This window comes from Pantoea sp. EKM20T, from assembly GCF_011800485.1.
Taxonomy (GTDB): Bacteria; Pseudomonadota; Gammaproteobacteria; order Enterobacterales; family Enterobacteriaceae; genus Pantoea; species Pantoea agglomerans.
In genome coordinates, this window is the sequence record NZ_JAALFW010000001.1 from 230,687 (window position 1) to 288,357 (window position 57,671).

Genomic DNA, 57,671 nt, shown 5'->3' on the forward strand with positions numbered 1-57,671 from the left:
TGCACCTGACTCAGCAGATCGCCTTTGAGATCCAGCCCTTCGGCAAACGACTGCAGGCCAATCAGGATGCTGGTTTCCCCTTTGGCGACGCGCTGACGATGCAGATCGACCAGGCGGCTGCGCGGCTGATCGCCCTGAACCAGCATTGAGAGGCGCAGGTCGGGCAGACAGGCGACAAACTGCTGCATCGCCCGGTTGCTGGCAAACAGCACCAGCACGCCTTTGTGCTTTTTCTCCGCCATCTGCTGCCGGAAGAAACCGGCCATCTCCGCGATATGCTCCGCTTCGTGCGTCATCAGCGGCTCATAGCGCATCTGCGGGATCACCAGCTTGCCCTGCCCCACGTGGTTAAACGGGGAGTCCAGCGCCACAAAGCGGTCGCCCGCTTTCTCGCTGAGTCCCGACATCTCCTGCAGGCGGTTGAAACTGTTAAGCGATCGCAGCGTGGCGGAGGTCACGACCACGTGCGGAATTTTACGCCACAGCATCTTCTCCAGCTGGTCGCTGACGCGGATGCCAGCGCAGTGAAACAGCAGGTGCGCCTGACCTTCGCGCAGCTCGCGGGTGATCCACTTCGACACCGGCGCGCCAGAGGCTTTTTCCATCGCCGCCAGCCGCCACAGTTTGCTGACCGATTCAAACCAGCCAAACTGGCGATTGAGCTGCAGCAGATTGCGATGCAGTCGCACCACATCCACCTTGCCGGTCTGCTCGCTCAGCGCATTAATCAAACCTTCACTCAGGCCGCGCAGCGCATCGCTGAGCTTAAAGAGCCGGGCGCAGAGATCCAGCAACTCCTGGGGCAACGCCCCCAGCACAAAGCGGAATTCGCCCGGCTGATTATGCGGTGGCAGCAGCGGATTCAGCGCCTGAGCGGTAATCGTCAGCAGTTCACGCAGCTCATCGCAGTGCGCTTTCAGCCGCTCCGGGTTAGCCAGCGGCGGCGGCGATTTTGGCCGCATCTGCGTCATAATGCTCTCTACCAGCTTGATAAAGAGGTCGAGCTGCAGGCTGCTCCAGCCCGGCGTGATGTCGGCGCTCATCTCCAGCGCATCGCGGGCCACTTCCGGCAGGTGATGCCCTTCATCCAGCACCAGCATCAGGTTTTTTGCCGGTGGCAGCACCGACTCATTCTCCATTGCTGCCATGACCAGCGCATGGTTCGCCACCACTACATCGACCTGCTCGATTTCACGCCGCGCCACAAAGAACGGGCATTCACGATACCAGCGACAGTGTGCGCCAAGGCAGCTCGCTTTGTCGGTGGAAAGCCGCTGCCACAGGCTGTCGCTGACGTTCTCGTCGCTGTGATCGCGCAGGCCGTCCCACTGATAGCGATCCAGCGATTTCTGCAACCGGCCACACTGCGTCTGCTCCTCTTTAGTGCTGCTGACGGCGTCATCGTCCAGATAAAGCAGCAGATCGCCCTGCTCATCGTCATCGGCCGCCATCGCCGCCAGATTACGCGGACAGACATAGCGCCCGCGGCCAAAGGCGGCAGTAAAGGTGAGATCGGGAATGATTTTTTTCAGCAGCGGCAGATCTTTGGTGAAGATTTGATCCTGCAGCGCCACGTTGGCGGTGCTGATCACCAGCCGCTTCTCCTGGGCGCGGCTGGCCGCGATGCCCGGGATCAGATAAGAGAGGGTTTTGCCCACGCCGGTTGGCGCTTCAACCGCCAGATGGCGCGAATCGTCGCCCGCCAGGCACTTCGCCACTTCGGCGATCATCTGGCGCTGCGGCGCACGTGGGATGAAGTCAGGCACCTGCTCCTGAAGCGCTTTATACCACTGCGCTATCTGGCTTTTTACTGCGGCTGTCAGGGCCATGATTTGCGTTACCACACCGAAAATATGGCCTGTATTTTTACACAGTATCCTGTTGGCGTCAGCTTTCGCGCCGAATTTTTCGTGCGACGTCGTAAATTTCAGCAGTTGCCCGGTTCAGGGTCGTGCAGGCAGCCCGTCAACCCGGGCCGGCACGAAGAAAGGCCAGCCGCATGAGCTAGCGGCTGGCTACGCCAGCACTTTGTACATATAGGTGGTGGCATCCAGCACGCCCGCGGTGGATTCGGCATAAAACGGGATCGACCCCGCCACCTGCCAGCCCAGCGAGCGATAGAGATCGCTGGCGACATCGCCGCTGCGCGTATCCAGCACCAGCAGCGTTTTGCCCTGCGCACGGGCCTGCTGCTCAGCGCGCTGCATCAGCTCACGCGCGATGCCCTGACGGCGCGCCTGCGGATGCACCAGCAATTTGCTGATCTCCGCCCGGTGGCGGCCATTAGGCATCGCGCTGCCACTGAGAATGACCGTGCCCACGATGCGACCGTGCTGCCGCGCAACGAATAATTCGCTGTCGCCGTCTGCCAGACCGGCGATCCGCTGCTGCCAGAATCGCGTCATCACCTCTTCGTCTGCGGCATCAATAAAGCCGACGCTGGCACCGTCTGCCACACAGGCCTGCAGCACCGCTGTGAGTTCATCCAATTGCGGTTGCGCTTCGTCGGCGCGAAGTATTGTGTAATCGATCATGGTTTCGCCACCACCAGTAAATAGCGCGCACCGTCAGTCAGGTGCGCCTCAAAAGCCGATTTCCCGACCAGATGAAAACGTAAGCAGTCACCGGGCTTCAGCGCCCACTGCTGCGCCCCCATCGTGACGGTGAGGCCGCCCTCGCGCAGCCAGATATGCTGCTCCAGCCCCTGAATGGGTGGCGCATCATAATCTATACGTGCACCGGGTCGTAATTTGCCCTCAACCAGTTCGCATCGGAAATGAAGCGCAGGGGGTGAGACATTCCGACGAATAAATCCGCTGGATTCATCCTGCCACACGGGCTGCTGGTCATCTCTGATCAGCAAACTGGACTCCTCCTCCACTTCACTGAGCAGGCGCGACATCGTTAATCCGTAGGCAACACACAGACGGTTAAGCAGTGCAGCAGTAGGGCTGGTCTCGCTTCGCTCAATGCGCGATAATGACGCACGACTGATGCCCGTTGCGACAGCAAGTTCATCCAGCGACCAGCCGCGTTGCAGGCGTAATTCTGCCAGCCTCACCGCCAGTCGTTGCTCCGTATTCAGCTCTGACATGGTAATTTCTCATATTTGGGAATAATTCTCTTATATGAGATATAACGGAGAAACGGCGTATCAGTCAAGTTGTACATCGAGAAATGTATTGTACAACTTAGTCGGCTTCGTTATGGTAATTGCACTCAGACCAATCGAAAGAGGAATTTATGACCTTATACAGTATCGGTGACGTCGCCGAGCGCTGTGGCATAAACCCAGTCACCCTGCGCGCCTGGCAGCGTCGTTATGGCTTACTGAAGCCGCAACGTACCGAAGGCGGACATCGTCAGTTTGACGAAGAAGATGTTCATCGCATCGAAGAGATCATGCGCTGGATTGAAAGCGGCGTGCCGGTCGGTAAAGTTAAGGCACTGCTGGAAGGTGGCGATGTTGATGCCCATGACGGCTGGACCACACTCCAGGATGAGCTGATCAGCGTCCTGCGTCACGTCAGACCCGCTAAACTTCGTAATAAAATTGCCGCGATTGGTCGCGAACATCCGATTGATGCGCTGATCGACCATGTTTTTATGCCAGTGCGCCAGAAGCTGAGTCTGGACCAGAACACCGCCCGCACCATGTGCAGTCTGCTGGATGGTTTGCTGATCGATTATGTCGCGTTCTGCCTGACCGGCAGCCGCAAAAAATCGGGTAAAGATGCGCTGATTATTGGCTGGGGTATCGACGATCGTACCCGCATCTGGCTGGAAGGCTGGCGTCTGTCGCAGCATGGCTGGCGGATTGATGTGCTGGCAGAACCGCTGGATTTACCGCGTCCTGAACTCTTTCCCGGCATGAATATGTTTGTCTTTACCGGTAAAAAACTGACCCGCCGCCAGCAGGAACAGCTGTCACACTGGCAGGAACAGGGCTATGCCGTGCGGTTGCACGATCCCGCCTGATAACAAAAACGCACGCCGGGCACTTTGCCTGCTGCCTTGCGCGCGCTATTATCCCCGCCTCACTGTTAACGAGCTCAGGTTTTACCCATGAACTGTAAAAAAGCTTTCTTCGCCACGCTGTTTTTTATTATGGCGGCAGGCGGCACCGGCGGTCTGATGCTGGTGGGATACTCTCTCATCGTTCACTCACGCTAAGCCAGCGCTGCAGGCGTTCAAACAGGCGATCGCTGACTATCGCCAGCAGCGCCACCAGTAATGCCCCCTGAATCACATAGGCTGTATTAAAGCCGCTTAAGCCGATAATCACCGGCGATCCCAGACTTTTCGCGCCGACCGTCGAGGCGATGGCAGCGGTGCCGATGTTGATGATCACCGAGGTGCGTATCCCGGCGATGATGACCGGCGCAGCCAGCGCCAGCTCAATCTGCCACAGCCGCTGCCAGCTACTCATGCCGACCCCGATGGCGATCTCCCGACTGCTGGCCGGTACGCTATCAATACCCGCCAGCGTCCCCTGTAAAATCGGCAGCAATCCATAGAGCAGCAGCGCCACGACTGCGGGCCAGGCGCCAAATCCCATCACCGGCACCGCAATTGCCAGCACCGCCACCGGCGGAATCGTCTGCCCTGCCGCCACAATGGTTTCCATCAACGGCCGGAAGGCCCGCCCCGCCCGCCGTGTCACCAGCACACCACTGCCAATGCCAATCACAATCGCCAGCAGGCTGGCGGTGATCACCAGAAACAGATGCGCCAGCGTCAGCTGCCAGAAGCTCTCCTGCTGATAGAGAGGCCGCGCCAGTTCGGGAAACCAGCGGTGAAACAGCGGCCCGCTGTAAGGCATCAGGGTCAGCAGCGCGCCGTAGAACAGCACCAGCCACAGCAGCGGATCCCTTAGCCTGCGCATGTTAAATCCTCGCGCAGTTGCAGCAGATCGCCAAAGTGGAGCACGCCCAGCGGCCGCTGCTGATCGTCAATGACCGGCAGTTTATCGGTACGCCGGGCGATAAACTGCGACAGGGCATCGCGCAGCGTCAGTGCCGCAGCGATCGGTTCGCCCGGCAGCCACTCGCCGCGCCGCACGGCATTACCGACCTGCTCCAGCGACAACAGCCGTACCCCCATTTCGCTGCGACCAAAGAAGTCGCGCACAAAATCATTTTTCGGCTGGGTCAGCAGCTCGACTGGCCTGCCCTGCTGAACAATCTCGCCGTTATCCATCAGCACAATACGGTCTGCCAGCGTCAGCGCTTCGTCGATGTCGTGCGTCACCAGCACGATGGTGCGGCCCGACAGTTGATGAATGCGCAACATCTCCTGTTGCAGCACCCCGCGCGTCACCGGGTCGAGTGCACCAAACGGCTCATCCATCAGTAACACTTCCGGATCCGCCGCCAGCGCCCGCGCCACGCCGATGCGCTGCTGCTGCCCACCCGAGAGCTGATGCGGATAGCGGTCCAGCAGCTGCGCATCGAGATTCAGCAGCGCCAGCAGCGCCGTGATACGTTCATTGATTTGTGCCCGGGGCCAGCCCAGTAGCACTGGCACCGTGGAGATATTCTTCCGCACCGTCCAGTGCGGGAACAGGCCAATCGACTGGATGGCGTAACCCATGCGCCGCCGCAGCGTGCGGGCATCGAGCTGGCGAATCGACTCTCCGGCAAAGCGGATTTCACCACTGTCAAACTCCACCAGCCGGTTGATCATCTTCAGGGTGGTCGATTTGCCCGAACCGGAGGTGCCAAGCAGCACGCAAAATTCCCCTTTCGCCACCTGTAACGACAGATCTTTCACCGCCGCTTTACCGTTAAACGCGCGGGAAACGCCGTCAAACTCAATCATCTTTTCTCTCCAGCAGTGAGATCAGCAGGCGGAACAGCGCATCGATGACCACCGCCAGCGCAATCACCGGGATCACACCCAGCAACACCAAATCAAGCGCACTGCTTAGCAGTCCCTGGAAAATAATCGCGCCAAAGCCGCCCGCGCCAATCAGCGCCGCAACCACCGCCATGCCCAGCGTCTGCACCACCACTACCCGCAGGCCCGCCAGCCAGACCGGCAGCGCCAGCGGCACATCCACCGCAATAAACTGCTGCCAGCCACTCATGCCGACGCCACGTGCACTCTCACGCACCTCGTGCGGCACCTGTTGCAGCCCCACCACCACGCTACGCACCAGCGGCAGCAGGGCGTAAAGCACCAGCGCGATCAGCGCCGGAGCCATCCCAATGCCGCTGATGCCCCAGTCGCCGAGCCACGGAAACTGCTGAGCCAGTCCGGCCAGCGGCGCAATCAGCAGACCAAACAGCGCCACCGAGGGCACAGTCTGAATCACATTCAGCACACCGAACACCCCGCCCTGCCAGCCAGGCCGCCGGAACAGCGTGACGCCCAGCGGCAGCGCAATCATCAGCGCAGGCACCACCGTGCCCGCCAGCAGGGTGAGATGACGGCTCAGCGCGGCATCAAACACCGCGTGGCGGTTGGCATACTCTTTCAGCAGGGAGAGATCGCTGAGCTGGCCACTGAACAGCAGCAGCAGCGGCAACAGCCAGACCTGCAGATTGAGCAGCAGCTGTGCCAGCCGATGGCGGGTCAGTTGCCGCACCTGATCGGTGATCAGCAGCAGGATCAGCGCGCCGCTGCACCACAATCCGCTGGCAAAGCTGGTGCGCGCCAGACGGCTGCCCTGCTGGCTGAGTAAAGTGGCCTGATGACCGCTGAGCCAGATAATCGCCGCCAGCATCAGTTCTGCCGCCAGCAGCGCCAGCATCAGCGTGATGCGGGTCGGATGCCGCCACAGCAGCAGCCACAGCGTCACCAGCGGCAGCAGCAACAGCCCGAAGCGGCTAATCTGCCAGCCCATCAGCGGTTCACCCGCCACCAGGCGGTTCGGGGCGAAGTTCAGAAACGGCAATGCCACCAGCGCCAGAGTCAGCAGCGTCAGCAGCAGCAGTGCCACCGGCTGCTCAACCGGACGGCGTATCGCTTCCCGCGATATCTGCATCGGTTACAGCAGCTTTTTCTGCTGCAGCCATTCGGTCGCTACGCTGCTGGCATCCTGACCGTCGACCGCGATTCTGGCGTTGAGCTGTTGCAGCGTCTTCTCGTCAAGCGCGCTGAACACCGGCTTCAGCCACTCTGCAATCTGTGGATAGGCTTTGAGTACCGATTCACGGATCACTGGCGTCGGCGCATAAATCGGCTGAACCCCTTTAGGATCGCTGAGCGTCTGCAGACCTAATGCCGCTACCGGACCGTCGGTGCCGTACGCCATCGCCGCGTTTACGCCGGAAGTCTGCTGTGCCGCTGCGCTGATGGTAACAGCGGTATCGCCGCCAGCCAGTGACAGCAGCTGGTCCTGCTTGAGATCAAAGCCATAGGCTTTTTCAAAGGCGGGTAAGGCATCGCTGCGTTCAATAAATTCTGCTGAGGCCGCCAGTTTGAAGGTGCCGCCTTTTTTCAGCCAGGCGCTGAGGTCCGCCAGAGAGTTGAGCTGATTTTTTTCAGCCAGATCTTTTCGCACAGCGATGGTCCAGGTGTTATTAGCCGGAGCGGGCGTCAGCCAGACCAGATGGTTTTTCTCCGCATCCAGCTTCTTCACTTTCTCGTAGCCTTCGGTGGCATTTTTCCAGGCGCTGTCTTTCTCATCATTGAAGAAAAATGCACCGTTGCCGGTATATTCCGGATAGATATCAAGTTCGCCCGCCGTGATGGCACCGCGCACCACCTGCGTGGTGCCGAGCTGAATTTTATTGACGGTTTTTACCCCATGCTTTTCCAGCACCTGAAGAATCACATTGCCCAGCAGCGATCCTTCGGTATCAATTTTTGAGCCGACCCGCACCGGGTCCGCCGCCTGTGCTATCCCCATGCTGAGCAGCAAAGCGCTGACGCCCATCCAACCCCGAATTCTGACCATGGCTTTTTCCTTATCGCAGTGTGTTGTTTTTACGTTTTGTTCGTGCGTGATGATTCACAAGGCGTTGTGCGCCTGCGCGTTCAGGCTGCCCTCCTGCCACTCTGCGGGAGGCTGGCAAGGCGTGCAGCGGAAATTATCTGCCTTAAAAGCGTAGCCTGGCGCAGCGGCGATGCAGCTGACTTTATCGCAAATTGATAACGATTTGAGATTATAAATTCATCTCATATAACCTAAATGAATTTACGTCTGGGCGTCTAAACGGCTATTCTCGGAAATCTGTTTTTATAATAAAAGACGCACAACATCATGTCCGACCTGACCTCTTCCGCCCATGTGGCAACAGCAGGGAGTTCGCCCGGTGGCGAAACACAGTGGATCCGCAGCGCAGCTGACGTCTCCCGATTAGTGAACAGTGGCGACAGCGCCCGTAATAATGCCCGCATTGTGGTGGCGATTGCGCTGGGGGGCGTCTTCCTTGACGCCTACGACCTGGGTGCGCTGGCCTTTGGCATCAAAGACATCACGCGCGAATTCAATCTCACCCCGACCGGCACCGGCATAGTCGCCTCGGCAATCACCTTCGGGGCCATTATCGGCGCACTGATCGGCGGCTATCTCACGGATAAAATTGGCCGTTATCGGGTGTTTATGGCCGATATGTTCTTTTTCGTGGTGGCGGCTATCGCCTGTGCGTTTGCCCCCAATGAGTACGTGCTGGCCGGCGCGCGTTTTGTGATGGGTCTGGGAGTCGGAATCGATCTGCCGGTGGCGATGGCGTTTCTGGCGGAGTTTTCCAGACTACGTGGCAAGGGAAATAAAGCGGCCAGCGTGGCGATGTGGTGCCCAACCTGGTATGCGGCGATCAGCATCTCTTATCTGCTGGTGCTCTTGCTCTATGCCGTGTTACCCGAAAGCCACACCGACTGGCTCTGGCGTCTAATCCTTGGTTTTGGTGCCGTTCCGGCGATTATCATCATCGCCATCCGTAGCCGTTACATGAGCGAATCCCCGGTTTGGGCGGCGAATCAGGGCGACCTGAAAGGTGCCGCGGCGATTTTACGCAGTGCGTGGAGTATTAATGCCCAGGTGGCGCCCGACGTCGCGCTGACGCCTGCTACGCCGGTGCGCAAGGCGAGCTGGCGTAACTATGGTGCGCTGTTACAGGGTGTTTATCGCCGCCGTACCCTGCTGGCGACCATCACTTCCATTGCCTCATCTTTTGCTTATAACGCGGTGGCGTTTGGCTTGCCGGTGATCATCTCCAGCTTCTTTGCCCAGTCAATGCTTACCACCATTCTGGTATCGCTGGCGCTGAATCTGCTGTTCGCCTTTGTCGGCGGGATACTGGCGGTGCGACTGGTGCCGCGCCTCGGGGCGTGGAAGATGTCGGTGGCGGGTTATGCCTGTCAGTGCGTGGCGCTGCTCGGGCTGGCGCTGATTGGTCGTCCGGAAGGCGGTCAGGAAGCCGCGCTGGCGATCGGCATGCTGGCGCTGTTCCTGTTTGGACAGGGATTCGGGCCTGGCTCCCATACCATGACTTTTGCGTCGCTGAGCTATCCGACGTCGCTGCGCGGCGTGGGTGTCGGCTTTAACCAGACGCTGATGCGCGGCAGCTCTACCGTTTCGCTGTTTCTGTTTCCGGTGCTGGTCGCGGCGCTGGGCACCGGCGTGTTCTGGGTGATCTTCCTGGCACCACTGGCGGGCCTGCTGGCGCTGCTGGCGATCCGCTGGGAACCGTCGGGTTATGATGTGGATGCGGAAGATTTCGAGCTGCAGCGATAATCAACGCTCAGGGCGTGGATAGCGCGCAGGCTCAGGGAGCAAACGGGCTCATAACCCTGGCGCACTGTTTACCCCGGCCCGGCTCTCCGGCCAGCATTGAAACCGCACTTTAGTGCGGTTTTTTTATGCGGTAACTGTCGGGAAAGGAAACTGCTCCAGATAGTCCGGGATGCGCGGGAAAGTGTGCAAAAACCACGGTGTGAACTGCTGTGGCTGCTGCTGCATCTGCTGCTCAATCAGCGCCATCGGGCGATAATCCCAGGCATCCGCTTCCTGCGGATTCAGCTGCGGCAGGCTGTCGCAGACGGCAAAGAAGACGTGACCATACTCATGTTCAGTCAGGCCATTGCTCAGTTTCAGGTTGTAGCTCAGCTCAAACACCGGCGTCAGCGTCACCACCATCCCCATCTCTTCACGCAGGCGGCGCTCGGCGGCGTCGCGGGTTGATTCATGGGGATAAGGATGACCACAGCAGGTATTACTCCACAAGCCACCACAATGATATTTATCGCTGGCACGCCGTTGTAGCAACAGCTCCTGCCGGGAATTGAAGACGTAGACCGTCACCGCGCGGTGCAGTAATCCTTTTTCATGCACTTCCAGCTTTTCCATCTTGCCGGTGGGACGATCGAGGTGGTCAACGAGGATAACTTCAATAGCAGACATGGCGTTTCCTTGAGATTATTCCCAACTATTCTGGCACAGAATTATCGGTTTGGGCGGATCATCGAGGATTTTTTACCCGGGTCAGGCGGAGATAAGCGGATGAAGCAGAGAGAAAATCAGGCCAGCAGGGCTGGCCTGGAGAGGGATTACAGTCGGAAGCTCTGAACCACCCGCTCAAGCTGGGTGCTTTGCGATTCCATCGCCTGCGCGGCAGCAGAAACCTGCTCCACCAGCACGGCGTTCTGCTGTGTGGTGCCATCCAGTTGGGTAATCGCAACGTTAACCTGTTCGATGCCCAGGCTCTGTTCGCGGCTGGCTGACATGATTTCGCTCATCAGCGTTGTCACACTGCTCACGCCCTTCATCAGCTCATCCATGGTCTGACCCGCCTGCTCGACCAGCGCGCTGCCGGTATCGATGTTCGCCACCGACTCTTCGATTAACTTTTTAATCTCACGCGCCGAGTTGGCTGAACGCTGTGCCAGGTTGCGCACTTCCGATGCCACCACCGCAAAACCGCGACCCTGTTCACCGGCCCGTGCGGCTTCTACTGCGGCGTTCAGCGCCAGGATATTGGTCTGGAATGCGATGCTGTCGATCACGCTGATGATATCGACCACTTTACGGGATGAGTGATGAATCTCGCCCATGGTGGTCACCACCTGACGGACCACTTCGGTGCCACGTGCGGCCACCTGCGAGGCATCACCCGCCAGCTGGTTAGCGTGGGTGGCGTTGTCGGCGTTCTGACGCACGGTGCCGGTCAGTTGCTCCATCGACGCGGCCGTTTCCACAATCGAGCTGGCCTGATCTTCGGTACGGGAGGAGAGATTGGCGTTGCCGCTGGCAATTTCCCGCGACGCGGCGGTGATCGCCAGCGCGCTGTCGCCCACCTGCTGGAGCAGCCCCTGCAGATAGCTGATGAACTGGTTAAAGCTCTGCGCGACGGCGTTGAACTCCGGGCTGTTGCTGGCTGGCAGACGCTGAGTCAGATCCGCACCACCGGTCGACAGCGCTTCGATGTTGCTGTTCAGCACGTTGAGGCGTTTCATCATGGCGCGGACAAAGCCCAGCGACACCAGCAGCAGGATTACCGCCAGAGGGATCTGCACCAGACCCAGACGAGTCAGCATGTTGTGCGACTGCGCTTTCAGCAGGCTGGTTGGCAGGCTGCTGGCGAGATACCACGGGCTGCCAGGAATGGCCTGCACGAACAGCGTCTGCTCGCCTTCACTGCTGTCATAGGTGGTTTCCAGCGGCTGATTGCCAACACCGTTAAGCAGCGTTTTCAGCGGTGCTGCCATCGGCATCTGCACGTCAGCCAGGTTCTCCAGCTTCGGTGCTGCATTCACCAGTGCGCCATTGCCCACGACTTTACCGTCGGCTTCGACGATCAGGACGTTGCCCTGAATGGTTTCACCCATCTGCTTCGCCAGCTGGTTAAAGAACCCCAGCGTCACATCGATGGTGGCGACACCCCAGGCCGTGCCGTTTTTGTAGATAGCCATAGCACAGTTGGTGCGCGGCTGCGGGCTGGCGGCATCCTGATAGGCTTTTGCCCAGGCACACTGGCCTTTTGGAGCGGCCATGCCATCTTTGTACCAGGGTTGCTCCCAGTATTTGTCAGCCGCGTCGGAGTTCCAGTAGGTGTTCACCTGCAGTTCATTGCTGGCATTACGGGCAAAGAAGCTGCTGTCCTTCTCTTTGGCCGGGTCACGACGATTTGGTAGTGGCCAGATCCCGCCACCAAACACATTGCTGTCCTGATACTGGTTAACCAGCGTCGGTAACAGGGTGTCGATAGTGGCGCTGTCCATGACGGATGCGGCTTCGGTAATGGCGCGCTGCTGGGCCTGAACGCGGTTCATCTGTTCAACGATACCGGAAGCCAGCGAATCCACCTGATAGCGAACCAGACGGCTTTCGCTATCGACCAGCTGTGGCGCGACAAACTGATTAATAACCCAGACTGTAACGAGTAAAAGCGCAACAAAGAACGCGATCATTGTTGCGGTGAAGCGGGATTGTGTTGTTTTAAACATCTTCGTTCCCCTGAACCTGGTGCGGCGCGATTGCCTGATCGGGTTTAACGGCGCGGCAAGCGGGAACTTGAGATGAGCAGGATCACATATTTAAGAAATGTTTGATTTTTGTAAAAATTTAATTTCACATGGAAACTATCACATCCCCGGCGGGCGCCGGGGAATGGGCAAACAGGCGCATTACTGCTGGCCTATTCTTCTGAACTGACGACCTGCTGGCGCGGACGGAAGATGTGATTATTGCCATCCGCCGTTAACAATTCCCGTAACTTCTGACCACCATGTTCATCCGCCTGCGCGAACTGCCGTTCCGTTTCCGTAATCGGCGTAGTCCAGAGCAGAGTCGGGCGATCGCCGTCGCGTTTTGGCAGCGAGAACTGCGCCTGTTCGGTTGCCAGCTCATTGGCAAGCAGGAAACTTTCAAAGCCGACGGGTGCCACTTCCGACGCCAGCGTATGACCCTCGCCCAGCCAGGTCAGTCGCGCCCACGGCAGATGCACGAATTCCGCCAGCGCGCTGGCCATCTGCACCGCATTGCCTTCGGTCATGACTTCACCGTCAACCGCCATACCCAGTTCAATGCGGCGATACTGCGGCGCCAGCTCATCAAACAGATAATCGACCTGCGGCATTGGCCGGATGCTCATGCCGATGGTCAGGAAATACCAGACGCCCTGATGCCAGTGCTGGGAGATCGCCATCGGCGGCCAGCTGCCCTGATCGATAGCGTAATACTTCACTGACTCGCCAAAGCGCGCCTGATAGCAGGCCATCAGATCGTTCTGCACCTTATCCCACTCGCTGCCGTCGTGCCATTCGCGCCAGAACTGACGCTGATGCTCCGCACGTGCGTAGTAGTCATTGGTTGATGCCGACCCCAGCGGTGCCGTCAGCCGGTTCTTTTTGATGCAGCCTGCAGAGAAGCTCACCTGCTTCTCCTGATAGAGACTCCAGCCGGGGATCACCGCCAGTAGCTGGCCGTAATACCACAGCGCCGCGCCATCATCGCTCGGCTCCCATAGCACCTGCAGACCGGCTGGATCCAGCGCGGGTTCCGCTTCCAGATTACGGCAATACTCGGCGCTGAGCAGCGGCGCTATGCCCTGCTCCATCGCCTCGCGATCTTCCTGCGCCGGTGCCGGCAGCAGGTTTCGTAGCCAGCAGCCGCGTACCGCATACTGGCTGCGGAACAGGTCGGTTGGCCAGATGTAAAAATAGGCAGTGCGCTCATCCTGTTCGACAATGGCGGTCAGGGTGCGCTGCTGATTGTGGACTTCAGCAATCAGGGATTTGTACGTCATAGTGCCTCGACAAAGCCTGGAGGAATCCATTTTCCCCGAGAATAGAGCAGGATCCTGGCTGCGGCTATCTGAGACAAGGGTAATAGTCTCAAAGTGTGGGAGTTGGAGGTGTGGTGAGGGTTTTTGGTGAAGTGCTGCGCTTTGGAAGTGTGGCCGTTGTTAGTATCAGAGACCACTATGAGCGAGGAGCGTAAGTTCGGAATAAATACTCATATTGAGGATACTCAGGAGACGTGGGCAAGCCATTCCAGAATCGTATGTTTAATTCAGCACAACGGTGTTTATTAAATATCCTTTTTACCTTAACCATTAATTAAATTTCTGGCCGACTGTATAAATCTTTAACCCATTCATAGTCATTTGCTGCAGACGCAATTGATCAGCTTATTCTGGCGATCGCTTGAGTAGTCGCCTGCTACTTATTATTATGGCATCGCTGATTACCGATGGAGCGGCCTTTGGTTGTTTACAGCTGATAATCAGAGAGTATTATCGATGATGTAATGTATAGGGAGATAAAAAATGGACGCAGCATTGCTTGAAATAATGCGCTCAGGCGGGAGGAATAAAGCCTGGGCTGAAACAATGGTCAACCTTGAAGCCAGGAAACTTATCGATACAGCTAACAGGTTGTCAGCTTTCTATCTCAGGGATGGGCTAACCCGGTTGCAGTTCGTCCAGGAAATAAAATCGGTTATTGACCGGCAGTTCGCCGCCGCCCGGCAGGCGAAATCTGATGAAGAATGCATGAAGTGCGTTAAGCACCTTAGGTCAGAGACAGAAAATCTTGAAGAGCAGGGACAATTGCTGCGTTCAAAGACAGCAGAACTCTACGCCAAAGTGGAGTTTGTGCGTGAAAACAACAAAATTGTGGGTTACATGATTTCCGCTGTTCGTGTTGTAATTTCAGGTTTTGCTGTTGTCGGCGGTGCTTTGATGATATCGACAATGACGCCACTCGGCGCACTGGCCGGTGCCGTTCTCGTTATGGACGGGCTTAATGGGCTGTCTAAAGAACTCATTCCGCGCCTCTCTGGCGAGAACACAGAAGGCATGTTTGCCGATGGTGCAATGCAAGCTGCTGAATTTATGGGTTTTAAGCCAGAGTCAGGACTGGCTTTTTATAATACGGTAACGCTTACTGCCGATATTTACAGCATTAGGGGGCTGGCGAGAAAGCCTGGCGCATGGCGGCTGTTCAGATGGATGCCCCGTGATTACTTCCGTAAAGTTGACACTATGAGCCGTCCGAAGCTGACCATGAAAATCGTTGGCTGGGGTGTTAAAGCTAAAGTGATATTTGATTTACTCAGCCTAAACGAGCAATCACGCTAACTCTTTATTCAACCGGCAGTAACGCCATGACTTCCAGGCCAGCATTGGCGGTTGAATAAACGTCACTATGACTACCCCGATTAGCAGAGACAGGCCTCCGCCTAAAATATATGTTTTAGTGGAGAAACACAGAAGAAATATAAAGACTAACGTGCAGCCAGAAATAATCCATAACAGCACCCTGAATCTGTTTTTTAAATCCGCTACGGCTTCCCCCAGAGTACCGCCATAGCTTTCAAGGTTATTTTTAATTTTTTTCAAATCAGCATCAGTAAAACCCGACTTTAGCAAATCTGCCTCACTAACTTTCATGGTGCTTCACCTTTCATCCATAAAATGTGCATTCATTCTACCGCAATTATATACGCGTATGTCTCTCATGCGGCAACTTCCGTCGCTGGCACAAAACGGATGTTAGTATCTGCCCCAATCAGCCTGTTGTAACTAACCCCCAATAAGTTAACGTCTGCACAAAAGCACCTGCCCAGGCCCCGATATCTAACACTGCGGTTGAGTAATCCTTTATGCGCTAAAGCAATCCACCCTTTTACCAGTGAACCCCTCACCCCACCACCCTTCCCATCCGCACCATCGCCCGATACCAGGCACCGCGCTGAATCGACCACCTTAACCCCACCGCAATCGCATTAATCTTCCTGTCAATGATCGCCTGCTGAAAGCGGCCGATCTCCGTACCGGACATTGCCTGCGCCCAGGCTGGCATCAGCCCGAACCCTGACTTCAGCATGATTTTCATCACCGGTTTTGCCTGCCAGCTGGGTGCGGGAGCATTCATCAGCAATCGCGTCACTTCGGCAGTGCGATGATCAAAGCGCAGCTCTGAACGCATCTGTTGCAGATAATCCGCAACATCAACAACGCTTTTCGGTACCTTCTCCGCCCCCAGCGCTTCGGCAATCTGCGCCGCCTCCTGATAGTACTGATCCTGCCCGGCGCGGCTGAGATGTGGATTTTTGTAGCGCAGATGGGCGGCCAGAAAACGGCTGGTCTCCGCCACATGCACCCAGGTCAGCAGATGCGGATCGCTGGCGGCATAGGGTTTACCTTCGCTGTCGACGCCGCTGACTTTCAGGTGAATGCGTTTCACCCGGTCAATCAGCGTCTGTGCATCCTGCGAATTACCGTAGGTGGTCACGGCGATAAACTGACTGGTGCGCCGCAGGCGGCCCATCATATCTTCACGGAAATTGGAGTGATCCCAGACGCCCGCCAGTGCCGCCGGATGCAGCATCTGCAACAGCAGCGCGCTGATCCCGCCGCACATCATGGAGGTGAAGTCACCGTGGACGCGCCAGATCACGCTGTCCGGGCCAAACAGGCCGGGATCGCCAGGCGGTTGAGAGAGGTCAAATTCATTCATCGACAGGCCGTTAAGGCGAAATACCTGCTGCTGAATGCGGTCACGCAGATTAATCATGATGGCTCTGATAGTGGATATGACGCGGCGCGCCGTAGCAGGACGCTAACGACGCGCCGCGTCACCTTCCCCTGACGTCAGGGGAAAGGCTGACGGTTATAAATAGTTGAACTGCCCATCCTCGGTACGAACGGAATCGAGTCCAATCATCACGTTGAATTTGCCGGGCTCTGCAACATGCTGCATCTGCTGGTTCCAGAACTTCAGCGCATCCACGTCGATTTTAAAGGTCACGGTTTGCGACTCGCCCGCTTTCAGCATGATGCGCTTAAAGCCACGCAGCTCCTGCACCGGACGGCTGATGGAAGCGACCGGATCGTTGAGGTACATCTGCACCACCGTCGCGCCGTCGCGTTTACCGCTGTTGGTCACGGTCACGCTGGCTTCAATGCTGCCGTTACGCGGCATGGTCGGTGAGGACATTTTTACCGGCGACACGGTGAAAGTGGTATAGCTCAGGCCGTAACCAAACGGATAGAGCGGGCCATTAGCCGCGTCGTAGTAGTGCGACGTGTATTTGTTCGGCTTAGCAAAGTTGTAAGGACGGCCAGTGGGCAGATGGTTGTAGTAGATCGGAATCTGACCCACTGAACGCGGGAAGGAAACCGGCAATTTGCCCGACGGGTTGTAATCGCCGAACAGCACATCGGCGATGGCGTTGCCGCCTTCGGTGCCGCTGAACCAGGTTTCCAGCATCGCATCGGCCATCCGATCTTCATTCACCACTGACAGCGGGCGTCCGTTCATCAGCACAATCACCAGCGGCTTACCGGTGGCTTTCAGTGCTGCTAACAGCTTCTGCTGGCTCGGCGGGATCACCAGGTCGCTGCGGCTGGAGGCTTCGTGCGCCATACCCTGCGCTTCGCCCACGGCGGCAACCACCACATCGGCCTGCTTCGCTTTGGCGACCGCGTCATCAATCAACTGCTGCGGTGAACGCGTATCCACGGAAACCGCCTGCTCATAGAGGTTCAGGAAGTCCTGAATCCCTTTGTTGTCGGTGACGTTAGCGCCCTTCTCATAGAGCAGCGTAGCCTTGCCTTCGGTGGCATTGCGCATGCCCTGCAGCAGCGAAACGGATTGCTTCGCCACGCCAGCGGCGGACCAGCTGCCCATAATGTCGCGCTGGCTGTCTGCCAGCGGACCAATCAGGGCAATGGTGCCCGATTTTTTCAGCGGCAGCGTTTCCAGGCGGTTTTTCAGCAACACGATGCTCTTACGCGCGACGTCGCGCGCTTCAGCCCGGTGCAGACGGCTTTCCGCATTGGTGTCCTGCGGATCGCTCTCTTTCGGACCTAAATGGCTGTAGGGATCGTTAAACAGGCCCATGTCATATTTGACGTTGAGCACATGGCGCGCCGCATCGTCAATCTCCGCCATGGTGACGTCGCCGCTCTTCACCAGCGCGGGCAGATACTTGCTGTAATATTCGTCGCTCATGCTCATATCGACGCCCGACTTCAGGGCGATGCGCACCGCTTCCTGCGGATCGCTAGCGACGCCATGCTTGATCAGCTCTTTGATTGCGCCATGGTCGCTGATGGTGATGCCTTTGAACTTCCACTTATCGCGCAGCAGATCTTTCAGCAACCAGCTGTCCGCCGTGGCGGGTACGCCATTGATCGAGTTCAGCGCCACCATCACGCCGCCGCTGCCCGCATCCAGTGAGGCTTTATAAGGCGGCAGATAGTCCTGGAACATGCGCTGCGGGCTCATGTCCACGGTGTTGTAATCGCGTCCGCCTTCAACTGCGCCATAGAGTGCGAAGTGCTTCACGCTGGTCATCACGCTGTAGCGATCGGCAGCACTTTTGCCCTGCATCGACTGCACCATGCTGCGACCCATTTCGCTGGTGAGATACGTATCCTCACCAAAGCCTTCGGAGCCACGGCCCCAGCGCGGTTCACGGCTGACATCCACCATCGGCGCCCAGGTCATGTTCAGACCATCGTCGGCCGCTTCATAGGCAGAGACGCGCCCCACCTCTTTCACCGCATCCAGATCCCAGCTCGACGCCAGGGCCAAAGGAATCGGGAAAATGGTGCGCTGACCATGAATAACGTCGTAGGCGAAAAACAGCGGGATCTTCAGGCGGCTGAGCTGCATCGCCTGATCCTGCATCGCGCGGATATCCTGACGGGTTACGGTATTAAAAATCGCGCCAACCTGACTCTTCTGAATCATGTCGCGAATCACTTCTTTCGGATTATCAGGTCCGACGCTGATTAAACGCAGCTGGCCGATCTTCTCGTCCAGCGTCATTTTTTTAAGCAGTTGGTTGACGAAGGCATCCCGCGCCTGTTCGGTCATCGGGTGGTTACCTGGCACTGTCTCAGCCAATGCCGGTTGCATCGCGAGGGAGACAGCGAGACTAACAGAGTAAATCCATTTCATCAGGTTGGGTTCTCTTAAGTAACTGCGCAATATCGAATTAACAGGCGGCAGTGTGCCACAAGATGAGAATAGCAGGTAGCTGCCGCTGTCACACTGCGTTGAGGTGAGTTGACGTGCTACAGTTAGGACGCACTGATAAGACAAGGGAATTGCTCATGATACAAACCTCTGCCCTGCTTTCTGACCTGCGCCGCCTGGTCGGCCCCACCCATCTGCTGACTGAACCTGAACAGACCGCGCGCTATCGCAAGGGCTTTCGCTCCGGCGAAGGCGAGGCGCTGGCGGTGGCGTTTCCCGGTACGCTGCTGGAGCTCTGGCGGGTACTGCAAACGCTGGTAAATGCCGATGTCATTATCCTGATGCAGGCGGCGAATACCGGCCTGACCGAAGGCTCGACGCCGCATGGCGACGATTACGATCGTCCGCTGGTGATTGTCAGCACCCTGCGGCTGGATAAGCTTCAGCTGATCGACGAAGGCCAGCAGGTGCTGGCGTTCCCCGGCAGCACACTCTACCAGCTGGAAAAAGCGCTAAAGCCGCTGGGGCGTGAACCCCACTCGGTGATTGGCTCCTCCTGTATTGGTGCCTCGGTGCTGGGCGGCATCTGTAATAACTCAGGCGGATCGCTGATCAAACGCGGACCGGCCTACAGTGAAATGGCGCTGTTTGCCCAGATTGATGCGCAGGGAAAACTGAAGCTGGTGAACCATCTCGGTATCGATCTTGGGACGTCACCGGAAGAGATTCTGGGGCGGCTGGATGATGACCGCTGGCAGCCCAAAGATGTGCAGCACGATGGCCGTCACGCCTCCGATCATGAATATGCCGACCGGGTTCGTGAAGTGGATGCGGATACGCCCGCCCGCTATAACGCCGATGCGCGTCGCCTGTTTGAAGCCTCCGGTTGTGCCGGGAAGCTGGCGGTCTTCGCGGTGCGACTCGATACCTTCGCCAGCGAACCGCAGCAGCAGGTGTTTTACATCGGCACCAACGAGCCCGGTGTTCTCAGCGATATTCGCCGTCACATGCTGGCGCATTTCACCCATCTGCCGGTGGCGGGCGAATATATGCACCGCGACATCTATGACATTGCGGAAGTCTACGGCAAAGATACCTTCCTGATGATCGACAAGCTGGGCACCGACAAGATGCCGCTGTTTTTCACGCTGAAGGGGCGGGTTGATGCCTGGCTGAGCAAACTCTCCTTCGTTAAACCGCACTTCAGCGATCGCCTGTTGCAGCGCCTGAGTAAACTGTTCCCGGCGCATCTGCCGAAACGCATGAAGCAGTATCGCGATAAATATGAACACCATCTGATGCTGAAGATGTCTGGCGACGGCGTGGCGGAAGCGCGTAACTATCTGCGCGACTACTTCCGTGAAGGCGGTGGCGAATTCTTCGAGTGTGAAGGCAAAGAAGGTGCGCACGCCTTTCTGCATCGCTTCGCAGCGGCGGGTGCGGCGGTGCGCTACCACGCGGTGCATTCTGATGAGGTCGAGGACATTCTGGCGCTGGATATCGCCCTGCGTCGTAACGATGCGGACTGGTTCGAAACCCTGCCCGATGAGATCCGCGCCTCGCTGAGCCATCGTCTCTACTATGGCCACTTCTTCTGTCATGTGTTTCATCAGGATTACATCGTCAGAAAAGGGGTCGATGTGCATGCGCTCAAAGCGCAGATGCTGGAGATTCTTCAGGCGCGGGGTGCTGAATATCCCGCTGAACATAATGTCGGACATCTCTATCAGGCCAAACCGCAGCTGGCGGCGTTCTATCGCCAGCTCGATCCCACCAACAGCTTCAATCCTGGGATTGGCAAAACCAGCAAGCAAAAAGGATGGGCGGTGAAGCAGGTTTAATCGCCTTATCGGTCAGCCTGCTTATCTGAGCAGGCTGATTGTCATACAACCGGGAAGCCCTTCGCACCGCCAGCCTCCCGTTGCAGCAGCCCTGCCAATAGCTAACATCTTCATCAAAATATTAATCTCCCCTCCCATATTACACCTGCTTTATTTTATCTCATCGGGTTCTGCGCAATAGTTCACAAATCACCACGCTGCTAATTGATAATTCGCGTCGCGAAAAATAGAGTACCGCCACAATAATAATATTCTGCTTAATTATCCGGATTGCATTCAGGGAGGAATGATCATGCGAAAAATTAATTACGCGTTAGCGTTAGTTGAAATAGCCACCGTATTAATAGCGTTAACTGCAATAAGTTCATCACCGGCTTACGCCAGTGGATTTATTGAGGACTCATCGCTGAAAGGTAATGTTTTTTACTGGCAGCGTCAGCGAGATCGCAGAGACACCGATCCCGCCAGTGAATATCAGGGGCAGTATCGGGCTAATTTACATCATGCCTCACTCAACAGTAATCTCGACTATCAGTCAGGCTATGCCGGAGAGTGGATTGGTCTGGACCTCGCCATTTTCGGTGCTGCTGAGCTTTCCAACAGCGGCCCCGCCGCACCCAATGAAATTGGCTTCAGTAAGGCGCGTACCCGCTGGGATGAAAAGTGGAATGGCGACAGCGGCGGTGCTTCTGTTTATAAAGCCGCACTGAAATTAAAATATAACGATTACTGGTTGCGTGCCGGTTATATTCAGCCAACCGGCCAGACAATTATTGCACCACACTGGAGTTTCTTACCCGGAACCTATCGCGGCGTCGAAGTCGGTGCGCTGTATGATTTCCAGCAGGCTGGCACATTATCGCTCTCCTGGATGTGGAGCGACAAATATAAAGCGCCCTGGTATCGTGACTTATATGATTTTCGTCAGGCTGATGGCAAAACCCCTGTCAGCTACCTGCATTCGTTCGGTATGAAATATGACTTCAAAAATAACCTGGTGCTTGAGGGCGCATTTGGCCAGGCGGCGGATTATATGGATCAATATTTTGCCAAAGCCTCGTGGTCAGCCACGCCTGCCGGCAATGCACTTTACACCAGCTATCAGTTTTACGGGGCACACGACAAAGTATCGGGGGGTGCCGCTAATCCGCGTGATGTCTATGACGGCCTGGCCTGGTTACAGGCAATCACGGTCGGCTATACCGTCGGCCCGGTTGATCTGCGACTCGAAGGCAGCTGGGTCAAAGCAGAGGGGAATCAGGGCTTCTTCCTGCAGCGCATGACGCCAGGCTACGCCAGTTCCAATGGACGACTGGATATCTGGTGGGATGCCCGTTCCGACTGGAACGCCAATGGCGAAAAAGCGATCTTTGCCGGGGCGATGCTCGACTTAACGCCGTGGCAACTGGCGGGATGGAAAGTGGGCGCATCGTACGTCTGGGGCTGGGATGCCAGACCCGCCACGCTGCTCACCGTTGACCAGAGCCAGCGGCTGAAAGAGTCCGCCTGGAACCTTGATCTGATCTATCAAATCCAGCAGGGCCGCGCCAAAGATACCCTGTTTAAACTGCATTACACCCGCTACGACAATCACAGCAATCTGCCCAGTTACAGCGGCGGTTACGGCAATATTTTTCAGGACGAGAAGGACATCAAATTTATGGTTATCGTGCCGTTTACGCTGTTCTGACGCCCTGCAGACTCCCGGATATCTCTTCAGCAGCAAGGATGAATCAATATGTTTAAGTTAAGCCTTATCGCGCTCACTCTGCTGGGCGCTGCAGCCACAGGCCACGCCAGCTCGTCAGCGCAGCAGGTGGTGAATCAGATCAGCCAGTTTGGCGTCACTTATCAGGTGAACGATAATCAGGCCGCCCTTCATGGCACCGACTGCGCTGCGCTGGGTGCCGACTATGCCGCCTGCAATCGCGCCACCATTACCCTGACCAATAACGGCCCAGCCCTGACCGACAAACACTGGGCAATCTACATGAGCAACGTCCACCAGACGCTGCGGGTCGATAACGAACAGTTTAAAATGACCCATCTGGTCGGCGACCTGACCCGGCTGGAGCCGACTGAGAAGTTCACCGGCATTGGCGCGGGCGAATCGGTGCAGATTCCGATCGTTAACGAATACTGGCAGCTGTTTGCCACGGATGTGATGCCGCGCTGGTATGTGACGTCCGGGCAGGCCACCCCCAAAATTATTGCCAGCACCGATCATGAAGATCCCAGCCAGTTTGTGTTGCCGTTGGGGGATAACTGGCGACGCAGTGCCGATGACCGGAATATCCTGATGCAACCCGCCAGCCGGTTTGATAAAAACAGCGACGTTGCCACCCTGCCCGCCTCCGCGCTGCGCGGTCAAATCATACCCACGCCGCTTGAGGTGAAACTGCGTCCGCAGGATGCCGATCTCAGCCGTGGCGTCAGTCTGTCTCTGACCGGACTGACCCGTGAAACCGGTGAGGCGGTAAAGCAGCGTCTGGCCCTGCTTGGTCTGAAAGAAGATCCTGATGGATTTGCCATCAGGACGCAGATCAAACCGGGTCACTTCAGCGGCAAACAGGCTAAACCAGGCGCATACGATCTGGATATCACTCCCCGCCGCGCCATTGTGGTGGGCTACGATGCTGCCGGTGCGTTCTACGGTCTGATGTCGATTCTCTCGCTGATACCCACCGAAGGCGCGCCGCGTATTGCCACGCTGGAAGCCCATGATGCGCCACGCTTTGCCTATCGCGGCGCGTTTCTTGACGTTGCCCGCAACTTTCACACTAAGCAGGCAGTGATGCGGCTGCTTGATCAGATGGCAGCATGGAAGATGAACCGCTTCCACTTTCACCTCAGTGACGATGAGGGCTGGCGGATTGAGATTCCCGGCTTACCGGAACTGACTGAGGTGGGGGCTAAACGCTGCCATGACCTGAGCGAACAGCGCTGCCTGCTGCCGCAACTCGGTTCCGGTCCGTTCAGCGATAACAACGGCAGCGGCTACTTCAGCCGTGCCGACTACATCGAGATTGTGAAGTATGCGCAGGCCCGTCACATCCAGGTGATCCCGGAAATCGATATGCCCGCCCATGCCCGTGCCGCCGTCATCGCCATGGAAGCGCGCTATCAGCGGCTGATGAAGGAGGGACAATCTGAACAGGCCAGTGCGTATCGCCTGATCGATCCCACCGACGACTCCAATACCACCTCGGTGCAGCTCTATGATCGCACCAGCTATCTCAATCCCTGCATTGCGGGTTCGCAGCGGTTTGTCGATAAAGTGATCGGTGAGATGCAGGCAATGCACCGGGAAGCGGGACAGCCGCTCGGTGTCTGGCATTTTGGCGGTGACGAAGCGAAGAATATCCGGCTGGGTGCTGGCTACTCGGATAAACGCGACCCTAAACCGGGCACCGGTCTGCGCGACTGGAGTAAAGAAGATCTGCCGTGGGCGAAATCGCAGGTTTGTCAGGCGCTGGTGAAGAGCGGCAAAGTAGACGATCTGGCGCACCTGCCGAGCTATTTTGCCCTGACCGTTAGTGACATCGTTAACCGGCACGGTATTGGCAAAATGCAGGCCTGGCAGGATGGTTTAAAAAATGCCAAAGATTCAGCAGCCTTTGCCACACCGCGCGTCGCGGTCAACTTCTGGGACACCCTCTACTGGGGCGGTTTTGACAGTGCCAGTGACTGGTCACAGAAAGGCTACGACGTGGTGATCTCCAGCCCCGACTATCTCTATCTGGATTTTCCGTATGAAGTTAACCCACTGGAGCGCGGCTATTACTGGGGCACGCGCTTCAACGACGAGCGCAAAATCTTTGGCTTCGCGCCGGACAACCTGCCGCAGAATGCTGAAACTTCGGTGGATCGCGATGGCAACTTTTTCAGCGCCAAATCAGAGAAGCCCTGGAGCGGTGCTTACGGCATTTCGGCCCAGCTGTGGAGCGAAACGGTACGCACTGACGCTCAAATGGAGCACATGATCTATCCTCGCCTGTTTGCAGTAGCGGAACGAAGCTGGCACCGCGCCAGCTGGGAGCAGGATTACAAGGCAGGTCAGGAGTATGCGGGGGGCAAAACCCATCTGGTCGATCAGCAGGCGCGTCTGAATGACTGGCAGAGATTTGCCAATCTGCTGGGACAGCGGGAACTGGCGAAGCTGGATAAGGCGGGCATCGATTATCGCCTGCCGGTGCCGGGAGCCAGGATCGTTGATGGCATCCTGTCGATGAACGTGGCCTTACCGGGCGTGACGCTGGAGTACAGCCTGGACAAGGGCACAAACTGGCAGCGCTACGATGCCACCAGACCGCCGCAGGTCAGCGGTGCGGTGGCAATCCGCTCGGTGAGCCGCGACGGGCAGCGCACCAGCCGCGTTGAATCTCTGTAAAAAGCGGAGTGAGAACGGGCTGAGAAGCCAGCGTTTGAATATGAAAAAGGCCGACAGAAGTCTAATGGCAGTCAGTTAAGCGACAGGGGATAACGCAGTCTGGTGCCGGGCAGGGGCTGGCGGTCCTCGCGCCGCTGCGCGGTTCCTTCACTTCATTCGCCTGCCTGACGGACCGCCGGGGATGGCACATCCTGTGCCGCCCCGCCTTTCGCCCGCGTCCTGCGGGCTCTCCTGGCAGACTCATTCTGTTCAGCGCTGCGGATTACCTGCCCCTGCCCGGCCCCAGCCTGCTCTGAAACTTCAGTGTGTATTGTTAAAAAGGGCACGATAGTGAAGGCCTGAGCGCCGCTGCTGCTCGCTCGCCCAGAAAAAAGGCTGCCACGTTTGACCGTGGCAGCCTTTACAAATCTGATCTTAACTGATCAGCATTAGACAGCAGTCGGCCCTTTCACACCTAAACCAGCTTCTCTTCGGGGACCGGCTCCGCACCCGCCATCTGCTGACGGCGCTCGATAATCATGGTTTGCGGTGTGGAGAGCAGGATGCCCTCTTTACGCAGACGCGTCAGAATATCGAACAGCAGATCGCTCTTCGCCCCTGCGATCTGGCGCTGACCCGCCACGTTACCGGTGACGCTCAGTATAATTCCCTGCTGAGTCAGGTCTTTAAACGAAACGGATGGCTCTGGCGTCTCCAGAATGCGTTCATTTTCGTTGTAGACCTCCAGCAGGATATCGCGCACTTTCGCCGGATCGATGTCGAGCGGGAACGTCAGCGTAATCGTGACCACCCCCTGCGCATTACCCATGGTGGCATTTCGCACGTTCTGCGAGATAAACTGCGAGTTTGGCACAATCACCGTGGATTTATCGCCCAGCTGGATCTCGGTGGCGCGCACGTTAATCCGGCGGATATCCCCTTCGATACCGCTGATGCTCACCAGATCGCCAACCTTCACTGGCCGCTCGGTCAACAGAATCAGCCCCGAGATAAAGTTCTTCACAATCTCCTGTAAGCCAAAACCGATACCTACCGACAAGGCACTGACGATCCAGGCCAGCTTATTCCACTGCAGACCCATGATCGACAACGTCAGCAGGATGACCAGTACATAACCGATGTTGCTGAACAGCGTCACCAGCGACACCCGCATGCCCACATCCATGGTGGTTTTCGGCAGAAAATCAGTGTCGAGCCAGCGGCGCACCGTTCGCAGCACATAGATGCCGACGATCAGGCATATAATCGCATTCACCATATGCGCCGGGACGATATTCAGGGATTCAAGCCCTTTACCGCCCCAGAACTCAATCACTTTTTGCAGCAGCTCAATCGGCGTTGAAGAGGCAAAGGTCCCGTTGACCAGCGCCAGCGCCACAACCAGCACCAGGAAGGTTTTACCGATGGCCGTCAGCAACGTAGCCGTTTGCTGCAGATGACGCTCATTGATGTTAAGCGAACTCTGAATACGGCGACCGGTTGCGTTACTGGTCGAGAACAGGCTCTCACAGCCATCGTTGAGCAGATGACTGAGGAAGTAGAACGAACCAAACAGCAGGCCGCACCAGATCACTTCATAACTCAGGAAGCGTGCCAGCGTGACGTAACCGATGAGCAGCGACACCAGAATGGCGATGCCGGTCAGCGTCAGGCCCATCTGGATCAGTCCCACCAGCGTAGAACGAGCCTCTGGTGGTGTGCCCGCCTGGGTCATACGGCGACGAACCCGGTTGGTGCGCATGCTGATCGCCAGCGCGGTAGTACCAATCAGCAGTGCCGTCAGCCCGTTGGCAAAAATGGTGGTATTCAGGCTGGTGCCGACGCTGTAGTTAAACGCTTCGACCGTCTGGAAGATAAAGACCAGCACGGCGGTAATCGGTGGAAACGGTTTTAACGCCATCGCCACTTCATTGGAGATGGTCGGTAACCGCCAGCTGGGGCGACGGGTAGAGAGGAAAGCGCGTCCCAGTCCGGCAATCAGGCCACAAAAGACACTGAGCCGAACCAGTTGATCCACAAAGTCCTGAACGTTTTCAGAAACCTCATCACGGCGGGTAAAGGCCAGGGCGATAAAGTTAAAGGTGAGGACGACAGCCACCAGGGTGGTCAGGGCTATCGCTGCCGCCAGGAAACTGCGGCGCAGCTTCCCTTCCGGCAGTTTGTGAATGCTGATCCAGGCCAGAAACTCTTCGCTGTAACGACGGCCAGCCGTCATTACCAGCATCGCAGCCAGCAGCCAGAAGACACTGCCCACGCGCCAGCCCGGCTCCCATGAGAGTGCCGCAGTGTCCTGCAACTCCTGCAGGAATTCACCGATTTTCTCGCCATCCAGATCCTGACTATTGAGCAGCGGTGACCAGAAGCGCGGCCCCAGAATGGTGCCGGAGTTCAGCGCCAGCTGGCTTTTCAGCTGATCGCGGCGCAGGTTAACAATCTGCGAGGAGAGCATCAGCGCGCCATTTTTAATGCCTTCGGCCTGTTTGATCTGGTCGTCGAGTTTGCTTTTCTGACTCTCCAGCGCGTTACGCTTGCGCGTCACTTCCGACGTCTCTTTTACGCCGCTGTCGGCTTTAGGTGCCGGCCCCAGAACCTGCAACTGGGCTTCCAGTTGCTGGCGATCGGGGAGCAGCGCCTGGCCCAGCGTGTCGGCACTGCCTGAGAGCTCAAGCGCCATTTCATTCAGCTGAGTCAGCTTGTTTTCGCCAGCATCAACGGAGACCTGACTTTTAATTTTATCGAGGATCTTCTGCATTTTCGGCAGTTCAACCGCAGCATTCAGCTTCGGCGGCGCATCCTGTTCCTGAGCAGCAGTGGCCTTATCATCCGCGGCCAGCGTCAGCGCCGGGGCAAACGCCACCAGCGCCAGCATTAACAATGCAAAAAAGGATCGTAGCTTAAACATATGAGTAAGATTCCGGCAGCTTAAATCAGGCGATCTTCCCTCGCCAGTCGCGCGTAGTGTAGGGCTTTGCAAGGGATGGCAATATAGGAATAACGGGCATTTTTCGGGCTAATTCGGTGCAGACAGAAGCGTGAAAATCGCTGTACGCCTCTGCCTGCATCATCCCGGATACCCGCTCAGCCTGCAGGTAATACCAGTGTCCGCAGCGCGCAACACCGGCTATATTCTACTCAACGTCGGCGCTGCTGGCCCCATTACTGGCAACCTGGCCCGACTTCTGTTTTTTATAGGCCAGTGCGGCAGCCGGCACCGGCGCCGCTTTACCGGTCTCAATCCAGCTGCGCAGACGGTTAGCGTCGGCGAAGTGGGTATATTTGCCAAAGGCATCCAGCACCACCAGCGCCACCGGACGATTATTAATCATGGTGCGCATCACCAGGCAGTGGCCCGCCTCATCGGTGTAACCGGTTTTAGTCAGCTGAATGTGCCAGTCATCTTTATAGACCAGATGGTTGGTGTTGCGGAACGGCAGCGCATAGCTCGGATGGGCAAACACCGCCGTCTCCTCTTTAGTGGTGCTGAGCGCGCCAAGCAGCGGATATTCCCGCGTCGCTTTGAGTAATTTAACCAGATCCTGCGCGCTGGAGACGTTTTGCGTCGACAGGCCGGTTGGCTCCACATAGCGGGTCTGTTTCATGCCCAGTGACCGCGCTTTCGCGTTCATCGCCCGGATAAAGGCGTTATAGCCGCCCGGATAAGCATGAGCCAGGCTGGCAGCGGCGCGGTTTTCCGAGGACATCAGCGCCAGCAGCAGCATATTACGGCGGCTGATCTGGCTGTTGAGCTTAACGCGTGAGAAGACACCCCGCATTTCCGGCGTCTGGCTGACATCGACGGTTATCATCTCGTTCATCGGCAGATGCGCATCCAGCACCACCATAGCAGTCATCAGCTTGGTGATGGAGGCAATGGGCCTGACCCGATCAGGGTGGCTGGAAAACAGCACTTTATTGGTCGTGAGATCGACAATCATCGCACTGCCAGAGGCGATCTGCGGCTGAGCAATCGGCGCCAGTTGCGACAGCGACGTCGTTGCCTGCGCCGGAAGTGAAACAATCTGCCCTGAAACGAGCAGCGCCAGCGAAAGCAGGGTGGAACGAATTTTTGCAGGCATCGTAGAAAAAACCCGGTTATGAATATGTACTGTGTCAGACCGACACAGGCCGCCCGCTTCAGTGAGGTCGGAGCGCGGGCTGGCGGCGATATCATACCCGTAAGGTTAAGAAATTTCCTGGTGAGAGTGTTTCCGGGCGTAAAAAGAGAACTGCCGCCAGAGCGGCGGCAGCGGTCGGTCAGAACAGATGCGGTCCATATCCCCACAGCACCACGGTTAATGCCAGTAACACTTCAAATACCAGCACGCCAATGGCCAGCGTTGAACCGGAAAAGCGCAGACTCTCTTCACGGTCGATATTAAGAAACAGTGGAATGCCGATATAGAGCAGATAACCGGTGTAGAGCAGCGCCAGCGCGCCCGCCAGCACGCAGAGCCAGACCAGCGGATAGAGTGCCACCAGCCCGCTGAGAAACAGCGGCGTGGCCACATAGCCCGCAAACACCGTACAGCGCTGTACGCCGGGGCGCTGCGGATAATCACGTGCCATCCAGTGAATCACGCGTCCCATTACCGCGACGCCACCCAGAATAATCAGATAGAACAGAATGCCAAGCCCAATCCCGGTCAATAGGTTGAGTTGCACATATTGCCCCTCGCCCAGATTCCAGCCCAGCTGAGTTGTACCGATAAAGGCGCAGATCACCGGAATCGCCGCCATCAGCAGAACATGGTGGGTGTAATGGTGCGATACGCTCTCATTCTCTTGCTTGATATGACGCATTTCCTGATTCGGATGCGCCAGCAGACCCCAGACATGATTCATAGATTCACTCCTCTGATGCAGTGGGCCGCCCGATGATGCATCCGTCTTTGGGGGCAGCGTCCTCTCAAGTATAAACGGCAGCGAAACTTTCGTGGTGATCGGACAAAAAAACAGCATAAATAAACGGACCCATGAGGCACGGGCGGAAGCGAAGCCAAATCGCGTATAGACTGGAAGAAACAGTCACTGAACAGGGAGGGTCATTTTGCATCTGGATATCAACGCATTAATTACGCAGTACGGTTATCTGGCACTTTTTATTGGCTGTATCGCCGAGGGGGAAACATTTACGTTGCTGGGCGGCGTCGCCGCGCATGAGGGGCTGCTGCATTACGTGGGGGTGGTGCTGGCCGCGATGGGTGGCGGTATTGTCGGCGATCAACTGCTCTACTGGGTCGGTCGCCGCTGGGGCACGCAGATCCTGCGCCGCTTTAAAAAGCATCAGGATAAAGTGGTCAAGGCGAACCGCCTGATTAAACGCCGTCCCAGCCTGTTTGTGATTGGCGTGCGCTTTATGTATGGCTTTCGACTGATTGGCCCAATCATCATCGGGGCCAGCCGCCTCAATCCGATGAAATTTTTTATTCTTAACGTCATCGGGGCGGTCATCTGGGCGCTGATCTTCGTCACCCTGGGCTATTTCGCGGGCGGCATCATCGCGCCGTGGCTGCATAAACTCGACCAGCATCTGAAGCATCTGCTATGGCTGGTCGGCGCAGTGGTATTCGCCTTTGCGCTGCGCTGGGTGATCCGCCGCTGGCACAACCGTCGTGCCGACCAGGAATAAATGAACCACGGATTCGCCAGCAGACGCCACCGGCTATAAGAGAGAGCTGACCGATGGCACAGGTCGCCGACGCTGAGCAGCGCCAGGCGACCCTGCTGGCGATTTCCCATGTCTCACCCGCCCTCACCCCTTCCCTGCCTCATTCAACCGTACGTTAACCATCTGTGCCCAAACGAAGCCGCATCAGATGGCTCAGCTATAGTTAGGATGGACACTGACAGGGAGATGAGGATGAGTAAGGTAAAACGTAAGATTGAAGACCATGGCGTGATCGGAGATTTGCGCACCTGCGCACTGGTCGCGAATGATGGCACCATTGATTATCTCTGCTGGCCGGAACTCGACAGCCCGTCGGTCTTTGCCGCCCTGCTCGACAGCGATGATGCCGGGCTTTTCTCCCTGGCCCCTGACTGGCCCAATGCGCGACGTCAGCAGCTCTACCTGCCCGATACCAACATCCTGCAGACCCGCTGGCTGGATGATGAAGGCGTGGCGGAGATCACCGACTACATGCCGATTTGTGATGACAAGGACAAGCTGCCGCGTCTGATCCGGCGGGTCAAAATGGTTCGCGGCAGCGCGACCTTTAGCCTGCGCTGTTCACCGCGTCACGACTATGCCCGGGCGCAGACCCGTGCAGAGGCGCACAACGGCTGTATCGATTTTCATGCCGAAGGCCAGCCGTCGCTGCGCCTCGCCGCCAGCGTGGCGATGACGCTGGAGGATGAGAGCGCGACCGCCCTCTTCACGTTACAACCCGGTGAACATGCGCAGTTTGAATTTGGCAGCGTGGATGATGCGCATATCGAAGCCCTGACCACCGAACATTGCTTTGAAGAGACGCTGAACTACTGGCGACGCTGGAGCGCCCACAGTAACTATCAGGGACGCTGGCGCGAAATGGTGCAGCGTTCGGCGCTGGTCCTCAAACTGCTGACCTCACATCAGCACGGCTCTATTGCGGCGGCAGCGACCTTTGGCCTGCCCGAAGAGCTGGGCGGTGAACGCAACTGGGACTATCGCGCCTCCTGGATCCGTGACGCCTCGTTCAGCATGTATGCCCTGATGCGGCTGGGCTACATCGATGAAGCCAAACACTTTACCCACTGGGTTGGTCGCTGCGTTGAAAACAGCCATCACGATGAGATGCGCCTGCAGGTCATGTACCGGCTGGACAGCGGCACCGAACTGCACGAGATGGAGCTGCTGAATCTCTCCGGCTATGCCGACTCCCGTCCGGTGCGCATCGGCAATGACGCCTGGCAGCAGACCCAGCTCGACATTTATGGCGAGCTGATGGATGCGGTCTATCTGGCCAATAAATATGGTGAGGCGATCTCCCAGCGCGGCTGGGAACATGTCGTCAAAATGATCGACTGGCTGTGTGAGAACTGGGATCAGCCCGATGCCGGTATCTGGGAGATGCGCGGTGAACCGGAACATTTCCTGCACTCGCGTCTGATGTGCTGGGTGGCGATGGATCGCGCACTGCGTCTGGGCATGAAGCGATCGCTGCCGATGCCTTATGAACGCTGGGATCGGACGCGCCGGGAGATCCGCGAAGATATCTGGGCTAACTTCTGGAACAGTGAGCGGGGACACTTCTCTTCGACCCGTCATGGCGAACATCTCGACGCCTCAATGCTGCTGATGCCGCTGGTGCGTTTTGTGGGAGCCACCGACCCGGACTGGATTGCCACGCTGGATGCGATCAAAACCAATCTGGTCAGCGACGGTATGGTGCGCCGTTACAATACGCATGAGACGCCCGCTGATGGCCTGAAAGGCTCAGAAGGGTCCTTTGGAGCCTGCTCCTTCTGGTATGTCGAGTGTCTGGCGCGCGCGGGCCGGATTCAGGAAGCGCATTTTGAATTTGAAAAGTTACTGAGCTACGCCAATCCACTGGGCCTCTACGCGGAGGAGTTTGACAGCCACGGCCATGCGCTGGGCAACACGCCGCAGGCGCTGACCCATCTGGCGTTAATCAGTGCCGCCTTTTTCCTGAACCGCAAACTCAGCGGCGAACAAACACAGTGGCAACCTTAGTCAGCGATAAGCCCGGAAAGCCCCATTTTTAGCGCCCTGCTTCCGGTAAATGCGCTAACATCCGCGGTGAATTTACGTAAAGTATTGCAGGCAGGTTAAAATCCCGATTCACAACGTCAGATTAATGAACATATAATGCGCAGCAGGTCACATTGGCCAGCATGAATTCGACACACTGACCAGCCTGAAATATGGCGATAAAGAATTGTAAAATATGAAAATCATTCGCGCTTTCGCTTCAATCGCACTGGCTCTGGCGGCCTTCAGCCAGTCAGCCTTTGCTGTGGTTTACCCGTTACCGCCGGCCAACAGCCGTCTGATCGGTGAAAATATCGAAATTACTGTCCCTGAAGACAGCAAACTGCCGCTGGAAGCTTTTGCGGCGCAGTACCAGATGGGCCTTAGCAATATGCTGGAAGCCAATCCGGGCGTTGACGTTTATCTGCCTAAGGCTGGCAGCAAAATGATCATCCCACAGCAGCTGATCCTGCCGGATGCACCGCGTGAAGGCATTGTGATTAACAGCGCGGAGATGCGTCTTTACTACTATCCGAAAGGCAGCAAAACCGTGGTGGTGTTGCCTATTGGTATCGGTGAGCTGGGTAAAGATACCCCGATTAACTGGACCACAGCGGTAGAACGTAAAAAAGATGGCCCGACCTGGACGCCAACCAAAGGCATGCATGCGGATTACGCGGCGCGCGGTGAAACCCTGCCAGCGGTCTTCCCGCCAGGCCCGGATAACCCGATGGGCCTGTATGCGCTCTATATCGGTCGTCTCTATGCGATTCACGGCACCAACGCCAACTTCGGTATCGGCCTGCGCGTGAGCCATGGTTGTGTGCGTCTGCGCGCTGAAGATATTAAATGGCTGTATCAGAACGTGCCGGTCGGTACGCGCGTACAGTTTGTTGATCAGCCGGTAAAAGCGACCGTGGAGCCAGACGGTTCACGGTATGTAGAAGTGCATAACCCGCTGTCGACCACCGAAGAGCAGTTCAACTCGCGTGAGCTGGTGCCGATTACGCTGAATCAGGCGGTGAGCAAAGTTCTGGTTGATGCCAGCGTCAATCAGGATCAGGTTAATGGCGCGATTCAGGGCCGTACCGGTATGCCAGTAAAAGTGAACGGCGTGGAGAACAACATCCAGACTGCGCCAGTTCCGATGCCGGAAAACCCGCAGGCTGTGCCACAGGAAGAGCCAATGACGCCAGTCACCTCTCAGGGTGCAAACAGTGATGCTGCGCAGCCACAGCAGCCGGCCACTGAGCCAGCCGCACCGGCCGCTCCGGTAACACCAGCAGCCCCTGCAGCCGCGGCCAATACCAGCTCGTAATTGCCGCCCTGCTTGCAGAAGCCAGCGCCTGTCGCTGGCTTTTTTATTGCCTGCGTTTCCGCGTTTTTCCCCGCACTCCGCTCAGAATGCCCCGTCCGACGATCATTAATCTGTCATATAAAGCGCGTATCACACTGCGTTGACCCGGTGCAAATCAGCATCCGGCATCAGCCACCAGAGGTACACCATGAGCGAAAACAGTCTCTCCTCCTCATCAGCCCGAGGTCGCCCCGATTTCAACGGCAAAAATAGCCGTTTCAGTAAACCACTGTTCTTCATTCTGCTGGTTGCCGGACTGGCGTTCGCCGGTCTCAATCTGGTCAGCGATGTTGAAGAGACCAATATGCCGGTCACCAGCTATCTGCCGTTCTTTCTGCTGGGGCTGGCACTGCTGATTGCGCTCGGCTTTGAGTTCGTGAATGGCTTTCACGATACCGCCAATGCCGTAGCGACCGTGATCTACACCCATTCGCTGACGCCCGGCGTCGCGGTGGTCTGGTCCGGTTTCTGTAACTTTCTGGGTGTGCTGCTCTCCAGCGGCGTGGTGGCGTTTGGCATTATCTCACTGCTGCCGGTGGAGTTGATCCTGCAGGCCAGCAGCGGCAGCGGGTTTGCCATGGTCTATGCGCTGCTCTTCTCAGCGATTATCTGGAACCTGGGCACCTGGTATTTAGGGCTGCCGTCGTCGTCGTCCCATACGCTGATCGGCTCGATCATCGGCGTCGGCGTTGCCAATGCGATGCTGCACGGACGCAGCGGTCTGAGCGGAGTTGACTGGGATCAGGCATTGAAGGTCGGCTATGCACTGCTGCTATCCCCGGTGGTCGGCTTTGTCTGCGCCGGGCTGCTGCTGTGGGTGATGAAACTGTTTATCCGCAATCGCCAGCTTTATCAGGCGCCGGAAAGCAATCAGCCGCCACCGGTCTGGATCCGCGGCCTGCTGATCCTGACCTGTACCGGCGTGTCGTTTGCGCACGGCTCCAACGATGGTCAGAAAGGAATGGGGCTGATTATGCTGATCCTGGTGGGCACCATGCCGATCGCCTACGCCCTGAACCGATCGCTGCCACCCGACCAGATCCCGCGCGTCGCGGCGCTGAACGAAGTGACCGCCCATCAGCTGCTGCAGCTGCAACCCGCCTCAGCCAATCCTCCACCGGCCCGTGAGGTACTGACCGGCTTTGTTGGCAGCAACAGCATGAATCCCGACGTGCTGCCCGCGCTGGCGATGACGCTGCGCGAAGTCGGCGATGAGATTCGTCGTTACGGTTCAATGGAAAACATTCCAGCCCAGGCGGTGACCAATACCCGCAACCAGATGTATCTGGCGTCAGAATCGATCAAGCATCTGCAGAGCGCCGAGGTCAGACTGCCGCAGGAGACGGAACGCAATCTCAAGGCAGTGAAAACGGAACTCGACAGCGCCACCCGCTTTATTCCGATGTGGGTGAAAGTGGTGGTGGCGATTGCGCTGGGACTGGGCACCATGGTCGGCTGGCGCCGGATTGTAGTCACAGTGGGAGAACGGATCGGTAAAACCCATCTGAGCTATGCCCAGGGCGCCAGCGCCGAACTGGTGGCGATGATGACCATCGGCGCGGCAGACGGTTTCGGTTTACCGGTTTCCACCACTCACGTGCTCTCATCCGGCGTAGCGGGCACTATGGCGGCGAACCGTTCCGGCTTGCAGCTCTCGACGCTGCGTAACCTGGCCGTCGCCTGGATTTTAACGCTGCCGGTTTCTGTTCTGCTCTCTGCCCTGCTCTACTGGGCGTTCAGCCATTTTTAACGGTTTGCGGCTTATCGTCATTCAGGCGATAAGCCGCTGCTGCCAGTAAAGCCGCAGGGTAATCAGCAGCGCTCCCAGCACCATCAACGCCGCCGCCAGATAGACTGACTGCATCCCCCAGTGTCCGATAAGCAATCCCGCCACCGGGCCGGTTAAGCCCAGGCCCAGATCGAGAAAAGCGGAATAGGTGCCCAGCGCAGAGCCCTGATCCTGGCGCTCAACCCGTTTAACCGCCTCAACGCCCAGCGCCGGAAAGACCAGCGAAAATCCGCTGCCGGTAAGGAATGCGCCCGCCCCTACCAGCCAGGCGCTGTCCGCCTGCCAGATAATCAGCAGTCCCAGACATTCCAGCAGGAATGAGAAGAGCGACACGCGCAGCCCGCCGAAACGGGTAATAAAGCGACCAAACCCCAGACGCACCAGCACAAAACCCAGGCTGAACAGCGTCAGCGCATAGGCCGCGCCCTGCCAGTCACGGCTGGCAAAATAGAGGGTGATAAAGGTGGCGATAACGCCAAAACCGATGGTGCCGAAGCCCAGCGCCAGGCCATAAAGCCAGACGCGCGAAAAGACGCGGTGAAACGGAATGCGCTCGCCCACGCTGACCGTCACCGCCGGTTTGCGGCTGGCCATCAGATAGCCCGCCACGCCCATCAGCGCAATCAGCCCGGCAAATCCACTCATACCAAATTCACTGTTCAGCAGCACACCCAGCGGTGCACCGACGGCCATTGCCAGATAGGTCGCAACACCGTTCCAGGAGATCACGCGCGCGGTCTGCATCGGCCCGACGATATTCATACCCCACAGGGTAGAGCCGGTGCTGCTGAAGCTTTCACCTACGCCGAGAAACAGCCGTCCGATGGCCAGCAGCGCCAGACTCAGCCACGACCAGCCGCTCAGCAGTGCGGCCACGATAGTCAGCACCCCGCTCATACCGCAGCAGAGCAGTCCCAGCATCACCACCCGCTTTGGCCCAAGGCGATCGGCCAGACGGCCCGACTGCGGACGGCTGAGCAGCGTCGCAAAGTATTGAATGCTGATAATCAGTCCGGCGATAAAGGAGCTGAAGCCAAGATGATTTTTGACGAAGCCTGGCAGCACGGCCAGCGGCAGTCCGACAGAGAGATAGCAGAAGAAGGTGAAGATAATAACGGAGAGGATTCGTTTGTTGAGCTGGCTGTTGCTCAACACAGCGGAGTCAGACATAGCAGGCAAGGGGTCCAGGAAATTTTTCCCACTATACCGTCAGGTCACTAAAGGGTCGCCTGATTTTTTATCACAAACCATGAACATGTGCGTGACGATCAATCGCCTGTGCAATGTCGCCCGACGATTTTAACGCACGGATTTCGCTGAATAAGCCATCGGCTTCGCCATAGGCTTTGCGCAGATAACCGAGCCACTGTTTGATACGCGCCACGTGGTAGAGGCCGGTATCGCCCTGCTTTTCCAGGCGGCTGTATTTCTGTAATAACCGCACCACATCAGGCCAGGCCATCGGCGGCTCGTTATATTTCACTACCCGGCTCAGGTTGGGGATGTTCAGTGCGCCACGGCCAATCATCACCGCATCGCAGCCGGTTACCGCCATACAGTGTTGCGCGCTTTGCCAGTCCCAGATTTCGCCATTAGCAATCACCGGAATGCGCAGCCGCTGACGAATGTCGCCAATCGCCTGCCAGTTGATCGCCTCTGCGCGATAGCCCTCTTCTTTAGTCCGCCCATGCACCGCCAGCTCGCTGGCACCGGCCTGTTGCACCGCATCGGCAATCTCCAGACTGCGGGCGCTGGAGTCCCAGCCGAGCCGCACTTTCACCGTTACCGGCAAATCTGCAGGCACCGCTTCACGCATCGCTTTCGCGCCGCGATAGATCAGATCGGGATCTTTAAGAAGAGTTGCGCCGCCTCCGCTGCCGTTGACCAGTTTAGAAGGACAACCACAGTTGAGATCCACACCCCATGAGCCCAGCTCCACCGCACGTGCGGCGTTCTCGGCTAACCATTCGGGATGCTGCCCCAGCAGCTGCATACGCACCCGCGTGCCGGAAGGCGTGCGGCTTGCGTTATGCAGTTCGGGGCAGAGACGGTAGAAAGATTTTACCGGCAGCAGTTGATCGACCACGCGCAAAAACTCAGTGATGCAGAGATCGTAGTCGTTTACTTCCGATAACAGCTGGCGCACCAGTGAATCCAGCACGCCCTCCATCGGTGCCAGTAAAACCCTCATACTCAGACGTTTCCGGTACGCTTCGCTGCTGCCGGACGACGCGGACGGGCTGCGGGCCTATCGCCCTGAGGAGCGGCCTGGCTCTGACGACGCGCCTGAGGACGCTTTTCGCCGGATGAAGATGAGCGCGATGCGCCTGCACCCTGTCCGCCCTGGCTGCGACCACGGCCGCCGCCGCCACCTGCACCGCCGCGAGACTGCTGCTGACGACCGTTGATGATCGGCTCCGCTTTGATGCTCGGATCGGGTTCATAACCTTCAACGGCCAGACGCGGGATTTCACGCTTCAGCAGACGTTCGATATCACGCAGCAGCTTATGCTCATCGACGCAGACCAGTGACAGTGCGACACCGGTCGCCGCCGCACGGCCGGTACGGCCAATGCGGTGAACGTAATCTTCGGCGACGTTAGGCAGCTCATAGTTCACGACGTGTGGCAGCTCTTCGATATCCAGGCCACGGGCCGCGATATCGGTGGCAACCAGGACGCGAATTCCGCCTGACTTAAAGTCGGCCAGCGCGCGGGTACGTGCACCCTGGCTTTTGTTGCCGTGGATCGCGGCGGCGGAGATGCCATCTTTGCCCAGCTGCTCGGCAAGGTGGTTCGCGCCGTGTTTGGTACGGGTAAAGACCAGCACCTGCTGCCAGTTGCCTTCGCCAATCAGCTGAGACAACAATTCACGCTTACGCTTCTTATCAACGAAAGCCACCTGCTGCGCGACCTGCTCGGAGGCGGTGTTGCGGCGAGCCACTTCAATCATTTCCGGGTTGGTCAGCAGTTTCTCAGCCAGGCCTTTGATCTCATCAGAGAAGGTGGCAGAGAACAGCAGGTTCTGACGTTTAGCCGGCAGACGTGCCAGTACGCGACGGATGTCGTGGATAAAGCCCATATCCAGCATACGGTCCGCTTCATCCAGCACCAGAATTTCGACCTGTGACAGGTCAACTGCATTCTGTTGTGCCAGATCCAGCAGGCGTCCAGGCGTTGCCACCAGGATATCGACGCCGCCACGCAGTTTTACCATCTGTGGATTGATGCTGACGCCACCAAACACCACCATGGAACGCAGCGAGAGATATTTGCTGTAGTCGCTGACGTTTTCGCCAACCTGCGCTGCGAGTTCACGGGTTGGGGTCAGGATCAGGGCGCGCACCGGGCGACGACCGCGGATGGGCGTGGCAGTGGCAGAGAGTTTTTGTAACATCGGTAAGGTAAAGCCGGCTGTTTTGCCGGTGCCGGTCTGGGCGCTCGCCAGCAGATCGCGGCCTGCCAGCACAACAGGAATCGCCTGGCGCTGGATAGGTGTGGGTTCGCTGTAGCCTTGTTCGGCGATCGCGCGCAAAATATCGGCACTCAGGCCGAGAGAGTCAAAAGACATTAAGTGATTTACTCCGGTCCGCTCTGACCGTGATTCACGGTGTAGTTTTCAGAGGGATAGTGACGCCAGCCAGGGCTGACGCGTGAAAAGGGCGCAAACTACGATGCGTAAGCGGGCGAGTGTAACAGCTTTAAGAGAAGTGTGCGAGATAGCTCACATTTCCTGACACAACTTAACCGCCTGAAAACAGGAAGGCCACCTTCCGGTGGCCTTCAACTTAACTACGTTTGTTTTCGATTCGTCGCGGTGGCTCTTTCACCAGCAGCGAGACCAGCGCCGGACCCAGCAACATCACTACGCCGAGACACGCCAGCAGCAGGTTGTTGTGGTAAATCCGCGACACCAGGAACAGTGTCATCATGGCGGCGCCAAAGTAGTAAGTGGTGGTCGCTTCTTCAAGATAATCGCCGAGAGTACGTAAACGGACAATGCGCTGTGTCACCAGCATGGCAACAAAAACCAGTGCGTACATCGCCACCAGCGTACTGCAGACATCAACCAGCGCTTTGTGCTTCCAGCCCCAGATCAGTGCAGCGATCACCAGCAGATGCATAGCAATATGCAACAACGTTTGACCCGTGATAATTTGAATACGATTAGACCATTTCATTCAGTTCTCCTGGCAGACCCAACAGGTCGCCCAAGTGCTACCGGCACAAGCCGGAAACGATTTCCTCAATGTAAAACAATTTTCGGATAACGCCCTAATTTTCGCCCTCTTTCACCACCCATTTGTGACAAAGACTACACTTTGATTCTATTGATGATGAAAAGGAGTGCGTCGCGAGTATGCCACAAAACAAGCAAGGATTTTCAATAAAAGTCCTGACGATCAATACACATAAGGGTTTCGCCCCTTTCAATCGCCGCTTCATCCTGCCCGAATTACGCGATGCCGTTCGCGCAACGGAGGCGGATGTGGTCTTTCTGCAGGAGGTGATGGGCACGCATGCCATCCACTCCCTTAACCATGAGGAGTGGCCCGATTCTCCTCATTACGAGTTTCTGGCCGACACCATATGGAACGATTTCGCCTATGGGCGTAATGCGGTCTATCCGGAGGGGCATCACGGCAATGCGGTGCTGTCTCGCTTCCCGATCGCCGACTATGAGAACCGGGATATCTCGGTGGCGGGCAGTGAAAACCGCGGCATGCTGCACTGCCAGATCGCCCTGCCCGAGCCGCACGGCACGCTGCATGTCATCTGCGTTCATCTGGGTCTGAAAGTGGCCCATCGTCACGCGCAGATGAAGAAAATATGTGAAATGGTTAACTCACTGCCGCCCGACGCGCCGGTGGTGGTGGCGGGCGATTTCAACGACTGGCAGCGACGCGCTAACTCCATTCTGAAACATGGCGCAGGCCTGAAAGAGGTATTCAGCATGAAAACCGGACGCCCGGCGCGCACCTTCCCGGCGCGCTTCCCGATCCTGCGGCTTGACCGCATCTATGTCCGCAACGCCACCGTCAGTCATCCGTGGGCGCTGCCGCGCAAGCCCTGGTCCCATCTTTCCGACCATGCGCCGCTGGCGGTGGAGATTCACCTATGAATTTTAGCTGGCAGGAAGGCAACCGGCTGCTGTTGCTGGAAAATGGCGAAGCGTTTTTCCCGCGGGTCTTTGGCGCGATCCAGCGGGCGGAACGTACGGTATTAATCGAAACCTTTATTCTGTTTGAGGATGACGTGGGCAACGCCCTGCACCGCGAACTGCTGGCGGCAGCCCAGCGCGGCGTGCGGGTCGAAGTGATGGTCGATGGTTATGGCTCTGCCGAACTCTCCGACAAATTTGTTAACAGCCTGACCAGCGCTGGCGTGCGTTTCATCTATTACGATCCGCGTCCGCTGGTGATGGGGATGCGCACCAACGTTTTCCGCCGCCTGCACCGCAAAACCGTGGTGGTGGATGACGTGGTAGCCTTTGTAGGCGGCATTAACTTCTCGGCCGAGCACAACACCGATTATGGCCCGGAAGCGAAACAGGATTATGCGGTGCAGGTCAAAGGCCCGGTGGTGGGCGACATCGCCCGCTATCTGCAACAGGCGATTGGCAGCGAACAGAATACCCGCCGCTGGTGGGGATCGCGCTCTCATCGTCCGGCGGTCAACGCCACGCCCGGCGATGCTCAGGTGCTCTATGTTTATCGCGATAACGACGAGCATCGTGACGACATCGAAGTCCACTACCTGGAGATGCTGCGTGAGGCGAAGCGGGATGTGATTATCGCCAATGCCTACTTCTTCCCGGGTTACCGGCTGCTGCGTGAGATGCGCAACGCCGCGCAGCGTGGCGTCCGGGTGCGACTGATTGTGCAGGGCGAACCGGATATGCCGATTGTGAAAGTGGGCGCGGAGCTGCTCTACAACTATCTGGTCGATGGCGGCGTTGAAGTCTACGAATATATCCGTCGCCCGCTGCACGGCAAGATCGCGGTAAAAGACGACTACTGGGCCACCGTCGGCTCCAGCAATCTCGATCCGCTCAGCCTGTCACTTAACCTCGAAGCCAATCTGATCATCCACGACAGGCCGTTTAACCAGACGCTGCGCGATAACCTGGAAGCGCTGCTGGCCAACGATTGCCAGCGCGTGCAGGAAGATCGCTTACCGCCGCGCAACTGGTGGCAACTGAGTAAAAGCGTGGTGGTATTCCACTTCCTGCGCCATTTCCCGGCCATCGCTGGCTGGCTGCCGGCGCATACGCCGCTGCTGGCCCAGGTGGGTGAGCCGGTACAGCCTGAAATGGAGACGCAGGATCGCGTTGAAACTGATAACCCGGGAGCAAAATCCTGATGGCAAAAAAACATCCACGCTGGCAACTGGCGAAAAAAATCCTCACCGTGCTCTTTTTCATCGCGGTGGTGGTTCTGCTGGTGGTCTATGCCCGCAAAGTGAACTGGGAAGATGTTTATGACGTCATCGTTAACTACAACCGCTTTGTGGTACTGACCGCCGCCGGACTGGTGGTGCTGAGTTACCTGGTGTATGGCTGCTATGACCTGATTGGACGCGCCTACTGCGGCCATAAGCTGGCGAAGCGGCAGGTAATGCTGGTGTCGTTTATCTGTTACGCCTTCAACCTGACGCTGAGCACCTGGGTGGGTGGCGTCGCGATGCGCTACCGGCTTTATTCACGGTTAGGGCTGGATAGCGGCACCATCACCCGCATCTTCTCTCTGAGCATCGCCACTAACTGGCTGGGCTATATTCTGCTGGCGGGCGTGGTATTCAGTGCGGGCATGGTGTCGATTCCCAGCGGCTGGTTTATTGGTGAAACCACCCTGCGGCTGATTGGTGGCGCTCTGCTGGTGCTGGTGGCGGCCTACCTCTGGGCCTGTGCCTTCTCAAAGCAGCGTCGCTGGACGGTAAAAGGCCAAACGCTGCAGCTGCCCTCGCTGCGCATGGCGCTGCTGCAGTTTGCGGTTTCCTGTGCCAACTGGATGGTGATGGGGGCGATTATCTGGCTGCTGCTGGGACGAGACGTCGGTTATCCTATGGTGCTGGGCGTGCTGCTGATCAGCAGTATTGCCGGGGTAATCATTCATATTCCGGCGGGCATTGGCGTACTGGAAGCGGTCTTCCTGGCGTTACTCAGCGGTCAGCACGCCTCGCATGGCACTATCATTGCGGCGCTGCTGGCTTATCGCGTGCTCTACTTTATCCTGCCGCTGCTGTTAGCGCTGGTGCTCTATCTGGGGCTGGAGAGTCGGGCGAAGCATCTGCGTCAGAAGAACGAGCAGAAGTTGCAGAAGTCGTAATAAAAAAGGGGAGGCGCAGACAGTGCGCCTCCCCCGCTACTCCCTCAGGCTTAACGGCGGTTGCCGAAAATCCGCAGCAGCATCAGGAACAGGTTGATAAAGTCGAGATACAGCGTCAGTGCGCCCATAATCGAGTAGCGACGCAGGTTTTCCGTATCGCGGGCATCGATCTGCTCACCGATATTTTTCAGCTTCTGCGTGTCATAGGCCGTTAACCCCACAAATACCACCACCCCGATGTAGGTAATCGCCCACATCAGCGCCGGGCTTTTCAGCCAGAAGTTCACCAGCGACGCCAGCACGATGCCAATCAGCGCCATAAACAGCAGGCTGCCAAAACGGCTGAGATCGCGTTTGGTGGTATAGCCGTAGAAGCTCATCGCGCCAAACATCCCCGCCGTGATAAAGAAGGTGCTGGCGATCGAAGAGTTGGTGTAAACCAGGAAGATACTCGCCATGGTCAGGCCGGTCAGCGCCGAATAGAGCATAAACAGCCCGGTTGCCACGGCCCCGCTCAGGCGATGCACCATGCCTGACAGGAAGAAGACCAGCCCCAGCTGCACGATAATCAGTCCGAAGAAGGTGATGCGGTTAGCAAACACCAGCTCCATGATCGCTGGCGTGCGTGCAGCGTACCAGGAGACAAACGCCGTCAGTAACAGACCGCAGGTCATCCAGCCATAGACCTGCGCCATATAGGCTTGTAAACCGCGAGATGCGGATTGAACGATGGAATCATTTCGTGGATATCGGTCCATGATGCACCTCTTGTTAAACGGATTAGGACCGGCTCCACACAGGGAACCGGATGAATAACCTGGTCTGGCAGGCATACGTTGTTTCTGTTTCAGCCCGTTGGCCAGCGACAGCGCGACACAACCGCCACGGGCCCATACGGCCTTATGAGGATGCGCACAGTTCAGGGCCAGAATAACAATAAAAGTCGCCCGGAACTGGCTCTAAGTGTGGCACAGCTCAGCTCAACTGCGCCACAACATGCCGCTTAACGTCGCGACAGGCACTGCTGATAACGGCTGTCGACACGCTGCGCAAACCACGCCGTGGTGAGATTACGGGTAATTTTCGGGCTTTCCAGCTTGATGCCCGGCAGCATTTCACGCGTTAATTTTCGACCCGCCATTTTATCCGCCAGGGTAAAGACCTGTTTCCAGAGTTCGCTGTCGCTGAACGACGCTTTCTCCCCTTTCTCCAGATCGCGGCGAATGTCGCTGTTGCTCATATCGATCTGCTTCGACAGCGTGCGCACCGCCAGTTCGGTGCCGCCCGCCGCATCCGATCCATAAAGAATCAGATCGCCATCCAGTGCCAGCTTCATGCCGGTGGCGCGCGACACCGCCGCCTGGAAGGCCGCATTGCGGCTGGCATACCAGCCCGCATTGTAGTCGGCAAAGCGGTAGAGCGGCTGGCTGTAGTCAGCCGGATAGCCGAGCAGGTGCATCGTCCCGAAGTAGATCCCGCCATGACGGGTAAAGACTTCACGCCGGATAGTGCCATCGATCGGCCACGGGTAGCCTTTGGCATGCGCTTCGGCAAACGCAATGCTGACCTGCATCGGCCCGCCGGTGTGGATTGGATTGAGATTACCAAACAGCGTCTGGCCCATCGGCACCATATCGATCAGGTCATCGAAAATAGCGCTCAGCTCTTTCTCACTGCGCACTTTGTCCAGCCGGGCGGCGTAGCTTTCACCGGTGGGCGATTTGATCTGCAGCGCGGTACGCACCAGGAATGCCGGGACGTGCACCTGCGCCGCACGGCGGTTGATCTCGCCCCAGGCGATTTTTGGCAGACCCGGCACCGCGGCCTCGGCGCTGAAGTTGCTCTCCTGATCCGCCACGGCGATCACCGCGCAGAGGTTGCTGGCGCTGGGATCGATCTGCTGAGTGCGGAAGGTGGTGTAGATATCGTCGCTCCACGCCGCTTTATTGCTGACGTGCGACGGCAACAGCCGCTGGATCTGCGCTTTGACATCTTCAGGCTGCCGCACCGGCGCCTCAGGGGTTTTCTTGCTGCTACAACCTGCCAGCACCAGTGCGGCGACCAGTGTCAGACGTTGCAGAATCGGGGTGGATGACATGCCTGTCCTCAGAATGAACCAAAGCTCTACTCTACCATTGCCAGAGTTTCACAGGCAGGCGAGAACTGAACTAAGGTTATCTTTTTTACCGTTAAAGGAACTTACGATGTTTAAACTCTGGCCTGTTGCGGCATTCAGCCTGTTATTAACCGGCTGCGGCGCCAATAATACGCCTGCCCAGGTAAAATCACCGGGCGCACCCACCTCCTCCTCGCTTAAGGTGCTGGAGACCGGCGCCAGCGTGATGCAGTCACGTCCGCCCATCGACGCCATCAACACCTATCTTGACGGATTCCATTTTTATAACGGCGATAAGAACGGTCAGATGGAGGCGCACCACTATGTCACCGTGCTGAACGACGATGTGATGCAGGCGGTGATTTACGACGGCAACACGCGCGATGCACGGCTGATGGGCGTGGAGTACATTATCAGCGAACGGTTGTTTAACACCCTGCCGCCCGAAGAGAAGAAGCTCTGGCACAGCCATCAGTATGAGGTGAAATCGGGCACGCTGATTGCACCAGGCTTACCGGAAGCCGCCGACCACGCCCTGATGAAGCGCATTGTGAACACCTACGGGAAAACCTGGCACACCTGGCACACCGATCGCGACAAAACGCTGCCGATCGGCATTCCGGCGCTGATGATGGGCTTTACGGAGGATGGTCAGATGGACTCGCGACTGCTGGCGGACCGCGATCGTCGTTTTGACGTCGACAGCAAAAAGATCCGCACCCAGCGTGCGGATATCGTGGCGCATCCTGCCGCGGCAGGTGCCAACGCCTGGCAACAGGGCCAGGTCATTCAGCTGAAGCGCACCGCCGGCGGCGGCGAACACAGCCACGGTCAGACCGGTTTTGGTCCGGCTGAGCAGCTAAAGCAGCCTTAATCCCGCGCTAAGCGTCGTGATGTCCGGGGATGCGGGCCGCGGCGTGTCTGCGGTTAACGGCTCAGCGGGCGCAGACACTTCTGCCCGCTAAGCCGTTAATGCAGCTTAGTCCCAGCGCTGAGCCGCCTGGTGGTCGCTGTCGCGGGCATCCACCCAGCGATCGCCCTTCTCTGTCGCTTCTCGCTTCCAGAACGGCGCGCGGGTTTTCAGGTAATCCATGATGAACTCTGCAGCGGAAAAGGCGCTGCCACGATGGGCGCTGGTCACGCCCACCAGCACGATTTCATCGCCGGGAAACAGTTCGCCCACGCGATGGATCACCGTGACGCGCTGCAGCGGCCAGCGTTCGCGCGCCGCATCAACAATCTCCTGCAGCGCTTTTTCGGTCATGCCGGGATAGTGCTCCAGCGTCAGTGCCGCGACGTCGTTGCCCAGATTGTGGTTACGGACTTTGCCGGTAAAGGTCACTACAGCACCATCTTCATCACAGGCCGCCAGCCAGCGATAGGCTTCCGCCATATCAAAGGGCGCGGGGCCGACGCGAATCTGCGTTTCCATCTTAGCCTCCGGTCACGGGCGGGAAGAAGGCCACTTCATCACCGGCGTGCAGCGGATGACTCATCGGCACCAGCGTCTGATTCACTGCCGCCAGCAGCTTGCCCGACTCGAGCGCCAGCGCCCAGCGGTCATCGCGTTCTGCCAGCGCACTGCGCAGCGCGGCCACATCCGGATAATCAGCACCGACCTCAAGCGATGAGGTGCCGGTCAGCTCACGGACCTGGGCGAAAAACAGCACCTTAATCATGCGCGACCGCCTGGAAATCGCCGCTTTTGCCACCGCTCTTGCTGATTAACCGCAGCTGATCGATAACGATATCTTTCTGCACCGCTTTGCACATGTCATAGATGGTGAGCGCGGCAACCGATGCGGCCGTCAGCGCTTCCATCTCCACGCCGGTTTTGCCGGTCAGGCGACAGAGCGTGGTGATGCGGACCCGGCTGTGGTCCGGTTCAGCCTCCAGGTTCACTTCCACTTTGCTCAGCATCAGCGGATGACAGAGCGGAATCAGTTCCCAGGTGCGTTTCGCCGCCTGAATACCGGCGATGCGCGCGGTGGCAAAGACATCCCCTTTGTGGTGGCTGCCTTCGATAATCATCTGCAGCGTTTCCGGCTGCATCAGCACAAGCACTTCTGCCCGCGCTTCGCGCACGGTTTCCGCCTTGGCGGAGACATCCACCATGTGCGCTTCGCCCGCGGCGTTAATGTGTGTGAGTTGAGACATACTTACCGTTTCTTGAGATGTGAGACAAAATTACAGGGCGCGGTGCGCGCATCAAGCTGGTCAACGATAATGCGTTCCCAGGCGGTGCGGCAGGCGCTGGTGGAACCCGGCACGGCCAGGATCAGCGTCTGATTAGCCAGACCGGCAATCGCGCGCGACTGCAATGTCGAACCGCCAATCTCTTCATAGGAGATCATCCGGAACAGTTCGCCAAATCCATCAATCTCGCGGTCAAACAGCGGCAGCAGCGCTTCCGGCGTGCTGTTTTTCAGATTAAAGCCGGTTCCGCCATTAATAATCACGACCTGAACATCTTCACTGGCGATCCAGCGCGACACGGTGGCGCGAATACGATAGAGATTATCCGGCACGATGGCGTGATCGACCACCTCATGCCCCGCTTCGGCTGCGGCTTCGCGCAGATAGTCGCCGGAGGTATCGTCACTGGCATCGCGACGATCTGACACTGTCATCACCGCAATCTGCACTGCCTGAAATTCGCTGGCTGGTTTACCCATACTGCCTCCTGAAATTAGCCGCCAATGTAAGAGAGATTCTGTGTGATGCCGGTGTTGCCCTGATGCAGAAAGTGCGTCTGCTTTTTCTGCCCCAGGCTGCTGGCAATACGCGCCTGCAGTTCGGCCTGCTGGTCGTCTGACGCCAGCAGATCGCGCAGCGGCACACCGCCGTCACCAAACAGGCATAGGTGCAGATTACCGTGCGCCGAAACGCGCAGACGGTTGCAGCTGGCACAGAAATCTTTGGCGTAGGGCATGATCAGACCAATCTCGCCGACATAATCGGGATGGTAAAAGACCTGCGCCGGGCCGTCGCTGCGTCCGCTCTCCCGACGCTGCCAGCCCTGGGCGATCAGCTGATCGCGGATGACCATGCCGGAAACGTGCTGGTCGCGGAATAGCGTGCCGCCGTCGCCGGTCTCCATCAGTTCGATAAAGCGCAGCTGAATCGGACGGGTGCGGATCCAGTCGAGGAACGTAGCCAGATTACGGCTGTTGAGATCGCGCATCAGCACGCTGTTGACTTTGACCTGGCGAAAACCGGCGTCGAGGGCAGCATCAATACCACTCATCACCTGATGGAATTTATCCTGGCCGGTAATGGCGTGAAACTGACGCGCATCCAGGCTGTCGACGCTGACGTTGAGTGCGGTTAACCCCGCGTCACGCCACTGTTTCACGTCACGCGCCAACCGGTAGCCATTGGTGGTTACCGCGATCTGGCGAATGGAGGCGTTTTCGCGCACCGCCGCAATGATGTCGGTGAAATCACGGCGCAGCGACGGCTCACCGCCGGTCAGCCGCACTTTTTCCGTTCCGGCAGCGGCAAAGGCCCGCGTGACGCGGCGGATTTCATCCAGGGAGAGAAAGCTTTTGTTACGAATTCCCTGCGGCTTGTAGCCGTCAGGAAGACAGTAGGTACAGCGGAAATTACAGACATCCGTGACCGACAGGCGCAGGTAATAGAACTTACGCGCGTATGCATCAGTAAATTGTGACACCAGAACACCTTTCCAGATTGGGAGATGCAGTCATTTCTTCCTGCACCCTGGCAGCTCGATGGCTACGGCCTGAACCCCCTATCCGCAGACGTAGGCATTCAGGCTTGAGTGTACGCTGACCCGTTGATCAGCGCGGTAAGCATGATGGTAGCGTGATTTTCGTCACTCTTCCATTTGCTGTTTTCGCTATATATTCTTATACATATCGAATTTTCACCGCATTTTCGCGACAGGATACGTTAAAATGCGATCCAGATTTTGACGTAAGTCATCCGCGCGGGCTTAGCGATTAGAGCCACGCCACGCGAAGAGATATTAAGGAGAAGTATGAATCGCACACTGGCCGATCTTGATCGCGTTGTGGCACTGGGAGGCGGACACGGTTTAGGCCGCGTCATGTCTGCCCTTTCCCCGCTGGGCTCGCGTCTCACCGGCATCGTCACCACCACCGACAACGGCGGATCAACCGGCCGTATTCGTCGCTCAGAAGGCGGTATCGCCTGGGGCGATATGCGTAACTGCCTTAACCAGCTGATTGCAGAACCCAGCGTCGCCTCGGCGATGTTTGAGTACCGTTTTGCCGGTAATGGCGAACTGGCCGGACACAACCTGGGTAATCTGATGCTGCGGGCGCTGGATCATCTCAGCGTTCGTCCGCTGGAAGCGATCAACATTATCCGTAACCTGCTGAAGGTCGACGCCTTTTTAATCCCGATGTCGGAGCAGCCGGTGGATTTGGTGGCGATGGATGTTGAAGGCAACATGGTTTATGGCGAAACCGCAATTGACGAGATGAAGCAGCCGCCGCAGGAGCTGATGCTGCATCCCAACGTCCAGCCAACGCGGGAAGCGCTGCAGGCGGTTGGTGAAGCGGATCTGATCCTGATTGGACCCGGCAGCTTTTACACCAGTCTGATGCCGATTCTGCTGATGGAAGAGATGGCGCAGGCCTTGCGTCGCACGCCTGCCACTATGGTGTTTATCGGCAATCTGGGCCGCGAGCTGAGTCCTGCCGCCGCCAGTCTCTCAGTGGCTGACAAGCTGCAGATGATGGAGCGTTATATCGGCAAGCGGGTGATTGATGCGCTGGTCGTCAGCCCGGCAGTGGACACCCGTGGCATTGAAAACCGACTGATTGTCCGTGAACCGCTGGAGGCCGCCGATATCCAATATCGTCACGACCGCCAGCTGTTACGGGTGGCGCTGGAACACGCCATTCAGGGCTTTAACGGCGCTACGAGGCCGCAATAAACAGCGTTCGCAGTTCATGCAGCTGATCGCGCACGTTGGCCGCCTGTTCGAACTCCAGGTTCTGCGCATGCTGCTGCATCTGCCCTTCCAGCTCGTGGATCTTCTTCTGCAGAGCCTGCGGCGTTAACAGCTGGAAATCGGCCAGCGCCTGGGCTTCGCCAGGACGGGCTGGTTTCGCTTTGCCGCGGGTTTTCACCACGTTTTTGCCCAGTTCCAGAATATCGGTGATCTTCTTATTCAGGCCCTGCGGCACGATGCCATTCTCTTCGTTGTGCAGCTGCTGTTTCTCACGGCGGCGCTCGGTCTCTTCAATGGCGCGCGCCATCGACGGCGTGATTTTATCCCCGTAGAGAATCGCCTTACCGTTGATGTTACGCGCCGCACGGCCAATGGTCTGAATCAGCGAGCGTTCGGAGCGCAGGAAGCCCTCTTTATCCGCATCGAGAATCGCCACCAGCGACACTTCCGGCATATCCAGCCCCTCACGCAGTAAGTTGATGCCCACCAGCACATCAAACTCGCCCAGACGTAAGTCGCGGATAATCTCCATACGCTCTACCGTGTCGATATCGGAGTGCAGATAACGCACCTTCTCACCATGCTCAGACAGATATTCGGTGAGATCTTCCGCCATGCGTTTGGTCAGCACCGTCACCAGTACACGTTCGTTGATCGCCACGCGCTGACGGATTTCTGACAGCAGATCGTCGACCTGGGTACCGACCGGACGCACTTCGATGATCGGATCCAGCAGACCGGTAGGACGCACCACCTGATCGATCACTTCGTCGCCCGATTTTTCCAGCTCATATTTGCCCGGCGTCGCCGAAACATAGATGGTCTGCGGGGCCAGCGCCTCAAACTCTTCAAACTTCATCGGACGGTTATCCAGCGCCGACGGCAGGCGGAAGCCATACTCCACCAGCGTCTCTTTACGCGCCCGGTCGCCTTTGTACATGCCGCCAATCTGCGGAATGGTCACGTGCGACTCATCCACCACCAGCAGGCCATCGGCGGGCAGATAGTCAAACAGCGTCGGTGGCGCTTCGCCTGGTCCGCGTGCGGAGAGGTAGCGTGAGTAGTTCTCGATGCCGGAGCAGTAGCCCAGCTCGCTCATCATCTCCAGGTCAAACTGGGTACGCTGGGTAATGCGCTGCTCTTCCAGCAGCTTATTGTTCTCCAGCAGCACCCGGCGGCGGTCCGCCAGCTCGACTTTGATATCTTCCATCGCCTGCAGAATACGCTCACGCGGCGTGACGTAGTGCGTCTTGGGGTAGATGGTAAAGCGCGGCACGACCGAATCGATCTGGCCGGTCAGCGGGTCAAACAGCGACAGACGCTCAACCTCTTCGTCAAACAGCTCGACGCGCAGCGCAATATCGTCCGACTCCGCCGGGAAGATATCGATCACTTCGCCGCGCACCCGGAAGGTGCCGCGCTGGAACGCCTGGTCGTTGCGGGTGTACTGCAGCTCTGACAGACGGCGCAGAATACTGCGCTGATCGATAATCATGCCGCGGGTCAGGTGCAGCATCATTTTCAGATAGAGATCGGGATCGCCCAGACCGTAGATAGCCGAAACCGATGCCACCACAATGACATCGCGCCGTTCCAGCAGCGCCTTGGTGGCCGACAGACGCATCTGTTCGATATGTTCGTTCACCGACGCATCCTTTTCGATAAAGGTGTCGGAGCTCGGCACATAGGCTTCAGGCTGGTAGTAGTCGTAGTAAGAGACGAAAAACTCGACGGCGTTATCCGGGAAAAACTCTTTCATCTCGCCATAGAGCTGGGCGGCCAGCGTCTTGTTGGGTGCCAGCACCATGGTCGGACGGTTGAGGTCGGCAATCACGTTGGCGACGGTAAACGTTTTACCGGAGCCGGTTACGCCTAATAAGGTCTGATGGGCCAGTCCATCCTCCAGCCCCTCTTCCAGGCGACGTATCGCCTCAGGCTGGTCGCCCGAAGGTTTAAAGGCGGAGTTCAATTTAAAGGCTTTGCTCATGAATGCAGTTCCTGCTGGAGAAGTCGGCGGGCAGGCACTTATTTTACTCTGCTATGGTGATTTTGCCAGAAAATAATACTGGATATAAAAACAGTATTGGTGCAATGTTAACGCCAGCAGGATGGCACCTGATGTCCCTGCAGGCTGGCAGCGTTATCGCTCAGCATGTTGCGCAATGTTATCCCCAGGAAGGGATCTGATTTAACATTTGTCAATAGAGTGTCACAAAATTACAGTACGGTTACCTGACAGATAATTCTCAGGCTTGTTTTTTAATAAACAACTGATTTTACTGACATAAGGCTATGAGGCCAGATTCTCGTCATTATGTTACCAGGCCGCGTATTTCCTCGCTTCCAACTGGTTTTCATTACCTAATGCACAAGGTTATCCACAGGAATGGTGGATAAGTGATGGCAGCCCCGACGCCATCAGCTGTGTATAATTTTTCCCTGCCTTCTCACTACCGTGAAAATAATTTTTTTTGCGTTAAATTTCGCGTCGCCTGCTGACGGATTATTCTGCAATTTTAATCTGTCACCGGGTGTCGTACGCAAATTTGCACGCCTCATACTAAGATTCTTAATCGGACTTCCTGCCACGTTACAGTACGTCTGCACCAGAAACAGCGCTCCAGGGCACTGCAAAAGTGCAGGCGCGTGGTCACCGTGGGGAATTGATAAGTTTTTCTCACGTTTCATCCCTGACACGCGGCGCTGCAGCAGGAAACAGGGCCGTTTTTAGATCTGGCCTGGGAATTGCAGGAGTCAGTAGCGTCACCGCGCGGAACGCGCACTGTGCTGCAATGGCGAGGCTGCCGTTGCTGATGACTTGTTTGCCAGACGACAGAGCGCGGAAGCAATCAGGCTAACGATCGGGAAGGAGAGTGTCAGATGCTGAGTTTACGTTCGGTAAATCAATTTTACGGTCAAAACCATATTCTGTGGGATGTGGACCTGGATCTGTCGCCTGGCACCTGCACCGGCATTCTGGGCCGTCCTGGCATGGGTAAAACCACGCTGGTGAACTGCATCATGGGCAGATTGCCAATTAACAGCGGCTCTATCTCCTGGAAAGAGGATGGCTCGCCGCCGGAAGATCTGCTGCTGCAACCGGCTGAACAGCGGGCGCAGATGGGGATTGGCTATGTGCCGCAGGGTCGCCATATTTTTACTCAGATGAGCGTGGAAGATAATCTGCTGATTGCCCTGCTGGCGGGTGCCAGCCAGCGCGATCGGCATCGCGCCATTCCCGAAATGGTGTTCGACCTCTTCCCGGCGCTCTACTCACTGCGCCAGCAGCGCAGCGGCGATCTGCCGATCGATCAGCAGCAACAGCTGGCCCTGGCGCGCGCGCTGGTGCTGCAGCCCAAACTGCTGATTCTGGATGAGCCGACCGACGGGATGTCGCCGTGGCTGGAAGAGGAGATGGGCAATCTGATCCGTCGGCTTAACCTCGACTACGGGCTGACCATCCTGCTGCTGGAGCAGCGCCTGTCGCTGATTCGTCGCGTAGCGGACTATTTCCTGCTGCTGCACCGCGGCCGCAATGTGGCGCAGGGCAGCATGGAACAGCTCGATGACCACACCGTCGATAAATGGCTGACGGTAGCCTGACACTCAGCGCCTGCCCCACCGGGCGTAAGTGTTGCAGGCAGGCTGGAGACGGAGCGCGCGGAACTACCAGAGCGTGTGCACAGCGCGCAAGGATGGAGAGCACTGCCCGGATTCAGCACAACAAATAAAATAGCCAGGCCACGCGGTTACTCCGGCAGCGTCAGGTAGTGACCACAGGACGCCTGCTGCGCCGCATCGGTGAGAAACGGGATGGTGCCCAGACAGGGCGCAGGCAGTCGATTTTTCAGGCTGGTGAGATACTCCTGATAGCGTTTACCCGGGGGTTCGACGGTGTTGGCGATCCAGCCCACCAGCGGCAGGCCGCTTGCCCGCACCGCGTCAGCGGTGAGCATGGCGTGATTGATGCAGCCGAGCTTAATCCCTACCACCAGAATCACGGGCAGCTTTTCGCTGACCACCCAGTCCGCATAAGTATGCGTCTCCGACAACGGGGTATACCAGCCGCCCGCGCCCTCTACCAGAATCCAGTCTGCCAGCGGTTGCAGCGCCGCCAGACCTGCCGACAGCGCCAGATGGGTGATCGGCCTGCCCTCTTCGGCGCTGACGATGTGCGGCGAAGTCGGCTCGAGAAACGCCAGCGGATTGACCTGCTGATAGCTTAACGGCACGCTGCTGTAACGCTGCAGCGCCAGCGCATCGCTGTTACGGATGCCCTCTGGCGTCATCTCACAGCCTGAGGCAACCGGCTTATAGCCCGCACAGCGATAGCCCGCTGCGGCTGCCGCCTGCAGCAGCCCGCCGCTGGCCACGGTTTTACCGACCTCGGTGTCGGTGCCAGTGATAAACAGGCGTTTCATGATGCACTTACTCCATAGATTAAATGGTAACTCAGGCGATAGCCGTGCCGATCGCGCGGCCAGTGCGCCTCTAACTGGTTGAGCCGTTGTCGGGTTAATACCTGCCCGTCACGCCCCTGGTGCAGATGGGTCGCGCCAATCCCCTTCAGGGAGCGCATGGCGCTGAGCGCATCGGGAAAATGCAGGGTCACCACCTCTGAGGTACAGCGCAGGTGCTCTGCGTGGCAGGCCGCCGCAATCTGCGGCTCGCTGAGAAAGCGGTTGGCGTGAGGCAGCGCATCCAGATGGGACCAGGCTTCATGAACCTCCTGCAGCGAACCGTCGCCCAGAGTGGAAAACAGCAGCGTGCCATCGGGCCGCAGCACCCGCCGGAACTGGCTCAGCGCGCCGGGCAGATCCTCGCTCCACTGCACCGCCAGGTTGCTCCACACCAGATCAATCGTGTTATCCGCCAGCGGCAGCGCGTCGATATCACCGGCCAGATAGTGCTGCGCCGCGTCATTGTCCCGCGCCTGTTGCAGCATCTGCGGAGAGAGATCCAGAGCCGTTACCTGTTTGCCACGTTCGCGCCACAGCCTGCTGTACCAGCCGGTGCCGCAACCGGCATCCAGCAGCTGCAGACCGCTCTGTGCGGGCGCCAGTGCCAGCAGGGCATCGCCGCTGAGGCGTTGCAGCGCCGCATGGGCATCGTAATGGCTGGCCGCCCGGCCAAAGGCGCGTGCCACCGCCTGCTTGTCAACCCGCAGCGTCATGCAGCGCCTCCAGTAACCGGTCAATATCCTCGGGGCGATGAGCCGCGGTCAGAGTGATGCGCAGCCGGGCCGTCCCCGGCGGCACGGTCGGTGGCCGGATCGCGCTGACCCAGCAGCCCGCCTCAGCCAGCCGCTGGGAGAGCGCCATCGCATCGCCATTTTCGCCCACCAGGAGCGGCTGAATCGCGCTGCCGGAGTTCATCAGTTGCCACGGCAGCGAGGCCGCACCGCGCCGGAAATGGCCAATGTTCTGTTGCAGTTGCTGCCGCAGGGCATCGCCTTGCTGAACTTCACGCAGCGCCGCCTGCAGCGCGCTCGCCTGCGCCGCGGGCATCGCGGTGGAGTAGATCAGATGTCGGCTGAACTGCAGAAAATAGTCGGCGGTGGCTGCGTCGCACAGCAGCGCGGCACCGCTGACGCCAAAGGCTTTGCCAAAGGTGACCACCAGTAGTTCCGGTTTAACGCCCTGCTGCCAGCAGCTGCCGCGCCCCTGCTCACCCACTACGCCGATGCCGTGCGCATCATCCACCAGCAGCCAGCCCTCTGCCTGGCGCGTCTGTTGCGCCAGGGCGGCCAGCGGCGCACTGTCGCCATCCATGCTGAAAATACCTTCCGTCACCACCAGCGTTTCGCCCTCGCAGGGAGAGGCGAGCCGGGCTGCCAGACTCTCCGGCGCGTTGTGATGGAAACGTCGTAGCTGTGCCGGACTATGGCTGGCGGCGTCGAGCAGCGAGGCGTGGCTGAGTTTATCGGCCAGGATGCGATCGTTTTTCTCGCCCAGCAGATGAATGACCGCCTGATTGGCCGCAAAGCCAGAGATAAACAGCAGCGCACGGTCGTAGCCGAGCCAGTCGGCCAGCTGCGCCTCAAGATCGGCGTGCTGACGGTGATAACCCGTGACATGCCCTGACGCACCGGCACCTGCGCCCGCCTGCGCCGCGCCCTGTTGCCAGCCCGCAATCACCGCCGGATGCTGGGTTAAGCCGAGATAATCATTGCTGGAAAAGTGGAGATAGCTGCGGCCGCCGCTGTGCAGCGTGCGGGTCGATTGCTGATCGATCACCCGTCGCTGCCGCCAGCCATCGGCCGCCCGGCGCTGCGTCAGCGCCTGACGGATACGTTGCTGCCAGCCCATTACAGCGCCGCGTTGTAGAACTGTTCAGTGTCGGCATGGAATAGCTGCTCGCTGAGTTGCTGCTCCTGCTGCTGATCGCCGTGCTGAGTGTGAGTATGCTCCGGGTTAAGACCCAGTTTGCGGAACAGCACGCGGTCTTTGTCCTCTTCCGGATTCGGCGTGGTCAGCAGTTTGCAGCCGTAGAAAATCGAGTTCGCCCCGGCCATAAAGCACATCGCCTGGGTCTGCTCGCTCATCTGCTCACGGCCCGCTGAGAGGCGCACATGCGAGGTCGGCATCATGATGCGCGCCACCGCGATGGTGCGGATAAAATCGAACGGTTCCACATCATCGTTATCCGCCAACGGCGTGCCTTTGACCTTCACCAGCATATTGATCGGTACACTCTCCGGCGGCGTTGGCAGGTTGGCTAACTGCACCAGCAGACCGGCGCGGTCGTTAACGGTTTCGCCCAGGCCGACAATGCCACCCGAACAGACCTTAATGCCGGCGTCGCGCACTTTGCCCAGCGTATCCAGACGTTCCTGATAGCTGCGGGTGGTGATGATGGAGCCGTAGAATTCCGGTGAGGTGTCGAGGTTATGGTTGTAGAAATCGAGACCCGCGCCCGCCAGTCGCTGCGCCTGGTGCTCGCTGAGCGTGCCCAGCGTCATGCAGGTTTCCATTCCCATCGCCTTCACACCTTCCACCATCTTCTCCAGATAGGGCATATCGCGCTCGTGCGGATTTTTCCACGCGGCACCCATGCAGAAACGGGTTGAACCGGCGGCTTTGGCCTGACGCGCTGAGGTCAGCACCTCTTCCACTTCCATCAGCCGCTCCGACTCCAGGCCGGTCTTGTAGCGCGCACTCTGCGGGCAGTATTTACAATCTTCCGGACAGGCGCCGGTTTTGATCGACAGCAGAGTACTGACCTGCACCTGGCGCGGATCGAAGTGCTGCCGATGCACCTGCTGCGCTTTAAACATCAGTTCAAGAAAGGGTTGATCAAACAGCGCTTGCGCCTGTGCAATTGTCCAGCGTTGA

Annotated in this window: 48 protein-coding genes and 1 riboswitch (2 of these 49 running past the window's edge); of the genes, 16 read left to right on the top strand and 32 right to left on the bottom strand. The window is 57.8% G+C overall.

What is annotated here, in order from left to right; translation table 11 throughout:
- The 3 genes from dinG to HFD94_RS01110 form a co-directional block, all read right to left on the bottom strand.
- Positions 1-1,829, bottom strand: the 5' portion of a protein-coding gene (gene dinG, locus HFD94_RS01100) for an ATP-dependent DNA helicase DinG (protein WP_122889174.1). It extends 340 nt beyond the left edge of the window; the window shows 1,829 of its 2,169 coding nt (coding positions 1-1,829); it begins with the start codon at positions 1,827-1,829; its stop codon lies beyond the left edge, outside the window.
- A 186-nt stretch (positions 1,830-2,015) separates the two neighbouring features.
- Complete coding sequence (locus HFD94_RS01105) at positions 2,016-2,534, bottom strand: GNAT family N-acetyltransferase (protein WP_122889068.1); 519 nt, start codon at positions 2,532-2,534, stop codon at positions 2,016-2,018.
- Complete coding sequence (locus tag HFD94_RS01110; RefSeq protein ID WP_033771214.1) at positions 2,531-3,094, bottom strand: XRE family transcriptional regulator; 564 nt, start codon at positions 3,092-3,094, stop codon at positions 2,531-2,533. The genes HFD94_RS01105 and HFD94_RS01110 overlap by 4 nt, the downstream gene beginning before the upstream one ends.
- A 149-nt stretch (positions 3,095-3,243) precedes the next feature.
- Between HFD94_RS01110 and HFD94_RS01115 the strand changes: the two genes are divergently transcribed.
- Positions 3,244-3,978, top strand: a complete 735-nt coding sequence (locus HFD94_RS01115) for a MerR family transcriptional regulator (protein WP_010254274.1) — start codon at positions 3,244-3,246, stop codon at positions 3,976-3,978.
- Positions 3,979-4,153: 175 nt separating this feature from the next.
- Here the strand turns inward: HFD94_RS01115 and HFD94_RS01120 are convergent, their stop codons facing one another.
- The 4 genes from HFD94_RS01120 to HFD94_RS01135 are packed head-to-tail and all read right to left on the bottom strand — an operon-like array spanning position 4,154 to position 7,903.
- A complete protein-coding gene (locus HFD94_RS01120; protein WP_010669716.1) occupies positions 4,154-4,885 on the bottom strand; it encodes an ABC transporter permease in 732 nt (243 codons plus the stop codon).
- A complete protein-coding gene (locus tag HFD94_RS01125) occupies positions 4,873-5,820 on the bottom strand; it encodes an ABC transporter ATP-binding protein (RefSeq protein ID WP_122889069.1) in 948 nt (315 codons plus the stop codon). Before HFD94_RS01125 ends, HFD94_RS01120 begins: the two co-directional genes overlap by 13 nt.
- The gene (locus HFD94_RS01130; protein ID WP_033785502.1) at positions 5,813-6,988 is read right to left on the bottom strand and encodes an ABC transporter permease; all 1,176 of its coding nucleotides are present in this window, start codon (positions 6,986-6,988) and stop codon (positions 5,813-5,815) included. The genes HFD94_RS01125 and HFD94_RS01130 overlap by 8 nt, the downstream gene beginning before the upstream one ends.
- Positions 6,989-6,991: 3 nt before the next feature.
- Positions 6,992-7,903 carry an ABC transporter substrate-binding protein gene (locus HFD94_RS01135; protein WP_022625994.1) on the bottom strand — a complete coding sequence of 304 codons (912 nt, stop codon included), beginning with the start codon at positions 7,901-7,903 and terminating at the stop codon, positions 6,992-6,994.
- A gap of 306 nt (positions 7,904-8,209) precedes the next feature.
- On the opposite strand from HFD94_RS01135, the gene HFD94_RS01140 reads away from it, so the two are divergent.
- On the top strand, positions 8,210-9,685 hold the full coding sequence (locus HFD94_RS01140) for an MFS transporter (RefSeq protein WP_122889070.1): 1,476 nt from the start codon (positions 8,210-8,212) through the stop codon (positions 9,683-9,685).
- Positions 9,686-9,808: 123 nt separating this feature from the next.
- Here the strand turns inward: HFD94_RS01140 and idi are convergent, their stop codons facing one another.
- From idi to HFD94_RS01155, 3 genes are all read right to left on the bottom strand, one after another.
- Positions 9,809-10,351, bottom strand: coding sequence for an isopentenyl-diphosphate Delta-isomerase (idi, locus tag HFD94_RS01145; RefSeq protein ID WP_167432712.1), 543 nt, complete (start codon positions 10,349-10,351; stop codon positions 9,809-9,811).
- Between the two features lie 146 nt (positions 10,352-10,497).
- Positions 10,498-12,393, bottom strand: coding sequence for a methyl-accepting chemotaxis protein (locus tag HFD94_RS01150; protein WP_022625996.1), 1,896 nt, complete (start codon positions 12,391-12,393; stop codon positions 10,498-10,500).
- A gap of 191 nt (positions 12,394-12,584) precedes the next feature.
- Entirely contained in the window at positions 12,585-13,694 is a 1,110-nt protein-coding gene (locus HFD94_RS01155; RefSeq protein WP_033766757.1) for a suppressor of fused domain protein, read from the bottom strand.
- Between the two features lie 522 nt (positions 13,695-14,216).
- Between HFD94_RS01155 and HFD94_RS01160 the strand changes: the two genes are divergently transcribed.
- On the top strand, positions 14,217-15,029 hold the full coding sequence (locus HFD94_RS01160; RefSeq protein ID WP_122889071.1) for a DUF4225 domain-containing protein: 813 nt from the start codon (positions 14,217-14,219) through the stop codon (positions 15,027-15,029).
- Here the strand turns inward: HFD94_RS01160 and HFD94_RS01165 are convergent.
- The 3 genes from HFD94_RS01165 to bglX all read right to left on the bottom strand — a co-directional run bounded on the left by HFD94_RS01165 (position 15,021) and on the right by bglX (position 18,861).
- A complete protein-coding gene (locus HFD94_RS01165) occupies positions 15,021-15,341 on the bottom strand; it encodes a hypothetical protein (protein ID WP_031591701.1) in 321 nt (106 codons plus the stop codon). The genes HFD94_RS01160 and HFD94_RS01165 overlap by 9 nt on opposite strands.
- A 250-nt stretch (positions 15,342-15,591) precedes the next feature.
- On the bottom strand, positions 15,592-16,467 hold the full coding sequence (locus HFD94_RS01170; RefSeq protein ID WP_122889072.1) for an oxygenase MpaB family protein: 876 nt from the start codon (positions 16,465-16,467) through the stop codon (positions 15,592-15,594).
- 96 nt (positions 16,468-16,563) lie between these two features.
- Complete coding sequence (bglX, locus tag HFD94_RS01175) at positions 16,564-18,861, bottom strand: beta-glucosidase BglX (protein ID WP_010669690.1); 2,298 nt, start codon at positions 18,859-18,861, stop codon at positions 16,564-16,566.
- 155 nt (positions 18,862-19,016) lie between these two features.
- On the opposite strand from bglX, the gene dld reads away from it, so the two are divergent.
- The 3 genes from dld (at position 19,017) to HFD94_RS01190 (ending at position 25,110) form a co-directional block, all read left to right on the top strand.
- Positions 19,017-20,720, top strand: coding sequence for a D-lactate dehydrogenase (gene dld / locus HFD94_RS01180; RefSeq protein ID WP_010260312.1), 1,704 nt, complete (start codon positions 19,017-19,019; stop codon positions 20,718-20,720).
- A gap of 292 nt (positions 20,721-21,012) precedes the next feature.
- Positions 21,013-22,410: an OprD family outer membrane porin gene (locus HFD94_RS01185; RefSeq protein ID WP_122889073.1), complete on the top strand. Its 1,398-nt coding sequence runs from the start codon at positions 21,013-21,015 to the stop codon at positions 22,408-22,410.
- Between the two features lie 48 nt (positions 22,411-22,458).
- Positions 22,459-25,110 (top strand): beta-N-acetylhexosaminidase, encoded by a 2,652-nt coding sequence (locus tag HFD94_RS01190; RefSeq protein ID WP_122889074.1) that lies wholly within the window; start codon positions 22,459-22,461, stop codon positions 25,108-25,110.
- 454 nt (positions 25,111-25,564) lie between these two features.
- On the opposite strand, the gene HFD94_RS01195 is transcribed toward HFD94_RS01190, so the two are convergent.
- The 3 genes from HFD94_RS01195 to HFD94_RS01205 form a co-directional block, all read right to left on the bottom strand.
- Positions 25,565-28,012 (bottom strand): DUF3772 domain-containing protein, encoded by a 2,448-nt coding sequence (locus HFD94_RS01195; RefSeq protein ID WP_010260302.1) that lies wholly within the window; start codon positions 28,010-28,012, stop codon positions 25,565-25,567.
- A 226-nt stretch (positions 28,013-28,238) separates the two neighbouring features.
- Entirely contained in the window at positions 28,239-29,186 is a 948-nt protein-coding gene (pbpG, locus tag HFD94_RS01200) for a D-alanyl-D-alanine endopeptidase (protein WP_010669685.1), read from the bottom strand.
- 178 nt (positions 29,187-29,364) lie between these two features.
- The gene (locus tag HFD94_RS01205; protein ID WP_010260296.1) at positions 29,365-29,952 is read right to left on the bottom strand and encodes a Yip1 family protein; all 588 of its coding nucleotides are present in this window, start codon (positions 29,950-29,952) and stop codon (positions 29,365-29,367) included.
- Positions 29,953-30,157: 205 nt separating this feature from the next.
- Between HFD94_RS01205 and HFD94_RS01210 the strand changes: the two genes are divergently transcribed.
- The 4 genes from HFD94_RS01210 to HFD94_RS01225 all read left to right on the top strand — a co-directional run bounded on the left by HFD94_RS01210 (position 30,158) and on the right by HFD94_RS01225 (position 35,910).
- Positions 30,158-30,739: a DedA family protein gene (locus HFD94_RS01210; protein WP_033771195.1), complete on the top strand. Its 582-nt coding sequence runs from the start codon at positions 30,158-30,160 to the stop codon at positions 30,737-30,739.
- A gap of 231 nt (positions 30,740-30,970) precedes the next feature.
- Positions 30,971-32,785, top strand: coding sequence for a glycoside hydrolase family 15 protein (locus HFD94_RS01215; protein ID WP_122889075.1), 1,815 nt, complete (start codon positions 30,971-30,973; stop codon positions 32,783-32,785).
- A 214-nt stretch (positions 32,786-32,999) separates the two neighbouring features.
- Positions 33,000-34,121: a L,D-transpeptidase family protein gene (locus HFD94_RS01220; protein WP_122889076.1), complete on the top strand. Its 1,122-nt coding sequence runs from the start codon at positions 33,000-33,002 to the stop codon at positions 34,119-34,121.
- Positions 34,122-34,308: 187 nt separating this feature from the next.
- The gene (locus tag HFD94_RS01225; protein ID WP_062758120.1) at positions 34,309-35,910 is read left to right on the top strand and encodes an inorganic phosphate transporter; all 1,602 of its coding nucleotides are present in this window, start codon (positions 34,309-34,311) and stop codon (positions 35,908-35,910) included.
- A gap of 21 nt (positions 35,911-35,931) precedes the next feature.
- Here the strand turns inward: HFD94_RS01225 and HFD94_RS01230 are convergent, their stop codons facing one another.
- From HFD94_RS01230 to HFD94_RS01245, 4 genes are all read right to left on the bottom strand, one after another.
- Positions 35,932-37,119: an MFS transporter gene (locus HFD94_RS01230; protein ID WP_122889077.1), complete on the bottom strand. Its 1,188-nt coding sequence runs from the start codon at positions 37,117-37,119 to the stop codon at positions 35,932-35,934.
- Positions 37,120-37,189: 70 nt separating this feature from the next.
- Positions 37,190-38,140, bottom strand: coding sequence for a tRNA dihydrouridine(16) synthase DusC (gene dusC, locus HFD94_RS01235; RefSeq protein WP_022626007.1), 951 nt, complete (start codon positions 38,138-38,140; stop codon positions 37,190-37,192).
- A 2-nt stretch (positions 38,141-38,142) separates the two neighbouring features.
- A complete protein-coding gene (gene rhlE, locus HFD94_RS01240; protein ID WP_167432713.1) occupies positions 38,143-39,519 on the bottom strand; it encodes an ATP-dependent RNA helicase RhlE in 1,377 nt (458 codons plus the stop codon).
- A gap of 217 nt (positions 39,520-39,736) precedes the next feature.
- The gene (locus HFD94_RS01245; RefSeq protein ID WP_122889078.1) at positions 39,737-40,129 is read right to left on the bottom strand and encodes a YbhQ family protein; all 393 of its coding nucleotides are present in this window, start codon (positions 40,127-40,129) and stop codon (positions 39,737-39,739) included.
- Positions 40,130-40,308: 179 nt separating this feature from the next.
- On the opposite strand from HFD94_RS01245, the gene HFD94_RS01250 reads away from it, so the two are divergent.
- The 3 genes from HFD94_RS01250 to HFD94_RS01260 are packed head-to-tail and all read left to right on the top strand — an operon-like array spanning position 40,309 to position 43,276.
- A complete protein-coding gene (locus tag HFD94_RS01250) occupies positions 40,309-41,070 on the top strand; it encodes an endonuclease/exonuclease/phosphatase family protein (protein WP_022626009.1) in 762 nt (253 codons plus the stop codon).
- Positions 41,067-42,311: a cardiolipin synthase ClsB gene (gene clsB, locus HFD94_RS01255; RefSeq protein ID WP_010260263.1), complete on the top strand. Its 1,245-nt coding sequence runs from the start codon at positions 41,067-41,069 to the stop codon at positions 42,309-42,311. Before HFD94_RS01250 ends, clsB begins: the two co-directional genes overlap by 4 nt.
- On the top strand, positions 42,311-43,276 hold the full coding sequence (locus HFD94_RS01260) for a lysylphosphatidylglycerol synthase domain-containing protein (protein ID WP_060679786.1): 966 nt from the start codon (positions 42,311-42,313) through the stop codon (positions 43,274-43,276). The genes clsB and HFD94_RS01260 overlap by 1 nt, the downstream gene beginning before the upstream one ends.
- Before the next feature lie 50 nt (positions 43,277-43,326).
- On the opposite strand, the gene HFD94_RS01265 is transcribed toward HFD94_RS01260, so the two are convergent.
- Both HFD94_RS01265 and HFD94_RS01270 read right to left on the bottom strand, forming a co-directional pair.
- Positions 43,327-44,034: a Bax inhibitor-1/YccA family protein gene (locus tag HFD94_RS01265; protein ID WP_010260256.1), complete on the bottom strand. Its 708-nt coding sequence runs from the start codon at positions 44,032-44,034 to the stop codon at positions 43,327-43,329.
- Between the two features lie 245 nt (positions 44,035-44,279).
- On the bottom strand, positions 44,280-45,374 hold the full coding sequence (locus HFD94_RS01270; protein WP_122889079.1) for a DUF1615 domain-containing protein: 1,095 nt from the start codon (positions 45,372-45,374) through the stop codon (positions 44,280-44,282).
- A 106-nt stretch (positions 45,375-45,480) separates the two neighbouring features.
- Between HFD94_RS01270 and HFD94_RS01275 the strand changes: the two genes are divergently transcribed.
- Entirely contained in the window at positions 45,481-46,266 is a 786-nt protein-coding gene (locus HFD94_RS01275) for an OBAP family protein (protein ID WP_033766729.1), read from the top strand.
- A gap of 105 nt (positions 46,267-46,371) precedes the next feature.
- Here the strand turns inward: HFD94_RS01275 and moaE are convergent, their stop codons facing one another.
- The 5 genes from moaE to moaA form a co-directional block, all read right to left on the bottom strand.
- The gene (gene moaE / locus HFD94_RS01280) at positions 46,372-46,824 is read right to left on the bottom strand and encodes a molybdopterin synthase catalytic subunit MoaE (RefSeq protein ID WP_010669678.1); all 453 of its coding nucleotides are present in this window, start codon (positions 46,822-46,824) and stop codon (positions 46,372-46,374) included.
- Position 46,825: 1 nt separating this feature from the next.
- Complete coding sequence (gene moaD, locus HFD94_RS01285) at positions 46,826-47,071, bottom strand: molybdopterin synthase sulfur carrier subunit (protein ID WP_022626012.1); 246 nt, start codon at positions 47,069-47,071, stop codon at positions 46,826-46,828.
- The gene (moaC, locus tag HFD94_RS01290) at positions 47,064-47,549 is read right to left on the bottom strand and encodes a cyclic pyranopterin monophosphate synthase MoaC (RefSeq protein WP_010260240.1); all 486 of its coding nucleotides are present in this window, start codon (positions 47,547-47,549) and stop codon (positions 47,064-47,066) included. The genes moaD and moaC overlap by 8 nt, the downstream gene beginning before the upstream one ends.
- A 2-nt stretch (positions 47,550-47,551) precedes the next feature.
- Complete coding sequence (gene moaB, locus HFD94_RS01295) at positions 47,552-48,067, bottom strand: molybdenum cofactor biosynthesis protein B (RefSeq protein WP_061704214.1); 516 nt, start codon at positions 48,065-48,067, stop codon at positions 47,552-47,554.
- Between the two features lie 14 nt (positions 48,068-48,081).
- A complete protein-coding gene (gene moaA, locus HFD94_RS01300; RefSeq protein ID WP_022626014.1) occupies positions 48,082-49,068 on the bottom strand; it encodes a GTP 3',8-cyclase MoaA in 987 nt (328 codons plus the stop codon).
- Positions 49,058-49,191, bottom strand: a riboswitch (molybdenum cofactor riboswitch). It overlaps the preceding gene by 11 nt.
- Before the next feature lie 204 nt (positions 49,192-49,395).
- Between moaA and yvcK the strand changes: the two genes are divergently transcribed.
- Positions 49,396-50,319: a uridine diphosphate-N-acetylglucosamine-binding protein YvcK gene (gene yvcK, locus HFD94_RS01305; protein WP_010260233.1), complete on the top strand. Its 924-nt coding sequence runs from the start codon at positions 49,396-49,398 to the stop codon at positions 50,317-50,319.
- Here yvcK and uvrB read toward each other — a convergent pair.
- Entirely contained in the window at positions 50,303-52,324 is a 2,022-nt protein-coding gene (gene uvrB, locus HFD94_RS01310) for an excinuclease ABC subunit UvrB (protein WP_010260230.1), read from the bottom strand. The two genes, yvcK and uvrB, sit on opposite strands and share 17 nt — an antisense overlap.
- A gap of 893 nt (positions 52,325-53,217) precedes the next feature.
- On the opposite strand from uvrB, the gene HFD94_RS01315 reads away from it, so the two are divergent.
- Positions 53,218-53,940 (top strand): ABC transporter ATP-binding protein, encoded by a 723-nt coding sequence (locus tag HFD94_RS01315; protein ID WP_010260222.1) that lies wholly within the window; start codon positions 53,218-53,220, stop codon positions 53,938-53,940.
- 146 nt (positions 53,941-54,086) lie between these two features.
- On the opposite strand, the gene bioD is transcribed toward HFD94_RS01315, so the two are convergent.
- The 4 genes in view from bioD to bioB are tightly spaced (each overlapping or abutting the next) and all read right to left on the bottom strand, a layout consistent with a single transcriptional unit that may run on beyond the window.
- Entirely contained in the window at positions 54,087-54,758 is a 672-nt protein-coding gene (gene bioD, locus HFD94_RS01320; protein ID WP_062758126.1) for a dethiobiotin synthase, read from the bottom strand.
- Positions 54,755-55,510, bottom strand: coding sequence for a malonyl-ACP O-methyltransferase BioC (gene bioC / locus HFD94_RS01325; protein WP_031593835.1), 756 nt, complete (start codon positions 55,508-55,510; stop codon positions 54,755-54,757). Before bioC ends, bioD begins: the two co-directional genes overlap by 4 nt.
- A complete protein-coding gene (bioF, locus tag HFD94_RS01330) occupies positions 55,494-56,645 on the bottom strand; it encodes an 8-amino-7-oxononanoate synthase (RefSeq protein ID WP_167432714.1) in 1,152 nt (383 codons plus the stop codon). The genes bioC and bioF overlap by 17 nt, the downstream gene beginning before the upstream one ends.
- Positions 56,645-57,671, bottom strand: partial view of a biotin synthase BioB gene (bioB, locus tag HFD94_RS01335; RefSeq protein ID WP_010260213.1) — the 3' portion only. The gene runs 5 nt beyond the window's last position; 1,027 of the gene's 1,032 nt are visible here — the last part of the coding sequence; the start codon falls outside the window, past its right edge; it ends in the stop codon at positions 56,645-56,647. The genes bioF and bioB overlap by 1 nt, the downstream gene beginning before the upstream one ends.

Coding starts and splice junctions, on each gene's coding strand:
- HFD94_RS01105 (WP_122889068.1), bottom strand. CDS start 2,534: ATGATCGATTACACAATACTTCGCGCCGACGAAGCGCAACCGCAATTG.
- HFD94_RS01110 (WP_033771214.1), bottom strand. CDS start 3,094: ATGTCAGAGCTGAATACGGAGCAACGACTGGCGGTGAGGCTGGCAGAA.
- HFD94_RS01115 (WP_010254274.1), top strand. CDS start 3,244: ATGACCTTATACAGTATCGGTGACGTCGCCGAGCGCTGTGGCATAAAC.
- HFD94_RS01120 (WP_010669716.1), bottom strand. CDS start 4,885: ATGCGCAGGCTAAGGGATCCGCTGCTGTGGCTGGTGCTGTTCTACGGC.
- HFD94_RS01125 (WP_122889069.1), bottom strand. CDS start 5,820: ATGATTGAGTTTGACGGCGTTTCCCGCGCGTTTAACGGTAAAGCGGCG.
- HFD94_RS01130 (WP_033785502.1), bottom strand. CDS start 6,988: ATGCAGATATCGCGGGAAGCGATACGCCGTCCGGTTGAGCAGCCGGTG.
- HFD94_RS01135 (WP_022625994.1), bottom strand. CDS start 7,903: ATGGTCAGAATTCGGGGTTGGATGGGCGTCAGCGCTTTGCTGCTCAGC.
- HFD94_RS01140 (WP_122889070.1), top strand. CDS start 8,210: ATGTCCGACCTGACCTCTTCCGCCCATGTGGCAACAGCAGGGAGTTCG.
- idi (WP_167432712.1), bottom strand. CDS start 10,351: ATGTCTGCTATTGAAGTTATCCTCGTTGACCACCTCGATCGTCCCACC.
- HFD94_RS01150 (WP_022625996.1), bottom strand. CDS start 12,393: ATGTTTAAAACAACACAATCCCGCTTCACCGCAACAATGATCGCGTTC.
- HFD94_RS01155 (WP_033766757.1), bottom strand. CDS start 13,694: ATGACGTACAAATCCCTGATTGCTGAAGTCCACAATCAGCAGCGCACC.
- HFD94_RS01160 (WP_122889071.1), top strand. CDS start 14,217: ATGGACGCAGCATTGCTTGAAATAATGCGCTCAGGCGGGAGGAATAAA.
- HFD94_RS01165 (WP_031591701.1), bottom strand. CDS start 15,341: ATGAAAGTTAGTGAGGCAGATTTGCTAAAGTCGGGTTTTACTGATGCT.
- HFD94_RS01170 (WP_122889072.1), bottom strand. CDS start 16,467: ATGATTAATCTGCGTGACCGCATTCAGCAGCAGGTATTTCGCCTTAAC.
- bglX (WP_010669690.1), bottom strand. CDS start 18,861: ATGAAATGGATTTACTCTGTTAGTCTCGCTGTCTCCCTCGCGATGCAA.
- dld (WP_010260312.1), top strand. CDS start 19,017: ATGATACAAACCTCTGCCCTGCTTTCTGACCTGCGCCGCCTGGTCGGC.
- HFD94_RS01185 (WP_122889073.1), top strand. CDS start 21,013: ATGCGAAAAATTAATTACGCGTTAGCGTTAGTTGAAATAGCCACCGTA.
- HFD94_RS01190 (WP_122889074.1), top strand. CDS start 22,459: ATGTTTAAGTTAAGCCTTATCGCGCTCACTCTGCTGGGCGCTGCAGCC.
- HFD94_RS01195 (WP_010260302.1), bottom strand. CDS start 28,012: ATGTTTAAGCTACGATCCTTTTTTGCATTGTTAATGCTGGCGCTGGTG.
- pbpG (WP_010669685.1), bottom strand. CDS start 29,186: ATGCCTGCAAAAATTCGTTCCACCCTGCTTTCGCTGGCGCTGCTCGTT.
- HFD94_RS01205 (WP_010260296.1), bottom strand. CDS start 29,952: ATGAATCATGTCTGGGGTCTGCTGGCGCATCCGAATCAGGAAATGCGT.
- HFD94_RS01215 (WP_122889075.1), top strand. CDS start 30,971: ATGAGTAAGGTAAAACGTAAGATTGAAGACCATGGCGTGATCGGAGAT.
- HFD94_RS01220 (WP_122889076.1), top strand. CDS start 33,000: ATGAAAATCATTCGCGCTTTCGCTTCAATCGCACTGGCTCTGGCGGCC.
- HFD94_RS01225 (WP_062758120.1), top strand. CDS start 34,309: ATGAGCGAAAACAGTCTCTCCTCCTCATCAGCCCGAGGTCGCCCCGAT.
- HFD94_RS01230 (WP_122889077.1), bottom strand. CDS start 37,119: ATGTCTGACTCCGCTGTGTTGAGCAACAGCCAGCTCAACAAACGAATC.
- dusC (WP_022626007.1), bottom strand. CDS start 38,140: ATGAGGGTTTTACTGGCACCGATGGAGGGCGTGCTGGATTCACTGGTG.
- rhlE (WP_167432713.1), bottom strand. CDS start 39,519: ATGTCTTTTGACTCTCTCGGCCTGAGTGCCGATATTTTGCGCGCGATC.
- HFD94_RS01245 (WP_122889078.1), bottom strand. CDS start 40,129: ATGAAATGGTCTAATCGTATTCAAATTATCACGGGTCAAACGTTGTTG.
- HFD94_RS01250 (WP_022626009.1), top strand. CDS start 40,309: ATGCCACAAAACAAGCAAGGATTTTCAATAAAAGTCCTGACGATCAAT.
- clsB (WP_010260263.1), top strand. CDS start 41,067: ATGAATTTTAGCTGGCAGGAAGGCAACCGGCTGCTGTTGCTGGAAAAT.
- HFD94_RS01260 (WP_060679786.1), top strand. CDS start 42,311: ATGGCAAAAAAACATCCACGCTGGCAACTGGCGAAAAAAATCCTCACC.
- HFD94_RS01265 (WP_010260256.1), bottom strand. CDS start 44,034: ATGGACCGATATCCACGAAATGATTCCATCGTTCAATCCGCATCTCGC.
- HFD94_RS01270 (WP_122889079.1), bottom strand. CDS start 45,374: ATGTCATCCACCCCGATTCTGCAACGTCTGACACTGGTCGCCGCACTG.
- HFD94_RS01275 (WP_033766729.1), top strand. CDS start 45,481: ATGTTTAAACTCTGGCCTGTTGCGGCATTCAGCCTGTTATTAACCGGC.
- moaE (WP_010669678.1), bottom strand. CDS start 46,824: ATGGAAACGCAGATTCGCGTCGGCCCCGCGCCCTTTGATATGGCGGAA.
- moaD (WP_022626012.1), bottom strand. CDS start 47,071: ATGATTAAGGTGCTGTTTTTCGCCCAGGTCCGTGAGCTGACCGGCACC.
- moaC (WP_010260240.1), bottom strand. CDS start 47,549: ATGTCTCAACTCACACACATTAACGCCGCGGGCGAAGCGCACATGGTG.
- moaB (WP_061704214.1), bottom strand. CDS start 48,067: ATGGGTAAACCAGCCAGCGAATTTCAGGCAGTGCAGATTGCGGTGATG.
- yvcK (WP_010260233.1), top strand. CDS start 49,396: ATGAATCGCACACTGGCCGATCTTGATCGCGTTGTGGCACTGGGAGGC.
- uvrB (WP_010260230.1), bottom strand. CDS start 52,324: ATGAGCAAAGCCTTTAAATTGAACTCCGCCTTTAAACCTTCGGGCGAC.
- HFD94_RS01315 (WP_010260222.1), top strand. CDS start 53,218: ATGCTGAGTTTACGTTCGGTAAATCAATTTTACGGTCAAAACCATATT.
- bioD (WP_062758126.1), bottom strand. CDS start 54,758: ATGAAACGCCTGTTTATCACTGGCACCGACACCGAGGTCGGTAAAACC.
- bioC (WP_031593835.1), bottom strand. CDS start 55,510: ATGACGCTGCGGGTTGACAAGCAGGCGGTGGCACGCGCCTTTGGCCGG.
- bioF (WP_167432714.1), bottom strand. CDS start 56,645: ATGGGCTGGCAGCAACGTATCCGTCAGGCGCTGACGCAGCGCCGGGCG.